Origin of the sequence: Paenibacillus sp. J53TS2 (genome assembly GCF_018403305.1) — a bacterium.
Lineage (GTDB): Bacteria > Bacillota > Bacilli > Paenibacillales > Paenibacillaceae > Fontibacillus > Fontibacillus rhizolycopersici.
In genome coordinates, this window is the sequence record NZ_BOSK01000002.1 from 57,672 (window position 1) to 115,342 (window position 57,671).

Genomic DNA, 57,671 nt, shown 5'->3' on the forward strand with positions numbered 1-57,671 from the left:
CGCCGCATGAATTTGAGAAAGATGATCACCGACGGCCTCTTCGCCGACCGCGCTAGTTGGGTGCGTGACAAACTTGTTCGTGCGGTCCACGATATAGACAAATCCGCGTTCTCCCAGGCGAATGGCACTAACATCCTGGTTCAGATTCGCAAGGTCCAGGGCGACCGTGATCGCTCCTTGATGGTCCTTCAGCGCACGGCTGATATACAGGTTGTAATTTCCGGTCGTTGCGGATTTGAACGGATCGATAATGACCGTTTCCTCCGGTCTTTCCAGCGAGGCTTTGTACCAATCCCGCTCCCGGGGATCGTAATCCTGCTTGCCGGGATCAGGGGCTTTCATCCAGGCTCCGTTCTGATTCCCGACAACCATATTTTCGAGTTCCGGGTGTTTCTCCACGAACAAATCGATTAATGTTCGCAGCTCGGGGGAATGGGAATCCACCTGGGTCGATTCAATTTGCTGGACCAATTGCTCTACATTTCGAACTTCCGCCTCCACGATCTGCGTGATCGAATCGTTGAGCAGGTTCACGTTTGATTGCGTGCTGGCGTCCATTTTCTCATGCAATTGCTCACTGGCCCGATTATAGCTGGTGTACGAAACCACCAGATTGGGCACGACCAGCAGTACAGCAAAAATAATCAACAGCCGGTTGCGTAGTGTCCTGACTTCCACCAAATTCCGAATCCTTGTAAAAAGTTGCTTCATGCTTTGTTTTCTCCTTTTATTTTAATGGGGCATCCTGTCGGCTCTTGCTGTGTGCCAGGGGTCGATCAACTGCAAAAAACTGTACCGGGATGTCAACCAATTCTGATTTAGCCAGCGTTCATACAATAGATTTTCCGCGTTGGCAGTGATGAATCTAACCTCTATTTCGACAAATTACGACCATATCTTTAGTTTTTTTCAGAAATTTTCGTCAATTTTCGTGAAATTTCTCGTGATTTCCTGATAATTTCAGATTATGGACATACTCTTCCAACTGGACCGAACACCGCTGCAGAACACAAAAAAACAGCCGTTCGCCCGAGGGCGTGGCTGTTTCTGATAGGGGCACAAGACCTCACAGTGAGGTCCTTCGCTTATTTACTTTTTTCCGCGTATTCTTGAGTCCACGCGCGACCTGCTTCCAACTTACTTTCTGCACGTTCGATCGCCGCCGTGACTTGAGGAGTCGCCGTCCCGCCGTAAACGTTACGGGCATTCACGACGCTCTCCGGCTGCAGCACCGCATAGATGCTGTCGTCGAACAGCGGCGAAAACTGCTTAAACTCCTCCAGCGTCAGATCCAGTAAATATTTGCCGTTCTGGATGCAATACAGCACGGTTTTGCCGATGACCTCATGCGCCTGGCGGAAAGGCAGACCTTTGTTCGCCAGGAAGTCGGCGATGTCGGTCGCGTTGGAGAAGTCCTGGTTCACTGCCTCGCGCATCCGCTCCTTGTTCACCTTCATCGTGGCAATCATCGGCGCAAACAGCTGCAGCGCGCCTTGCAGGGTAGCAACCGTATCGAACATACCTTCCTTGTCTTCTTGCATGTCCTTGTTGTACGCCAGCGGCAGTGACTTCAGCACGGTCAACAACCCCATCAGATTACCGTACACGCGCCCCGTTTTGCCGCGAACCAGCTCCGGCACATCCGGGTTTTTCTTCTGCGGCATAATGCTGCTACCGGTGCAAAAGGCATCGTCCAACTCGATGAAGCGAAACTCCGTGCTGCTCCATAGGACCAGCTCCTCGCTGAGGCGCGAGAGATGCATCATCAGAATGGAGGCGTCGGCAAGGAACTCAACGATAAAGTCGCGGTCGCTAACCGCATCGAGACTGTTCTCATACACGCCATCAAAATGCAGCTGCTCGGCCACGAAATGGCGATCGATCGGGAACGTCGTTCCCGCTAACGCTCCCGCGCCCAGCGGCAGTACATTGATCCGCTTGTAGCTGTCCTGCAAGCGTTCGATGTCGCGCTGGAACATGGACACATACGCCAGGAGATGATGGGCGAACAGGATCGGTTGCGCCCGCTGCAGATGGGTGTACCCCGGCACAATCGTATCGAGATTGGCTTTGGCTTGTCCGAGCAGCGCCTCCTGCAGCTCTTGCAGTAGGCCCACGAACTCCACCACCCGCTTACGCAGGTAGAGGTGCATATCCGTAGCCACCTGGTCATTGCGGCTGCGTCCGGTGTGCAGCTTCCCGCCGACCGAACCGACCTCGTCGATCAACTGCTTCTCGATGTTCATATGGATGTCTTCGTCCGACACGGAATATTCCAGCTCGCCGCGGCGGATTTTGAGCAGGACCTGATGCAGGCCTTCCTTAATCTTCTCGACGTCCTCTTCCGGCAAAATCCCGCATTTGCCTAGCATGGTGACATGCGCGAGACTCCCCTGCACATCCTCCTCCGCCAGCGCTTTGTCAAACCCGATGGAGGCGGTATATTCCTCAACTAAACGGTTGGTCTGCTTCGTAAAGCGGCCACCCCACAGCTTGCTCACCTGACCCACTCCTTAACTCGAAACTTGCTTGTTATCCGTCAAACCGAAGAAATAGATTCGATTTTCCGATTACATTTCCTCGTAACCGTCCAATATTGCAGATTCTATACGAAAAATCATACAGATTCCCGCCTAAGCCCCGCAAAATGCACCATTATATACGAAATTTCATACATATGAAGGTCCACACACCGGGTACCGGCGAATTGTATTCGATTTTTCGAATAGATTTAAGAAACTCGAAGCTCGAAATTCGAAACTTGCCTTCGCTTACTTGCCGCTGTTCTGCGCCACACCCGTGCCGACTTTCAGCCGGAGCGCGTTCAGATGGATGAAGCCCGTGGCGTCGCCTTGGTCGTACGCCTGCGTCGGATCAGCCTCCATCGTGGCGATGTCCGGGTTGTACAGACTCACCGGGCTCTTCACGCCGGCAGCGATAATATTGCCTTTGTACAGCTTCACACGTACCGTACCGGTCACGTTCTTCTGGCTTTCCGTCACCAGCGCCTGCAGCGCCAGACGTTCCGGCGCAAACCAGAAGCCGTTGTAGACGAGCGTGCTGTAGCGGGTGATCAGGCTGTCGCGCAGGTTCATGACCTCGCGGTCCATCGTCAGCGACTCCATTTTGCGATGGGCCGTGAACAGGATCGTCCCGCCCGGCGTCTCATAGACCCCGCGACTCTTCATGCCGACGAAGCGGTTCTCGACCATGTCGACGCGGCCGATGCCGTGCTTGCCGCCCAGCTCGTTCAGCTTCTCCATCACCGCGAGTGGATTCAACCGATCGCCGTTCAGCGCTACGCAGTTGCCTTGCTCGAACTCCAACTCCAGGTATTCCGGCTGATCCGGCGCATCCTCCGGTGATGCGCTAAGCAGGAACATGTCTTTGTTCTCCGGCGCAGCCGCGTCGAACCACGGATCCTCCAGCACGCCGCTTTCATAGCTGATATGCAGCAGGTTACGGTCCATCGAATACGGCTTCGCCGCTGAGGCCGTAACCGGGATGCCGTTTGCTTCGGCATAAGCGATCATTTCAGCCCGTCCCGGGAACCGGTCGCGGAACTCGCTCAGCCGCCAAGGGGCGATGACGCGGATCTCCGGCGCCAAAGCAGCCGCAGCCAGCTCGAAGCGCACCTGGTCGTTACCTTTGCCGGTCGCGCCATGAGCGATGGCCGTTGCGCCTTCCGCGCGGGCGATCTCCACCATCCGCTTCGCGATCAGCGGGCGGGCGATACTGGTGCCCAGCAAATATTGACCTTCATACAAAGCGCCCGACTGGAACATCGGATAGATGAAGTCCTTGGCAAATTCGTCGCGAAGGTCGTCGATATAGACTTTGGAAGCCCCGGTCGCCAGCGCCTTCGCCTCAAGTCCATCGAGTTCCTCCTTCTGGCCGATATCCGCCGTAAACGCGATGATTTCCGCATCATAAGTCTCTTTTAACCACTTTAGGATCACCGACGTATCCAAGCCTCCGGAGTACGCCAGTACGATTTTTTCCTTTGCCATGATTCCTAGTCCTCCCCGAATAATTATCCCATCAATGCGGCCATCAGCGCTTTTTGCGCGTGCAGCCGGTTCTCCGCTTGGTCAAAAATAATCGAATGCTCGCCGTCGATCACGCCTTCGCTCACTTCCTCGCCCCGGTGGGCCGGCAGGCAGTGCATAAAGACATAATCCGGCTTCGCGTGCCGCGCCAACTGCTCGTCGACCTGGTAATCCCGGAAGGCAAACTCGCGTGCCTTCTGTTCCTCCTCGAAGCCCATGCTCGCCCAAACATCCGTGTAAATGGCGTCCGCGTCTTGAACCGCTGCCTTCGGATCGCGAACCACTTCTATAACCGCTCCCGTCGCTTTGGCGATTTCTTGCGCGTCCGCCACGATTTGCGGGTCCGGTTCATACCCTTCCGGACTGGCAACCGATACATGTACGCCAAGCTTCGCTCCGCCGATCATCAGCGAGTGTGCCATGTTGTTGCCGTCGCCGATGTAGGCGAGCTTGAGTCCTTGCAGCGTGCCTTTATATTCGTAAAGCGTCTGATAGTCAGCCAGCACCTGGCACGGGTGCGCCAAATCGCTTAAGCCGTTGATAACCGGTACAGTCGCATAACGGGCCAGATCAACCACCTTATCATGACCGAAGGTTCGGATCATGATCCCGTCCAGGTAACGCGACATGACACCTGCCGTATCGGCGATCGTTTCGCCGCGTCCGAGCTGGATATCGTTTTTGCTGAGAAAAAGAGCGTGTCCCCCCAGCTGATACGTCCCCACTTCAAAAGACACCCGCGTCCGCGTCGACGATTTTTCAAAAATCAAACCGACGGTTTTCCCTTTCAACGGTTGATACTCTTCGCCATTCTTCTGCTTGCGCTTCAGCTCGATAGCCAAATCAATCAGATAATGGATCTCTTCGGTTGTGTAATCCGTTAGTTCTATAAAATCGCGGCCGCTGAGATTCATGCTGCTGCGTTTCGATGGTTCCAGCAATGTCATGGGTTCAGTTTCCCTCCTTGGCTAAATAAGCAGCGATAACCTCGGCCAAGATCGCTACGGCCTGGTCAATCTCTTCCTTCGACACCTTGAGGTTTGGCAGCAGGCGGATCACATCCGGGCCGGCGGTGACGAACAGCAGCCCGTGTTTTTGCCCGAGCAGGACAATGTCGCCAACGGGGCCGGCGCATTCGATGCCGATTAGCAAGCCTTTACCGCGCACCTCTTTGACAAACGACTCCCCCTTAAACGTCTCCTTCAGGAGACCCACCAAGTAGTCGCCCATCTCCGCGGCATGCTCCGGAATGCGCTCCTCCTGCATCGTCTCCAGTGTCGCGATGATCGCCGACGTTACGACGGGGTTCCCGCCAAACGTAGAAGCGTGGCTGCCCGGAGGAAACGCTTCGCGCAAATATTCCTTGGCCAGCATCGCCCCGGCCGGTAAGCCGCTGGCAATCCCTTTGGCCGAGGTGAAAATATCCGGCTCGATGCCGTAATGCTGATGCGCAAACCAAGCGCCCGTACGTCCCATGCCGGTTTGCACCTCGTCAATGATCAGCAGCAGGCCTTGTGCCTTGCACAGCTCGGCCAGCTCCTGCACGAACGCTGGCTCGACCGGATACACGCCGCCTTCGGCCTGCACCATCTCCAACATGACCGCCGCCGATTGCGGGCCGATCGCCGCTTTCAATGCCGGGATGTCATGCAGAGGCACGGTCTTAAACCCTTCAGGGAGCGGCAGGTAGCCGTCCTTCACCTTTTGCTGGCCGGTGGCGGTCAGCGTGGCCAGCGTCCGGCCATGGAAGGACTGCTCGAATGTAATGATCTCGTAGCGGTTCGTCCCTTTGACCTTCTGATGGTAGCGCCGCGCCAGCTTGATCGCCGCTTCGTTCGCTTCGGCACCGCTGTTGCAGAAGAAGACGACGTCCGCACAGCTGATCTCCGTCAGCTTCCGCGCTGCAGCTTCCTGCTGCGGGATGTGGAAAAGGTTGCTCACATGCCATAGCTCATCCAGCTGCGCCTTGACCTTAGCCGCTACCTTCTCCGGGGCATGCCCTAGGTTGGCGACCGCAAGGCCGCTCATGAAATCGAGGTAGCGGTTCCCCTTGTCGTCCCACAGCCAGCTGCCTTTTCCTTTGACCAAATGAATCGGGTACCGAGCATAACTTGGAAACAACGCGCTGGGGTTGCTCCCTTCCGCGGCGGCTGCCGAAACCGTTGCGGCATCTTTCAGATCGCTTTGCGCCATCGTATCTTCCACTCCCATCTTCTTCATGATTAATTATTAATATAACCCTGTGCCCACCAATTCGCTACGCCATGCGTACAATTCGGGTCCCGATGCGTTCGCCAGACAGCACTTTGCCGAGCACGCCAGGTTCACTGCCGCCTACAATGACGGCTTCCTTCACACTGCCGCTGATGCAGGCCACTGCAGCGCGCACCTTTGGGATCATACCGCCGTAAATTTCTCCGGTGGAGATCATATCTTCGATTTGCTGTACGGTGATCGAATCAAGTACCTTTCTTTCGGTACCTGTCATTTTCAAAATCCCCGGCACGTCCGTCACAACGATCATCCTTGAAACGCCAAGTGCGGAAGCGACAGCACCCGCGGCCGTATCCGCGTTGATGTTATAGCGCTGCGCGCCGTTGGCATCGATGCCGACGGGGGCAATGACCGGGATATAGCCGAGGTCAAGCACGCCGCCAATCAATTCAGCATTGACGTCCGTCACGTCGCCGACGAGCCCAACCTCTTTGTGGTTCGCGACGGGTCTTGCCTGCAGCAGACCACCGTCCACGCCGGACAAGCCCAGCGCTTTTCCGCCGTTTTGGTTGATGCGGCGGACGATCGTTTTGTTGATACTGCCTGCCAACACCATTTCCACGACATCCAGTACTTCCTCGGTCGTATAACGCAGTCCGCCGACGAACTTGCTCTCGATTCCCAGCTTGCCCAGGTTCTCCGAAATTGCGGGTCCGCCGCCGTGCACGATGACCGGCTTTACTCCGTCCTTCTGCAGTTGCACAAGGTCGGCAAAAAAAGAATTCGGCAGCTCCGCGAGCGTGCTGCCGCCACATTTCATCACAAACATTGCTTGGTTGTCTCCTTTCCGGAGTCGGAGTTTATCTCATCTGGTTAATGATTTATCTGATGAAGTCGTTAGGTTCGATAAGCCGCATTGATGCGGACATAGTCATAAGTCAGGTCACAGCCCCAGGCGGTCGCTTCGCCTGTGCCGTTATGCAGATCGACGGAGATGGCCACGCTGTCTCCTTTCAGATAGGCAAGCGCCTCTTCCTCATCGAAACGAATTGGGCGTGAGCCTTCCAGGACGACGATGTCGCCCAGCTTGATGTCCACCGTCTCCGGGTTGACCGGCTCGCCGGCACGGCCGACCGCAGCGATGATGCGACCCCAGTTGGCGTCGGCGCCAAACACCGCCGACTTCACTAGGCTTGAGCCGACGATCGTCTTGGCGATTGCGCGAGCGGAGTTGTTGGTCACAGCGCCGCGGACCGTCACTTCCACGAGGCGCGTTGCGCCTTCGCCGTCGCGGGCGATCGCTTTCGCCAGCGTCTCGCAGACGTGGCGGAACGCGGCAGCGAACGCATCCCAATCGGCATGCCCGGTCGACAGCTCCCGGTTGCCGGCCAGCCCGCTGGCCATCGCCAGCAGCATGTCGTTCGTGCTCGTATCGCCGTCGACCGTGATCATGTTAAACGTCACGTCGGTCGTCTGCCCGAGCAAACTTTGCAGCGCCTGCGGCTCAATGGCGGCGTCGGTCGTGACGAACGCCAACATCGTAGCCATGTTCGGGTGAATCATCCCCGAACCTTTAGCGGCCCCGGCGATCGTCACCTCGCGGCCGTCCACGTCAAGCTTCACGCATACCTCTTTCTTCACGAGGTCCGTGGTCAGAATCGCTTGGCAGAACTGCTCGGCCCCCTCGCCGTTCGCCGCCAAAGCCGCCGGCAAACCCACGATGCCGGCGTGAACCCGATCCATCGGCAACAGCTCGCCGATGACGCCGGTGGAGGCTACGGCGACTTCGTCCTCGCCGAGCCCAAACGCTTCCGCCGCCGCGGCGCGCATCGCGTACGCGTCGGCTTCGCCCTGCGCGCCCGTGCACGCGTTGGCGTTGCCGCTATTCACGACGACGGCCCGCAGCCGCCGCCCCCCCGACGCGACGCTCTCACGCGTCACTTTCAAAGGCGCGGCCTGGAATACGTTCGTCGTATAAACGGCCGCGGCCACCGCCGGCACCTCGCAGAGGATCGCGCCGAGATCGTTGCGCGTCGTCTTTTTCAGGCCGCAATGCAGCCCGCCAGCCTGGAACCCTTTGGGCGACGTGATACTCCCCTCCGGCGCTGTACGAAATAAACTAACCACTCCCATGACGAACTCCTTTCAAAAGCCTGTGTAAGTTGAATAAACCTATGGATAAACTGGCGTCAGCTTCAAGCCGGTCGTTTCCTCCCAGCCCATCATCAGGTTCAGGTTCTGAATCGCCTGACCCGCAGCCCCCTTGACCAGATTGTCGATCACGGACACGATCGTCAGCCGTCCTGTGCGCTCATCCGCCGCAAAGCCAATGTCGCAATAGTTGGAGCCGAACACTTCTTTGGTCGCCGGCCATTTGCCTTTGTCTCGGATTCGGACGAACGGACGCCCTTCGTAATACTGACGATAAAGCTGAACCAAATCTTCCTCCGTATAAGCACCCTTAAGCTGGGCGTACATCGTGCACATAATCCCCCGCGTCATCGGCACCAAATGCGTCGTGAACGTCACCGTCACCGGCTCACCGGCGATATGGCCTAAAGTTTGCTCGATCTCGGGGATATGCTGATGTTTGTTCACTTTATACACTTTCATATTTTCATTGATTTCCGCGTAGTGGTTTGTCAAATTCATGCCCCGGCCCGCACCGGACACGCCAGACTTGGCATCGATGATGATACTCGACGGATCAATCCAGCCTGCGCTCAGCGCCGGGATCAAGCCGAGAAGCGTTGCGGTTGGATAGCAGCCCGGGTTGGAGACCAGCTCCTTGCCCTTCACCTCGTCACCATAAATTTCGGCTAGGCCGTACACGGCCTGGGTAAGCCATTCTTCCGCTGGGGCTTCGTGTTTATACCAAACCTCGTATTCACGACCGTCTTTGAGCCGAAAATCGCCGGACAAGTCAATCACCTTCAGCCCCGCCCCAAGCAGTTGGGGCACCAGCTTAGCGCTGACCCCGGACGGCGTTGCGGTAAACACCACATCGACCTTCGCCGCGAGCTCCTCCGGATTCAAGCCGTCCAACGGTTGAACGATAATCTCCGACAAATGCGGGAATCCGTCCGTCAATGGCTCTCCGGCGCTGGAGACGGATATGACCGACACGATCTCGGCATGCGGATGTCCCCATAAAAAACGAATCAGCTCCACGCCCCCATACCCCGTGGAACCGACGATGGCTACTTTTACTTTTTCCCCATTCACGACGTTTACCTCGCTTTCTCTCCCGATGGATAAGCCTATGAAATCAACAATATGCATTATTCCGAAGTAAATATGTATTATTATACGGCTGAACTTATATAAATACAACAACTCTCGCAAAAAAATTCCCCTCCCATGTCAGGCTTCCCATCGCCGGCTTTTATTGCAGGGCCCGAATCAAGTATAGTAAGAGGGAGTCCTTATAGACCGCAGATGAAGGAGGAGATGCAACATGACGACCGGTAAAACCATCGCATTCGTATACGCTCATCCCGATGATGAGACATTTGGCTGTTCTTATCTAATCCGGCAAATCGCCGATGAGGGGGGCACCGCCGTCCTGCTGACGGCGACTAGGGGAGACGCCGGTAAAACCGGGCATTTAGGAGAAATGACACGCGAACAGCTGGCTGCCCGAAGAGACAAGGAATTGGACAAAGCTGCAGCGATCCTGGGCATCTCTGTCGTTGAGCAGTTGGGGCTGCCCGACGGTAAGCTGAAGGAGGCAGACCCGGCTATGCTGCAGGAGAAGATCGCCGACTTTCTGCAACGGCATCAGGTCGAGGTGGTGGTCACGTTTCCGGAGGACGGCCTATCCGGACATCCGGACCATATCGTGATCCATCATGCCGTGAATGAGGTCGTGTTTGGCGGCCAATCGCCTTCCGTACAGAAGCTGTACTATAACCAATTGGGATCGTATTCTTCGGATCATTCCAGCGTATTGCGCGTGGAAGCCGGTAATCGCTGGGAAGCCAAACGCCAAGCACTGGCCGCCCATGAATCGCAAATTTGGAGCGTGGAGCGGGTGTTTGGCCCGTTGGGCCCTGCAATTCCGCCCGGCCACCAGTTCGAGTCGTTTGAGTTGGTCTGGGAACGAGGCGTAAAGTATCCGCAAAAAAACGAGTCCTCGATCTACGACGACTTGCTATAACAAAAAACCGTCCGAGCTTCTTCGGACGGTTTTTTCCATTGTTCGAGAGGTATAGGACTTACTGTGCGGGGACTTTGCATGATTATCCCGTTCGATCAGATCTCTGGGTCGACCGACAAACCCGGCTTGTTTAAACTCCGTGCAGTCCGTCCAGTTCCCCTTATCAAAAGGGATAATGGTGCAAAGGAGCGATAAAGAGACTCCCCTTGGTGAGGCGATGTTACTCGCCCTGCACTCTTTTGAACCCTTCGCCTAACACCTCATGAGCATTTGTAATGATCACAAAAGCGGTCGGATCCAGCGTCTGCACCAGCGTCTTCAGCCGCGTCACTTCGCTTTGCCCGACGACGACCATCAACACGGTCCGCGCATCCCCGGTGTAACCGCCGCGACCGTCCAGCTTGGTGAGTCCTCGGTCCAGGTGGGTCAACACCGCCTGCGAAATCTCCTCCGTCCGCTCCGCAATGATGTAAGCGACCTTCGTATAATTGAAGCCCATCTCAATGGCGTCGATGATTTTGCCTGTGATATACAGGCCAATCAGGGCGTACAGCGCTTTTTCCGGGGATAGCAGAAATCCTGCCAACGCGATCACGATTCCGTCCATCATCACGACGCAGACGGAGAGGCTGAGGCCGCTGTATTTTTGGATAATTTGCGCCAGGGTGGACAACCCGCCGGTGGATCCCCGGCCCCGGAACACGATCCCCAAACCAAGCCCTACGCCGATGCCTCCATATAAGGAAGCCAACAGCGGGTCCGTCGTTGGCACGGGCATATCTCGCGTCAAAAAGACGAAGAAAGGCAACACCACGGTGCCGAGCAAGGAACGGATGGAATAATCACGCCCGAGCAGCAGGTAACCTGCGATAAACAGCGGAATGTTCAAAGCCCACTGGGTGTAGGCCGGCTCGATGCTTAACAGCGATTGAACGATGATCGAGATCCCTGATACCCCACCCGAGGCAATATTGCTGGGCACCAGAAACAGATTGAATGCCAAGGCCGTAATTAACGAGCCAACGATAATCATCACCGTGTCCAACGTGTGGCGAACCGGTCCGGTGACCGGAATATATTCTTGTAATCGGCGTTTACGAACTTTCGGCGGCATTCCTGCCCCTCCTTACATGTGGGATGCGTTGGGTGCTCCCGCCGATTAGCTCTCCGTCTTAATCTGGCTGCGCAGATAACCGTCGATAAAAGCGTCCAGATCCCCGTCCATCACCGCGCCGACGTTACCCGTCTCCACGGAAGTCCGGTGATCCTTAACCATGCTGTACGGGTGGAAAACGTACGAGCGGATCTGGCTGCCCCAGGCGATATCCGATTGCTCGCCGCGGATCTCGTCCAGCTCGCGTTGCTGCTCCTCGATTTTGCGTTCGTACAGCTTGGAGCGGAGCATTGTCATCGCCCGTTCGCGGTTCTTGATCTGCGAGCGTTCGTTCTGGCACGTCACGACGATCCCCGTCGGAATGTGCGTAATCCGCACCGCCGAGTCGGTCGTGTTGATGTGCTGACCGCCGGCGCCGCTGGCGCGGTACGTGTCGATCTTCAAATCCTCCGTGCGAATGTCGATTTCCACGTCATCGCTAATCTCCGGCACAACGTCGCAGGAGACGAAGGACGTATGCCGGCGTCCGGAAGCGTCGAACGGCGAGATCCGCACCAGGCGGTGCACGCCTTTCTCCGCCTTCAAGTAGCCGTAGGCGTTGTAGCCCTTGATCAACAGCGTAACGCTCTTGATCCCGGCTTCGTCGCCCGGCAGGTAGTCCAGCGTTTCGACTTTGAAGCCGCGTTTCTCCGCCCAGCGGGTGTACATCCGCAGCAGCATTTGGCCCCAGTCTTGGGACTCGGTGCCGCCGGCGCCGGGATGCAGCTCGAGAATCGCGTTCATTTTGTCGTAGGGCTGGTTGAGCAGCAACTGGAGTTCAAACTCCTCCAGCTTCTTCACAAGCGAGGTGACGGAGCTGCCGATCTCCGCAGCCAGCGATTCGTCGCCTTCCTCGTCGGCGAGCTCGGCCATCATTTCCAGCTCGTCGTATTCGTTCTGTAACGCCGTGTACTGGTCCACGGAGGACTTCACCGCATTCATCTCGGCGATGAGACCTTGGGCTTTATCGTTGTCGTCCCAGAAGTCGGGCGCCGCCATTTTTTCCTCATAGTTGGCGATCATCTCTTGCTTCAGATCTAAGTCAAAGAGACCCCCTAAGGTTGGTTAATTTCTTCGCGATTTCGCGCATGTCCTGTTTCACGTTTGGATCGATCATACGTTGGATCCCCTTTCTTTCTTCGAATTCGCAGCCCAAACGGGCAAAAACGGGCGACCCGGGGATTCCCAGGCCACCCGCTGAATCTTGCTTCAGGCCTTGCAATTTACTTTGCGATCAAAAGATGACCTTTTAAGCGTTTTGGCCGTGGCAGTGTTTGTACTTCTTCCCGCTGCCGCACGGACAGAGGTCGTTACGTCCGATGGTGTCGCCGCGTTTGACCGGACGTTTCTCAGCCGGTTCGCCGCTTGTGGAGATTTTGTCCTCATCCACAACCGCTTGACGTTCCTGGTTCGATTCGACCTGTGCCTTCATGATGTAGGTCGCAACCTCTTCCTGGATGCTGGCGATCATCGCGTTAAACATCTCGTAACCTTCAAATTGATATTCGCGCAGCGGATCGGTACCGCCGTAAGCCCGAAGATGAATCCCTTGACGCAGTTGATCCATCGCATCGATATGGTCCATCCACTTGCTGTCTACGGAGCGAAGGGCGATAACTTTCTCGAATTCACGAACCATTTCCGGACCGATGGCTTCTTCACGGGTATCGTATTTAGCCAATACACGCTCAAAAACATACTCGACCATCTCATTAGGTTCTTTGCCCCAAAGATCGTCTTTGGTTACGGAGCCTTCGTCCAGCAGCTTGCTGTTCACGTAATCGGCAACTTCTTGCAGTTCCCAGTTCTCTGGCAGCTCGTCAGCGGTATGCGCTTCAACAACCCGCTCGATAACCGGCTTGATCATATCGAGAATGATCTGCTTGATGTTATCCGATTCCAGCAGCTCACGGCGCTGTTTGTAGATAATCTCGCGCTGTTGGTTCATTACGTCGTCATACTGCAGGACGACTTTACGTACGTCGAAGTTATTGCCTTCGACGCGTTTTTGCGCGGATTCGATCGCGCGGGTGATCATCTTGCTCTCGATCGGTTGGTCCTCCTCGAAGCCAAGGCGGTCCATCATGTTCAGCACGTTATCCGCACCAAACCGCTTCATCAGTTCGTCGCCCAGCGACAGGTAGAATTGCGTGGAACCCGGGTCGCCCTGACGGCCGGCACGGCCGCGAAGCTGGTTATCAATCCGGCGCGATTCATGGCGCTCGGTACCTATGATATGCAGGCCGCCTAAATCGGCCACGCCTTCCCCAAGCAAAATGTCGGTACCGCGGCCCGCCATGTTGGTGGCGATGGTCACGGAGCCCGGTTCCCCGGCGCGGGAGATGATTTCGGCTTCTTCCGCGTGATATTTTGCGTTCAACACTTTATGCTGAACGCCTTTGCGTTTCAGCATTTCCGATACGCGCTCGGAGTTCTCGATGGAGATCGTACCGACGAGCACCGGTTGATTTTTCTTATAACGTTCTACGATTTCTTCTACGACTGCCTTGAACTTACCGTCGACGCTCTTATAGACGACGTCCGCCATATCCTGGCGCTGGTTCGGCCGGTTGGTCGGCACCTGCAGCACTTCGAGGCCGTAGATTTTCTTAAATTCCTCTTCCTCCGTCTTCGCCGTACCAGTCATTCCGGCCAGCTTGCGGTACATCCGGAAGTAGTTCTGGAAGGTGATCGTGGCCAGCGTCATGCTCTCGTTCTGAACCTCGATGCCTTCTTTGGCTTCAATGGCCTGGTGCAAACCGTCGCTGTAACGGCGGCCTTGCATGATCCGGCCGGTGAATTCGTCGACGATCAGCACTTCGTCTTCCGTCACGACGTAATCCACGTCGCGGCGCATGATGACGTTCGCTTTCAGCGCCTGCACTACGTGGTGGTTCAGCGTAACGTGTTTATGGTCATACAGGTTATCAATGCCGAAGACGCGCTCCGCTTTGGCGACCCCTTTTTCGGTCAGCGAAACGGCCTTGACTTTAATGTCTACGGTGTAATCTTCTTCCGGCGTCAGGGTCTTTACGAACCGGTCAGCTGCATAATACAGCTCGGTCGATTTCTGAGCTTGGCCGGAAATAATGAGCGGCGTCCGCGCTTCATCGATGAGAATGGAGTCCACTTCATCAATGATACAAAAATATAACGGCCGCTGTACCATCTGTTCTTTGTAAAGCACCATGTTATCACGCAGGTAGTCGAACCCGAATTCGTTGTTCGTCCCGTACGTGATGTCGCAAGCATAAGCTTCCTGCTTCTGCTCATGCTCCATGCCGTTCAGGTTCACCCCAACCGTCATGCCGAGGAAGTTGTAAATCCGCCCCATCTGCTGGCTGTCGCGTTGTGCCAAATAGTCGTTGACGGTAACGACATGAACGCCTTTCCCCAGGAGCGCATTCAAATAAACCGGCAGGGTTCCGACCAGCGTTTTCCCTTCACCGGTTTTCATCTCAGCAATTCTACCTTCATGAAGCGCCATCCCCCCGACCAACTGCACGTCGAAGTGACGCATACCCAGCGTACGCTTGGAAGCTTCCCGTACCGTGGCAAAAGCTTCCGGCAGCAGATCATCCAGCGTTTCGCCCTTCTCGATCCGTTCCCGGAACTCGGCGGTTTTCGCCTGCAACTGCTCGTCCGAAAGTGCCTCAAATTGTGGCTCCAATGTATTAATATAATCTACCGTCTTCATAAGACGTTTGACATCACGTTCGTTCGTGTCGCCAAAAATCTTTTTTACTATTCCCAGCATGATTTACCCCTTTCACGCATAAACAGATGATTTGCCTAAATTGTAACAGTTTGTAAGGCATGCCGCAACACGCCCCGTCACGCCTGCACTGCAGTAAAGCGCCTTTGTATACGAATAAAGAGCCTTATCCGCGGGCGGATAAGGCTCGTTTCCTTTGCGTTAGGATCACAGGAATTACCACCTGGTTCAACCAATCGTCATCAATGTACGATCCGCTGGGAGTTAATCCTGTTCAATCAAACCGTATTTGCCGTCATTCCGTTTGTAGACGACGTTGACTTCCTTGGTGTCGATGTTTGAGAAAACGAAGAAGTTGTGTCCTACCATATTCATTTGCAAAATCGCTTCCTCGACGTCCATCGGCTTCAAGGTAAAGCGTTTCGTACGGACCACTTCCAGCTCATCATCGCTTTCATCCAACGCCACGGAGCCTGCAGTCGCGCCTTCTACAAAAAGGCTGTTCTTGGCGCCTTTCTGACGCAGCTTACGGTTGATTTTCGTTTTGTGCTTGCGGATCTGACGTTCAAGCTTGTCCACAACAGCATCCATGGATGCGTACATGTCGTCGCTGCGGTCCTCCGCGCGAAGCACAACGCCGATCAGAGGAATCGTAACCTCGACCGCGTGCAAACCTCGTACCACACTTAATGTGACAGTACCGTCTGAGGTGGGGGGTGCATCAAAGTACTTGTCAAGCCGGCTGAGCTTCTTGTCTACGTAGTCACGCAAGGCCTCAGTCACTTCAATCTGCTGTCCTCGAATACTAAAATTCATAGGGCACTCCTCCTTTGCTTTGCACCTTCATTATACCATGGCGTAAAGGCAAAGTAAAAAGTGTTAAGGGGTCGTAAAGCACCCCGGCATCAATAAAAAATGCATGCAGTTCAGCAAATGTCCCGTGCGGTCAGGCTCAGCGGCGTTTACCGGCTCCCCGCCAGCGATTCAACAAAATCGTGAACAAGGCGCCGCACGCCGCCCCGATCGTATCCAATACCACATCCTGCACCATCGCCGTCCGTCCCGGAGTAAAGCTCTGATGCAGCTCGTCCGTGCAGGCGTAAAGAAACGCGATCAGAATCGCGTAGACGTATCGCCGTCCGCCGTTATTCCGTGCATTCCCGCCCATGGCGTAAACGAGTAGAGCAGCCAGCAGGGCATAGCTGCCAAAATGCGCCGCCTTGCGGATGAAGAACTCGATGAAGCTTGCCCCGCCCACGCTATCCACGCTGATTTCATGCCCGCCGTAGCTAAACCGGATCCCGCCGAACCGGTCGGCGATCGATTGGTCGGAGGTGTTCTTTTCGATATCGGGCACTAGGGACTGCTCCTGATACGATTGAGACGAGAACCCAAACAGGATCGCCATCATCGCGATCGCCGGCAGCCAACGCAGCCAGGGTTGAAGGTTGTGCAAGGGGGTCACCTCGTTTGTTTGTAAAATGAATACATAAGAAAACCCCGGGTTCCCCCGGGGTGTTTGCTAGCGAATCTTCAATTGTTAACCATCGTACCGTTCATATGTAGGTCGGCTGTGCCGGATGATTACAGTTTGATTACGTTAGCGGCTTGTGGACCACGAGCGCCTTCAACGATTTCGAACTCGACGGATTGGCCTTCTTCCAGCGTTTTGAAGCCTTCAGTTTGGATCGCGGAGAAGTGTACGAATACGTCGCCGCCTTCTTCAGTTTCGATGAAACCGTAGCCTTTTTCTGCGTTGAACCATTTTACTTTACCTTGCATGCACTAACATTCCCTTCGTTATCAAATAAGAGTGTGATCCTTGTAGCCAAGCCTCACATGTCTGACTATACCACCCGAACTTATCCAGTGTCAATTACCAAGGAAAAGGTTTTACTGTAAGGAATTTGTAAAATTTTGTCGGAATGGTGTCGAAGTCCATGTCGAGAGGTACCTTCACTTAGCCCTTTTTAACCATGATAGTGGAATGTGAATCAGCAAGGCAAAACAGTTGCTTGCCAACTTTGTATCACAATACTACTTATATTGATTGCAACACTATCTTTTCGAGTTGCTTGAAGGTAACTTCATACTTTTCTTTGGTAAGAGTATACTTTTGATTCTCCACATCTTCTTGATTAGGTGCTAGTAGATATCCAAGCGATTTATTAAATCGAATGGCTCTCTTATTTGATTTTAAAACATGAATGTAGGTATAGTTAAATTTTAACTCCTCAAAGGCAAGTTTAGTAATCAGCAATGAGGACATGTATGGCACAACTGAGTTTTGAAAATTGACATCATAGATAAATATTCCGCCCTCGCCACATCTTTCTTCCCAATCGATATTCTTAATATTGCTAAGTCCAATTTTTTTGTTCTCAAAAAGAATAATGTAATAAAAATTCTTTGTTTTATCTAAGGACTCAAACCATTTTTCTTGCATTTGGGAGGTTATATGTTCTCTATAGGACATATATTCTTGGATATGCTTAGCATTTCTCCATCGTCTAACTAACTCAATATCCTCTTTTTGTAGTGGTACTAAACTAACCTTACCCAACTTCATATAAACACTCCTGAAAACATATGTTATATCGTACTTCCACTGTCCACCGTCAAAATGGTACCAGTAACTTTTTTAGATTTTTCTGACATCAAATAAGCAACCGCATTCGCTACGTCCTCTGGTTCACCGATTCCCAGAAGATGTTTTGACATCCAATAACTATAATGCTCATTAGGCGTATTTGATAAAAGTGAAGTATTGATTAAACCTGGAGCAATACCGTTTACTCGAATCCTTGGGCTAAGCTCAAACGCGGCTGATTTGATCATGGAGTTCATAGCTGCTTTGCTTGCCCCATAAATCGAGTTACCTGGGGCGGCTATTTGGCCTGCAATAGATGAGATAAACACAAACGAACTGTTGTCGTTGGTTAAAGATCTACTGGAGCAAGCCTTCATCAGCATAATGCTTGAGTATAAATTGGTAGTAAAAACCTCGTTAATCTGTTTTAAACTCGTAGACCTGATAGAGGACATCTTGTTAATTCCAGCTGAATGCACCAGTCCATCGAGTTTGAGATTTCTGTCGACGAGGAGGCTCTTTATCCAGTCAGGGATATCCTCCACACTTTGCAAATCAAATGGTGCTAAACGATGCTTTGTCGGGCTCTCTAATTTAGCATGAACATTTTCCAATCGTTCTTGGTTTCTTCCATTAAGAATCAGTCTTGCTCCCAACCGAGATAATAAAACAGCACAAGCCTCACCAATCCCTGATGAGGCTCCTGTGATAAGAATAAGTTTATCCTCAAGTCCAAACGGATGCTGCATGTGACCCCCCCCTAGACATACACCAGATCTGAACAAATGGTTTTGCTAATATTTATTGCAGCAGCAGCCCATGAAAGTCCTACACCAAAACCAGCTAGTACGAGATTCAAGTCCTTATCTTGCGGATTACGTTCCTTTAGTACATCAACAAGCATTAACGGTATTGATGCCGAGCTTGTATTGCCATAGTCCTGAATGTTAATGGGAACTTTTTCCTTACTCACTCCAAATTTACGGGTCAGCTGTTCAAGCAAAAATTTATTAGCTTGGTGTAAAATATAATAATCCACATCTTCTTCTGACCACCCGTGAACATCAAGAATGGATTGAATGAGAGGCTGAACTTCTTTCAGTGTAAAGTTAAATATCTCGATACCGTTCATATAGAGATCATCCTTAGATCGAATAACTCCATCATGGTCCTGTTTACGAATATGCGTTTGAGAATCTCTTGGGTTTCTCCCGCTTCCTCCTGGAACTATTAAACGATTATATCCAGATCCATCCGTTCCTAAAATGAAAGAGCTTTTAGTAGCATTCTCATTATACTCAAACGCTGTTGCTGCACCTGCATCCCCAAATAACAGGCTAACTGAGGCGTCCTCAGGAGATATTATTCTACTTGATGTATCGCCATTTAATAAGAGCACGCGCCTGCAAGTCGGGCTTAAAAGTTTACTAACAATCCATGTTCCATATACAAAACCAGAACACCCTAAGTTAATATCAAAAGCGAAAGAAGATGTAGATAGTCCTAATTTATCCTGAAGAATACAGGAAGTTGCCGGCAGGACATAGTCGGGCGTTTGACTGATAAAAACTAATCCATCAATTGAAGATCTATCCCATTTCAAATCAGCCAGAAGCTTTTCCGCAGCTGCAAGGCATAAGTCAGAGGTGGTTTGCCCCTTCTGGACTCGGTATACTGTTTGAACTCCAGTCATTTTAGTGAATTTCTTCAGTTCCTTTTCATTGTGTGATGAGTTTAAATCATTAATTGCAATTGCTTCCCCCGGCAATGCACAACATATTCCTGCAATGTTTGCTCGATCAATTTTTTGGGTTGTCATTATCAGCCCTCAAATTTACTATCCAATTTAGCGACAATGTCAGAAAAAGTTACAATACTCTTTAATTCTTCCGAATTTAAAGTACATCCAAAGTGAGTATCTAATACAGCATTTAGTGCTACCCTTGCCATGGAGTCCCATTCCTCGACATCTGCTAGTACTGTTTCTAATTGAATTGTGCCCTGCGGAACATCAAGTACACTTTCCTCAAACTCATTGATAAATTCATTAATTGTCATAATTTACTCCTCCTCATAAGTAAGCAGAAATTAGTCGGTGCTACAAACGAATCGAGCACGCAGCCCAGGAATAGCCGACACCAAAACCAACAAGCATGACCCTACTTCCCGGTTGAATACTATTTAAGTCTCTCTTTAATGCAATTGGGATAGAAGAAGATACCGTATTACCTATATCGGACAACTGAATAGAAAACTTTGCGACATCAATTTTTAGTTTCTTACGTAAGTGCTCTAACATAAACAGATTTGCCTGATGAAAAACAAAATAATCATATTCATCTAACGAAGCCTGGCTCTTTTCCAGCAGTTTTTCAACAACCGATGGGATTTCCCTCAAAGTGAAATTGAATATTTCGGGTCCATTCATATATAAGTTACATCTATTGCGTATGTTTCCATATTCATCAGCCTTTTCTACGAATGAATCTAATGTCACAGGTTCTCTGAATCCCCCTGCCGGAATAATAAGGTTCTGTGCCCCGCTTCCATCCGATCCAAAAACGAAAGGCCCTATGTTTATCTTATCATGTTCACGAGATGAGATTAGTGTAGCCGTTGCAGCATCACCAAAAATCGGATAAACACTTCTATCCTTAGGGTTTGAGTACTTACTGTAAGTGTCGGCAGTCAATAATAATACATGACTTGCCAGTCCACTTTCTATAAAGCTTTTCGCCATTGCTAACCCGTATACGTACCCTGAACAACCCAAATTATAGTCATATGCTCCACAATGAATTGGCAGTCTCAATCTGTCGTGGATATAACAGGCTGTACTCGGCAATATATAATCTGGAGATTGAGTACAATAGATTAATAAGTCAATATCCTCTCGTTTGACCACACCTCCATCGAACAATTTCTCAGCAGCTTTGATAGCCATATCTGAAGCATACTCAGTGTTATCCGCTACTCTACGTTCATATATCCCAATTTTTTTTGCAATCTTATTATCGTTCTTCAGGATATTAGTCGGTAAATAATATTCAATAGACTTAATAAAACCTGTTACCATATCTCTCCTCCCCCTTCAGGAACCTACCAATGTCGTTGGCTTTTATAAAAAGAAAAGAGGTGACCCGTTACTCTCGAAATTTCTTCTGCTTTGAGACCATAAAACATTGGTAGTCTTGTGAGGCGCTCACTTTCCCGGGTGGTGTGAACATCTTCACCCAAAAATCTGGAGAAAACCCGCCCTGCCTCGGAAGAGTGCAGAGGAACATAGTGAAACACTGCAAGAATTCCGTGGTCTTTTAGATACTCTAGAAGCTTTGATCTTTCGGACAAATCCCTTGTCTTGATGTAGAACATATGCGCATTATGCTCACAATTCCGTGGTATAACCGGAAGTTCAATGAGACCTTTTTCAGCTAACGGCTTTAACTCTTCATAATACTGGTTCCAACTCTTAAACCGATTAACATAAATATTCTGAGCTTGTTGAAACTGACCATATAAAAAGGCTGTATTTAATTCACTCGGTAAGTACGAAGAACCTAAGTCTACCCAGGAATATCTATCTATTTGCCCCCTAAAGAATCTAGATCTATTGGTTCCCTTCTCCCTAATTATTTCGGCCCTTTCTATAAACCTAGCATCATTTAATAAAATTGCTCCACCTTCACCACAATTATAGTTTTTTGTCTCATGGAAACTAAAACAACCAATATGACCAATTGTGCCTGCATAACGGCCTTTATATTGGCTCATCATAGCTTGGGCTGCATCTTCTATAACTACCAGATTGTATTGATTGGCTATCTCCATTATACTATCCATGTCACAAGTAACCCCTGCATAATGGACCGGAACGATTGCCTTCGTCCTTGAAGTTATGGCAGATTTAATCAATGTTTCGTCCAAGTTCATGGTATCTGGTCGAATATCTATAAATACTACCTTTGCCCCCCTAAGGACGAATGCATTTGCAGTTGACACAAAGGTATATGATGGCATAATGACTTCGTCACCCGGTTGTATATCTGCCAGGATTGCAGCCATTTCTAAGGCATGAGTACAAGAAGTTGTTAATAGTGCCTTTGGCGTATTAAAATAATCTTCAAGCCATTGACTGCATAGCTTAGTGTATTTTCCATCTCCCGATAACTTCGATTCTTTTATTGCATCAACAATATACTCCATTTCATTACCAGTCACTGCCGGGACATTAAAAGGTATCATTTTGTGCATCCCCTAGAGTCTACCCGAAATTTGAATTAAGCTTGATACTAGTTCTTTACCAAGATGTACGGCTTGTATTTCTGCCCAGATAAACTCATATTCATTGATTAGCTCTGTCTCACTACTTCGATCTTCGCTGAATCCAACTCGGTGTGAAGCAGGTAAACTATTAAGTAAATGTTCTAGCCCTTTATTCCAACCATCCCCCAAATGATAATAACTAACTGACCTTTGTTGCAAGTTTCCACTATACTCTCTGAGAGATGAATTTGTTATAAAACTAGAAACTATGGCACAATAGTCTTCAATATTTAATGGACATTCATTCATCCCTTCATATTGTTGTAATACCATCATATCCGAGATTGGACTATAAGGGCGAATCACCGGAATCCCCCTCAAAGCAGCATCTAACTCAGCAGTGAATGAACCGAAAGGGAAACTACTCAGATATATATCAGCCGCTCCATAATAATCAGAGATATCATTTTTCACGCCCACTACTCTCAATTTCCCCTGTACACTTTGGATTGCTCCATCCCAGATTGAATCACTCGGCGATGGACCTATCACGATCATAACCACTTTCTCATGGGCTAGTAAAACTTTAGTTATTGCGTTAGGAAAATCCAAATTTTCATAAGGTGTATATTTATAAGAAGCACCAATGCTAAGTAACACGATAGTATTTTCGTCTATTCCGAGTCGGGCTTTACAATCTCTTTTAGAAAGATTGAATTCGACGGGAAGTAATGGGACTCCTAAAATCCCGGATTTTCTAACATGCCTTCTATCATAAGAAATTTGCTGTGATGAGATTCTACCATCGGAAACAAGATCGGCTATACTGTACCCTAGACCAAACGAGTGATCAGAGTGATTCACCAAAATAACCGGCGGTCCTCCTTCAACACCAAAAGCCAAGTTAGCAATCGGGTCATCAGGGTGTATATGCAGGTAAACAGTATCAGCCCACCGGTAAGCGACATCTCGTAAATAAGTAGCTTTTTCAATAACTGAATACTCTTGAGGGATTACAATATGAGATCCATTCTTCTCGCTAGCTGCATCGATTAACCAGGAGGGAATCGCACCTTTTTGATCGAGAAAAATAATTGAATGTTGATCCCCATCAGGAGCTTTATGAATCAATCTCTCTACCAACCGAGTATGCCCCCCAGTCGGGTAGGCCTGTGTTATAACATGAAGGAACCTTTTCGAACATTTTGGATTTACCGGTAAACTCCAGTCATAAACTCTATTGGGAAGTGTTGCTGATATATCTTGGAGCATTTCCTCAAGCTCACGATGAACATAGAAACCTGGATGGGCATACCATGCACTTGATGCAGCAGCTTTAGCCCACAAAACAGCTGATTCATAATTGGAGATACTATAATGTCGGACAGCCTGCTCAAAAAGTCTGTCAAATCTTTCTTGATTCTTCATTAATTGCACTTTGAGTCCCCCGATTACGATCCGATTCGTACATATCAATTTTTATGCTAAGGATTTCGTAAAGCATAAGTAGTCTTCCATACTCATCAGAGATTTTCTCATTTTCTTCAAATTTAGATAAAAGTTGCTCCACACGTTCCAATTCTTCTTTATAATGCTGCCTTTGCTTTATTAAAGTCTCTGAATATTTCAATTTTAATTGCAAAATATACTGATTCAATTCGCTGTATATTGGATGATTAATATAAACCTCATCTAAACTATCAAATGTTTTAGATGAGTATTCAAAACAAAATTCCATAGCATATAACAAATCTTCTAGTTGACTTAAGTATCCTTTTGATGGGGCCGCTAAAATTTCATGTGCATAATCAGTTGCCCCCATCAATTTCATTAAATTGGATTGTAGTTGCTGATTAGAATGTTCTCGGAAATAACTTAAAGTTTCTGAAATATATATAGCTTTTCCCTCTGACAGCAAGGTCAGCCAAGTTGCCATATCTACGTTACACCCATATTCCCTCCCGCAAAAAGTTCCAAAGGGACTGTTTAATGCACTTTTTCGAAAAAGTACGGTGGTAGGCTCACCAATAAAGTTCCAATTATATTTAAGTGCGTAATCAGCAAATTCTATTCCATTTAGTAACGTGTCCTGTTCAAAAGCTCTCTTAGTCACTTTTCTATTGTGAAGTATATTACCTTCTGCATCAATCAGGTGTCGATGAGAGGTAATCAAATTCACTTCATCATTAATATCTTGCATATAATAAGCCATCATCTTCTCAATTTTCTGGGGATGGAATAGATCATCATCCATTAAGAAATTGATAAAATCACCACTAGAAAGCTCCATACATTGAAGATCATTGTTAAACTGTCCTAGATTTTTCGGATTTTTTTTATACACGATATTAGGGTATATTTGTGTATAGTAATCTATTAATTTTTGGGTTTCATCATTTGTGCTGTCGTCACAAACAATGATTTCAACGTGTTTATACGTTTGAGTAAGAACACTTTGTAAGGCTTGTTCAAAATAATAAGGACGGTTATAGGTCGGTATCAAAACGCTAACCTTCGGAAATAAAAGCGAATAATATTCGCTTAGAAATTTGCCTTGTACTGGTTCTGATAAATCTTGAAGCTCTATAAAATCAGGATCATAGAAAAAATAATCCTCATTTTGATTAAATACGGCAGCTTTAAACCCACTTTTCGTAAATTCTAAACTTTGTGATTCACCTAAATACTCTGACGAGGTGAGAATATCTTCCCTCCATGGCAAGTCATATTGGGTAATCAGTATTTTTCCATCTAGGAGCTTAATCGGTTTAGTGAATTCTCCATTAAACCTTTTTAGTTGAATCGTGCCCGCTTCTCTTTCGATTATGTTGCCAACCAATTGATAGGACTCAAAAACTTTCCCTGTTAGTGAAGGGTGATTGGTTCCTACCATCCCCATGATTCCGAGTTCGGGAGATGATTCAAACCGCTTTATTACCTCTTCGATAAAATTGGGGTTTACAATAAACAAATAATCCTGTAGATACACCTTGTATTTTGCATCTGAACGATGCATTGCATGATTAAGCGCAAGAGGCAAATTTTTTACAGCTCTTAATTCATGAACCTCCACCTCAACTCCATCTGGAATGCGTAACCGGTTAAGGTAACACCTTGACTCCTCATATACTTCTTCATCACTTATTACAAAAATAAAACTAAATTTTTTTTTACTCACCGGCCCATAGCCTCCTTAGCTGCAGCTATCATAACTTTCACCTCATCGTCTTTTGTCGCTAACTGAGATAAAACTTCATAAGCAAGATTAAACTCATTCATTTCAAATAAGACCTTACCCATGAAACGTAATGTTTCAATTTTTTTGGGATCTAGCTCTAATGACTTTTGAAGTAAAGGGATGACCAGTTCCATTTTATTAATCTCATGGCAGTGAATAGATATTTTATTAATAACACTTGGTTTATTCACACTATTATTTTCTATCAAAGTTACAATTTCTTCAGTTGAATACTCATGATCTATAAAATGACTTATTAATTGGTTTAAACTATCCGCATAATCTAATTCAAACTCAATTCTATGGACCAAAAATTGCAAACCACGATCATTTTTACTATGATTTGTTTCTTGTGTTATCCGCCGGATCCATTCATTAATGGTTGCATTCTTTTCTGTAATAAGGCCTAGCCATTCTAAGGCTAATTCATAGTTTTGATCCAAATACATTGCAATACCCAAGTTCAATAGAGTAGTTGAATTTACCGGATCCATCTCAAAAGCTTTATTTAAATAAGGAAGTGCCTCCCGGGTCGAAGAAACCTCTAAGATACACATTCCAACATAATTAAGCAACTGGATAACTTGTGATTCGTCTTGTTCAATTATTACTTGAATCACCTGCTCCGCTTGTTGGCTAAGTAGACGTTTCGAATAATATGGTATATCAATCTGAAGAAGCAACTGATTGATGCTTCTCTTTATGTCATCTGTCAACGAGTAGTTCTGGAGTTTCACTATAAACTGGGAAATCATATGGACTTCTTTGTCCTTAAAATCACTCAGTGCAATTATTTTCTCAACATATCCATTATCCACCGTTCCAACAGATGGAACTTTAATGATTTCATATTGAGGAAATGCTGATGAATTAATAATACCTAATAGCTCTTGAGGGGAGAAGGAACGGTAACGTTCAATGGATAATCTGTCGTTAATAATGTTTTGTAATACCGTGTAGGATAACAGATTAGGGGCTTTAATTATTATTTCGCCGTAATCACTCAGCATTCTTTTATACGTTTGAATCTCTTCTTCAGCCGTTAATGGACTGCATTCATTTAATAAGATATAGTCAAAGGTTCGTTCGAACACATCAGAGTTATTGATAATTGCATGAGTAGCAGCAACTTGGGCAGCGTTTGGATTATTCTCTAAACCAAATAATTTCGCGTTAGAAAACCTGTTCTTAATTTCAATGAAATTAGTTCCGCATCCGCACCCTACCTCAAGAATGCGAACTTCTTCCTCTTTCCGAGCGGTTAACAATTCGATAATATTATAGTCTAATGCAGCTAAAACCTCTGGCGCAAACCCCCATTTGCTTGCAAACTTAGCTTGGTTTCTGTTAAGTAACTCTCTATATGCATCAATATCTGTTTTAAAAGACATACTACCGAAATGATGAATGAATGTGTCTTTGCAAAGCAGCAAACGGTAACCTGCCAACCGTATACGGATACACAAATCATCGTCTTCATAGTTTCCAGGAGTAAAAAGCTCGTCAAGTAATCCTACCTCAAGTAATACCTTCTTTTTAATTAGCAAGTTATAGCCAATTAGCCTTGCTCTCTCTTCCCATTTAGAAGAATCTGAAACATTGTAATCCTCGGCGAATAACTGCATTTCCTCTAGAGTTTCATAATCAACGCGAATGGATTGGTGGTTCGAACAGTTGTTAGTGACCGTACTAACCGCGCCGATGTCCGGAGCACTGTACAATGCAGTAACCATATTCATCAACCAATCATTAGTTACAATGGTATCGTTATTAAGAAGAAGAACGTTATCACCAGTGGATGCCTCAATTCCTTGATTACAGGCTTTGGGAAAGCCCAAATTATCATGATTTATGATTAATAAAATATCCTCTTGTTGTTTTAACCATTCAACCGATCCGTCTGTCGAATGATTATCAACTACAATGATTTCATATGAACCAAATTCTGTGTAACTCCGAATACTTTTTATGCATTCCTGAGTGTATTCCAGTTTATTATAAGTCGCGATTACTATACTAGTTTTCATAATTAAGCCTCCTTGCCTTGGCTGTTATGGGCGATCCCTATATAGCGATTACCTTCACTCATTTGGCCATGATCTGTGTATATTTGGCTAATAATTTGGCACTTATCAGGAGTTACCTTAAATTTTTTTGTAAAAAAATCAAAAACGACTTCAGACTTTTCATATACACATAATATCTCAAAAAGTTGATAAAACGCTTCATTGTTTCTCTCGTTATAAATTAATGATCTACAAAAGCTATCAACTGCAGAACTCATAAAATTCATCATAATAAAGCAATTTCCCTTAAGTTGATAAATTCTACTGGCATAATCTTGATCAAATAAAATATTCACATTTTGTAAACATTCATCAATAATTTGTTGGGCAGTCTGAACATCCCCATACTCGAAATATGTCAGTGAAAGATAATAATTAATTTTAAGAGAATACTTATTATTGTTCCTAATGCTATTTAGGGCATTAATTCCATCAACCATCTGACCGTTCGAAATTATTTCTAATGCAACCCCCAAAGCTCTTCCCTCAATATCAATTTCATGGAGTTTATTAAAAATCGCACCAGCGATAATTTGTCCACCTTTTTGATTTGGATGGATACCGTCACTAATCAATATTTCGTTTGCATCTTGTGCAGCATACAAAGAATACATATCCAAAACAAAAACGTCTGATATTTTCTTAATCTCCTCTAACAATTGATTATATTTAATAGTACGTTCTAAACTTCCTAAATGCTTTTGGTATTGGTCTTCACTAACTCTGGGAATATTGCAAAGTATTATGTTTTTTACTTGACGATACGGAGACGATATGCACCATTCGATGAATGTAATAATATTCTTATAAAACTCATCTTCAGTAATCCAAGGATTCTTGCCGTTCAACTCTGGGTATATTGCTTGATGCTCGGGCTTTCTCTCCCAACAATCTACTAGACCAAGTTGAATAATAATGATATCTGGTTCATATAGTGATACTAGGCGTGGAGCTTCTCTTATTAGAAACATCGTATTGTTAGCATGCTGTGAAAAATTCAATAAAGTAGGCTTTGTATGAAAATCACTTTCCTCAATCAAAACTCTAAGAAATTCAGGATATGTATCCTGGTATCGCGTTTCTAAAATAGAAGTGTTTTCATAAAACCGAGGCAATGAAAAACTATCTCCAAAAATTAAGATCCTCTCCATATTCCTTAACTCGCCTCTTTATTCTAGGATAATTAATATATCGGCCAAAGTCGAAGGAATCTAAAGCAAGCATTCCATGTATGTTTTTTCCTTATTCCATATTCACTTTTTTCCGATATACTAAATAAGCAGCATGAGTTTGTGGAGGAGGTAAATTGTGCCTTTTTTGTCGTTATGTATGATTGTTAAAAATGAAGAGAACGTCATTGCACGCTGTCTTGAAAGTGTCAAAGGTCTAGCAGATGAAATTATTATTATAGACACCGGGTCAATAGATCGTACTAAAGAGATTGCTCGCTCGTTTACTGACCATATTTTCGATTTTCAATGGATCAATGATTTTTCGGCTGCTAGGAATGAGGCTTTGAAGAAAGCCACTGGTAAATGGATCCTCATCCTTGATGCAGATGAGTATATTGTGCCGGAGGAGCACCCCATTATTTTAGAAGAACTTCGCAACCATGAAAGCTCTGATCCTCTAGGGTTCATCATGCCTATCTACAACTTTACCGGTAAGGGAACTTCTACAGAGAATCTAATAGAGTCATTTGCTATTCGTTTGTTTTCGAATCACCCGCAAGTTGCATTTCACAATCCAATTCATGAACAAATCAAGTGGACTCAGGGTGAATTGTTTGTAGAGAGAATGGAATGCAAGATTTACCACACCGGCTATACAAATGAAACCGTCATAAGTAAGAATAAGCGTGAACGTAATTTAGCTATATTTGAGGAAATGAAGAAGAACAAGAAACTTGATGAATATGACTATTTTACTCTTGGTAATGAATATGACGCTTTGGGTGATAAAAAGAAGGCACTATATTATTACAGACGTGCAGACTCGAAACGAGCCCAATCAAGATCCTTTATTTTACATTGTAAGTACAAAATAATCACTTTACTGGCTCAAAGTGGAAACATAAAAGAGGCCTTAGACATACTAGAAGATAGTATTCATCGTTGGCCAAACTGTGTGGATTTCATTTATTTAAAGGGAAGTTACTATCATTATTTAGGTTATTATAATCATGCCGTAGCTTTGTACAAACAGGGATTAGATATCGCACAGAAGTTGTCCGAATTAAAGCAAAACTACTGGGTGATTTCACCAAACTGTAGTATTTTGTGTTATACAGGGCTAAAAGAAATATATCTTAGGACGCTGGATCATTCGAATGCGGTAAAAATTCTAATTAAACTAATTGAGTTGCGGAATAATGAACTAATCCATTTACAACAATTGATTAACATATTACTTATAACTGATGAACTCCCTTCTATATACGGTTTGATAAAAAAATTGTACGCAAACGAAAATCCCTCAAAAGGTTCCATCCGCTTACTACAAGCAAGTTTGCTAATTGGGAATCCACAATTGTCAAATTTATTTTATGAAGAATGCATTGCTAAAGGAGTCATTATTCCTTCAAATTACCATATGCACTATGCTTTGGTTTCAAATCAGAAAGAGGCCTTCGTTGAATACTTGTCCAAGGGCGATCAAATCTCTGACCCCGGGTATCATAATCGTCTTATTGGGGTTGCTTATTGTTTATGGGAGGATGAGTCATTTCTAAACCATTTGATTGAAACAGAAGATAATCAATACGATATCAAAGACTTGTATTTACTAATAAAAAACACAGGAGATAGTAGTTCAAATTCGATCAATATTGACTTCATCGTTCAAATCTTAATTGATCTATTTAAATCCGGGTATTATGAGGAATATGATAAATTAATCAAAAATTTCTCATCGCACTATAATACCTTGGCCAACCAGCTAGGTAACTACTTCTTCTACTGTCACCAATTTCAATTGGCATTTGATTACTATTCGGCATTGTTACAACAGAATCAACTTGAATTCCTGGGCTATATGAATATAGGATTTTACTATTTATCCATAAGTAATGATATCGAAGCTATGCAGTATTTCAGTGAGGCGATTGACAATTCACCCTATAACCATGAGTTGTACCCTCTGGTCATTTCCATGCAAAACCCGAAAGTCAAAGCCGAAATGATTGAACAGTACTACCGCCGTTTCCCTCAATTTAGAAACATAAAGATATAAAGAGAAGCAGCTCGTAGCTGCTTCTCTTTATTTTAGTTACGACTATCAAAAAAATAGCCTTCAGGCTGTCGGAAATAACCAGAGTACACATTTTTGGAAAGTGCCCCTGCACGGATTTTATCTATTTGTTCTTCCGCAAAAAGGCGTTTCTGTAGTATTTTTTGTTGGAGTTCCTTCTCATACTCGTAACACTCTATAAATAATTGTTGGATTTGATCAACGTTTCGATAATTAGAAATCAACCCATTGAGCATCTCTCTTAAGGATACTTGTTCTTCTTGCAATTTGATAATCACCTGAAAGCTCGCTTCATCATCAAGATCTATTTGACATAATTCAATCGAAATATCCCTCATACGATGCAGTTTCGATAACATATCTTCATCCATCATGAGTGTACCTTCGCAGAGGTTGTAGCCATTCCTTTCATTGCCTGAACCCATGTATCTCTTAATTCCACCATCAGATCAATACATTCCTCAATATAATCATTTGATAGTTTCGTATTAGCCAGGAACAATCGTTCCTTCATATAGTTATAAAGAGCCTGTAGTTGTTTGGAAATGTCATAACTATGATTTAAAGTGATCAACAATTCATCAAGAATATCTATAGTCTTCTTGATATTCGCATTTTTGGATTCGTAATCTTTATTTTCGATAGCAAGTTTGGCCTGCTTCATGAACTTGATACTTCCATTAAATAGCATAGTTGTCAATTCCCAAGGAGCGGCCGTTTGCACTTGCATTCGCAAATACGTTTCTTGTGCCTGTTGACCCATCAAGGCTATTACCTCTTTTCATCAATAAATATTCCGGATAATTCTTGTAGCTTTACAACCAGATCTAAAAACTTTTCAGGAGGAATTTCACGAAGAACCTCATTTGTTTCTTGATTGATCACTTTAACCATAATTTCGCCTGACTTTTCGTGTACACTATATTCTAATTTGGTATCGATTCCTTGAAGTGCCTTATTAACTTTCTCAAGAGCTCGTTGAAAAGCAGCATCAGGAATAGTTAACTCCCAGGCCTTTTTGTGCAACAAATCCGTACTAGAAATTGCCTCTTTTGTCCGTACATTATCCAAATTGCTGGTGTTACTCTCTAAGGTGGTAAATGCTCTACTATTGGATATTGACGGACTAACTCTATTATCCATCAAGTTCCCTTCTTTCAACCCATATTTTGCATCAACCAATTTAGTTGAGAGTTATTACTGGCAACAGCAGAATCCATCGCAGCAAACATCTTATAATAGTATTCTTCACGACTTGAAATTCTATCATTGAGGGTCTCGATTTTTTTATTCATATCATTAATTCGTAAGCCTAATGTTGTCGTTACACTATCTGAAGGGGTTCCAGCCCCCCCAGCTTTATCAACCAATTGAGTCATACTATCGTTTACTCTTTTACTTAATTTATTGGCGATGCCTTCCGGATAATTTGAGAATAGACCAACTACGCTCCCCGCATCCTCGGATATGGCTTTTTTCAAGGCCTCTTCATCAATCATTAATTTCCCGGAGTCATTAGGAGAGTTTGAGTTATAGGGCATAGTTGAGATACCAACTTTAAATAGCGCATTATACTCTGATGGAAGTGATGAAACCGTATCGTTAATAATATCTCGCATTCCTCTTAATGCCGTGTTTAATATATCGTCATTTCCTAACAGCCCGCTCTTAGCTTTACTCTCCCAATTGGTAATGTCGGCCTCTTTCATATCGGTCTTTTGGTCGTCTGTCAGCGGCTCAAAGTTGCGATACTTTTTCTCTTTGACCCTTTGATTCAGCAACTCAATGGTTGAATTGTATTGCTCCACAAAATCTTTGATCTGTTTTACCATTCCTTCATTATCGCCAGAAATTTGAATGGTTGAGGTCGTATTCTCTTGTTTGAATGTATAAGTGATCCCGTTAGCCGTAAAGGTGTTCTTAGATGGTTTAACTGTTGTTCCATCAATAATGACTTCAGCATCTTGCCCCGTTGCAGCGGTGGAAGTAATGCCTATCTTCGCAAACAAGTCACCGGGGACGGGTCCTGTATCCGTTGTTTTTGAATCAGAAATACTTAAGGTTACCGCTGAACCGGTTTCTTTAGTAACAACTGAAATTTGTTTCTTTAGCTCATCATAAGCCATCTTCACCCCGCTCGATGAAGAGTTGACCCGATTCATAATATCCGTCAATGTATCATTCGCACTATAAGCAATCGGGGTTTCCACACCTGCAATTGTTAAGGTTCCTTCCACTCCTAATGGAGTTTTAGGATCAAAAGAACTAGCCAGAGCATTACCTGTAATCGTTGCTCCCTTAGCTAACTGTTTTACTTCTACGGAATGACTCCCAACAGGCACACCAGCTGCCGAAGTAGCCGTCACTGCATACTCATTACTGGAAGTTGCCTTATAGTCCTTCCAATCCGCAGTTAATTTAATTTTATCGAGAGCGTTTTTTAATGTACTCATTTTTGTATTGATCTCCCGATATAGATCACTAGCCCAGGTTATCTTTGTCTTTTTCTGTTTAAGAGTATCAAGCGGCATTCTTTCAGCCTTCATCAAATCCGTTACCAACTTATCAATATCGAGTCCTGAGCCCATACCAGTTATTCTTATTGGCATCGTTTCGCCTCCCCAAATCAAACCTTATATCATATTTATCGATATTTTACTCGTTTATTTAAAGATCTACTGTAAAAAACCTAGTCTCTCTATTGCAGGTGCAAACGAATAATTAGCTCCTGTCGTGTAGCATGTCTTTGCCTCCACTACTCGACCCGTCAATTCATAGAACAATCCTAAATTGTAAGCCGCTTTATAAGAGCCTACACCACTTACCGAAGTAAATTTTGTTGTTTCCCCTATTTCCAATGCTTGAAGAAATGACTGTTCAATAGCTGGTAGATCACCCAAATCCATAGCTAGGAGACCTCTTAAGAAAGGGATATCCGGAAAATCAGGATAATCAAACTGATACTCCTTGAGAAGTTCGTTTGCTTCGATTGGCCGCCCCAACTCCTTCCATATATAACCCAGCATTACAATCATCACAGGAAAATAAAGTCGGTCGCGCTCCTGTTGTTCATAGCTTCTTATCAGAAATTCCTCGGCATCCTCATATCTCTTTACGGAATAATACAGTTTTCCTGCTTGGTAAAGCATATAACCATCATTTGGGGATTGTTCTAGATGTTTTCGATATAACTCAATATATCGCTCAAACTTGTTTTTTTCTTGGTACTCCTCTTCCCCATAGCCAAAATGTTGCAAGACTAATGGCATAGGTAAATATGGAGCCGGTTTATCCTCGACATACAGTAGCTCATGAACAATTCCTTTGAAATAAAACTTTCGGTTATTAGGAAAGAAACGAACCATACGATGTCGCATCACTTCATTACCGATTTGATTCTCGATAAGTACGGCTCCAGGAATATCAAAATGATCTGAGATAAATTGTTGAATGATCATATCAGCTCCAGGCACTAAGTGCTCGTCCGCATCAATCATTAAAATATAATCTCCACTAGCGTAAGAGCAAGCTTTATTTCGAGCAATTGCGAAATCGTCGCACCACATAAAATCAAAGATCTGGGCACCAAAACTCCGAGCTATTTCTTTAGTTCTATCGACAGATCCAGTATCCAGTATAACAATCTCATAACCGCTCGGAATACAACTTAAGGTGTCTGCAATTTTTGTTTCCTCATCTCTGACAATTATACAAACACTAATACGCATGGATAACTCCTTCTTCTTAAAAACAGAAGCCCATTACGATGTAATGGGCTTCTATAATGATTTCGGAAAAAATTAACGAAGCAATTGAAGAACACCTTGAGGTGCTTGGTTTGCTTGGGCAAGCATAGACGTAGAAGCTTGTTGAAGAATGTTCAACTTGGTGTAGTTCATCATTTCTTTAGCCATATCGGTGTCACGGATACGGGACTCAGCAGATTGCAGGTTCTCCGTAGTAGCGCCCAAGTTGTTGAACGTATGTTCCATTTGGTTTTGAACGGCACCAAATGCGGAACGGGCAGTGTTTACTTTACCGATAGCCGTATCAATCAAGCCCATGGCGCCAGCTGCGGCTGCATCAGTACCTACGGCAAGAGTAGCCAACTTAATATCGGCCAATGTTACAGTAATCGTGTCTCCGGAGTTGTCACCCATTTGAATATTTTTAGAAGCTACGGCGCCATTCAACAAAGTAATACCGTTAAAAGTTGTCTTATTAGCAACGTTGTCGATTGCAGTTCCCAATGCTTTGTACTCATCATTGATTGCTGCAGTATCCGAAGCATTGTATGTTCCGTTAGCTGCCTTAACAGCCAATTCTTTCATACGGGACAACATATCGGATACTTCATTCATTGCGCCTTCAGCCGTTTGTACCATCGAAATACCATCTTGTACGTTTGACTGAGCTTGGCTCAATGCACGGATTTGCGTGCGCATTTTCTCGGAAATCGAGAGGCCAGCAGCGTCGTCAGCTGCACGGTTTACTTTGTAACCGGAAGACAATTTCTCACTAGATTTGCCTTGAGCAATGTTGCTGGATTGCAGGTTGCGATGAGCGTTCATCGCGTTAAGATTGTGGTTGATAATCATTGATATTTTCCTCCCTGAAATATATAATTTTCCACTTCCGTGTGGAATTGTGGTGCACCCACATATATTATATCGGCAGTATTTTTAGTTTTTTAATACAAATCACAAAATAATCCTGTCGTTTTTTTACTTTTTCATCATTTTTTTTAGCATATCCAGGTTTGCCTGCGAGACAATAGCCGCCCTATTGCTATCTCGAATGGATTCGATCACTTCTTTACGATACACCAGAACGTCTGCAGGTGCATTTATTCCTATTTTTACTTGATCACCATCAATAGCAGTAATAATTATTTCTATATCATCATTGATAATAATTGACTGACCTTTTTTGCGAGTTAGTATCAACATAAACAAGGACCACCACCTTCCTTCAAGTGTTTATTAGCTAATAGGCGCTTTCGTAATATACTCGTATGTTGGTGGTAATACCAACTGAATTCCCTTCATATTTTTTATGTTAACTACGATAGGAGCTACTAAATTCATGGTAGACTCCTCAAACTTCTCACCAATCGTTAAGATTCCAAGCACTAAAGCATCTTCAGAGTTTTCCAAATTAATCCGTTCTTTATCAATATCCGATATTTCAAATTGATATGTTTCAAAAAGGCTGAAGGGTGTCGCTACAATAAAACCAATAAAATCATCTTCGTCAGATTGAAGGAGTGCAAACATTGGGTTTTCTTCAAAAGGAAATATTGTAAACTCATTCAGATATTCAAATCCTAGAAGCGAGCCGTTCATCGATATTTTTTGTCCATGAATCACACTTAAGTCCATATATGTTCCTCCTAATAATAAGCAAGGCTACGAACTTCGAGTCCATAGCCTGTTAACAAAGTATTTCAACGTATAAAATCAATTAGTGTAGGAGTAATAATCTTAGCACCTGCAGCTAATGAGGCTTGATATATATTAGATGACACACTTGCCTTTATTGTTAAATCAGCAATATCGGCATCTTCTGTCTTAGTTTGTAGCTCTGTAAGGCTATATTCCTCATTGTAAAGTCTACTTTCCATTAGTTCGACGCGATTCGTTCTAGCACCTGTTTCTGCATGAACCGCTAACATTTTATTTGTTCTTGAGTCGATATTGCTAAGTTCCTTTGCGATATCATCAAAATTGCTGCTGCTAGTACCGCTCATAGCCGTAGTTAATCGATCTATTATACTAAATACGTTATCTTGCTCTCCGTTATTTCCGAAAAACTCATTCCCCGTTGTGTTAATTTGGAATAAAATTCCTTGTCCAACAGCATACTCCACACTACCAGGATCAGTCACTACTGAAGCTGGATCAATAGAATTATATGGCTTTATGTCATAGGTTTGCCCATTAAAAATATATTTCCCGTTTATTTGAGAATTCCCAATATCGGATAATTGGACCTTAAGTTGTTGAATTTCGGCCGAGATACTATCCAATGCATTCTGGGGATTTGTACCACTACTTGCCTTTACTGTTAGTTCCTTCAACCTTTCCATAATGCTTTCCGCCTGTGACATCGAAGTATCTGTCATATCCAGCCAACTTAATGCTGTATCCACATTTTTTTGGTACTGGTCGTTCGCCGATAACTCGGAACGATAGCGGAGCGCGTAGGTTACGCCGACGGGATCGTCGGAAGGTTTATTGATTTTACGTCCGGTGGACAGCTGATTTTGCTGTTCGGACATTTTGTTTAGGTTGCGATTCAGGTTGCGAAGCACCTGGTTGCTCATCATATTGGATGTGACGCGTAAAGCCATTGATTCAACCTCCTTAGCTTGCGAAACATGTTAGGCTTGAATACTATCAAAAATCATTTATATCATTTAACGTCCTACCACACCGGTGCCGTTAATCAGCTTGTTCAACACTTCGTCGAAGGTTGTCATGAAGCGCGCGGCTGCGGAGTAGGCGTGCTGGAACATCATCATGTTCGACATTTCCTCGTCGAGGGAGACGCCGCTGACCGATTGGCGTTTGGCGTTCACCTGGTCGGTTAGGATCAGCGCGTTGTCGGCTTGTCGTTTGGCTTCATTCGCTTGTACACCGACTTGTCCAACGATGGCCTTGAAGTAGTCGTCAATCGTGGATGTTGCCGTTTGGCCACCGCCGAAGGTGAACTTCACGTCCTTGAGATCGGCCATGATCAACGCTAGACCGTTGTTCCCTTTGACCACCGTTTCCGTGGTGCCGGAACCAGTGGTTCTCAGCGAGGTTGCAATCAAGCTGGGATCGTCCAAAATCGCCTGACTCATGGTGATATTGCCGGCCGTGATCGCTGTTCCGCCGTCTTTGGCTGCAAAGAAATCGCCACCAGGGACAGGAGCTCCATCATTCGCGCTGTAACCGAGCTTGTGCAGTGCGTTAATGCCTTTAATGGTCACGGTCAGGTCATCAGCCAGTGTACGGGTAGGTCCCGAGAAGGTTTGCGTACCGATGACCGTACCTTCCGGTAAAATCGCCCCAGCCGGAATGGTTACGGTAATATCCCCGTTGACCAACGTATTCGCAAATTGATCAAGCTGGCTCTGATAATCCTGAACATAGGTGTCGCGGGAATAGATCATCCCATAAATCTCGCCGTTGTTTAGTGTTCCCGCAGCATAGGCATTCTGCAAAAAGTCAGCCGTGATTGGCGTCGGGTTCTCACCCGCAACCAATACTTGTCCGCCCATAGTAATCTGATAGCCTTCCGGAAGCTCAGTCACCTCGACATTGACCAAGTTGGACAGTTGATCCGTCAGCAAATCCCGTTGGTCCCGAAGGTCGTTAGCTTTATCGCCCAAGCTTTCGATCCGGGTGATCTGCCGGTTCAAGTCACCGATCGAAGAGAGGATCGAGTTCATATCAGACGCGTTCACTGCGACGTTGTTCGTCAAGTCGGAATTCAAATCGCTAAGCTGTTTGCTGGTATGGTTCAATGCATCCGTCAGAGCGAGGGTCGTTTCCTTGACGATTTTCCGGTTCGTGATGTTCTCAGGGTCCTTACTCAAGTCGGACCATGCTTTCCAGAAATTATTTACGAGTGCGCTGATTCCAGTATCGGAAGGCTCGTTAATAATCGTTTGCAGCTTATCGAGCGTGTCGTATTGGATATTCCAAGCGCCAAGCGATTTATTTTCATTGCGGAATTGCTCGTCCAAGAACTGTTCCCGGATCCGTTCAACCGAAACGACTTCCACCCCGGTACCCAATTGCCCCGGATTTACAGAACGGTTGATTCCGTAAGCTTCCAAAGGACGGGCCGCGCTCATTTTCACCGTTTGTCGGGAATAACCGTCCGTGTTGGCGTTCGCGATATTATGGCCGGTTGTATTTAGAGCCATCGTCTGTGTAAACAAGCTTCGCTTCGCGGTTTCGAGCGAATGGAATGTCGATGTCATAAGTTCCTCCTTGTCGGCTTACTGCTAAGCCCGAGCATCAAAAAAGCCCGGCCCCTTGGAGCCTGTCGGTTTATCTGTCGGCGGTTTGTAGGTTGCCTCCTGCATCGGCGAAGCCCCTAACAAATCCATCGAATAATTGACGAATGCGAGCGATTGCTCAATCAACTTCTGATTCAAATCGTTAATGAATTTTAACTCATTCAGCGTCTTGGATAACGCTTTTTGCGTATGCAATAGAGCTTTCTTCTCCTCGGGATCAAACACAAGCCGAGCCAGCTCTGTAATGGTCAAGTTAAGCGCCGACTTAATCCCCTTTTCCTGCAAAAAAACTTGGCAGGCAGCAACCCGTTCTTCCTCCAAAGCGGCAATCCGCTTCATCACCCGGGACTCCTGATTCATGATTTGAATCAAGGACTCGATGTCGTCCTTCATGATGGCTTCCTTCTTGGCCTGTCCCGACGCTAACATGGTTTGATGGACATCAACCAGTTGATTCAACGCATCAATCAGTCGTTTTATAGCCATAGCCGCCTCCTATTACTCGTTCAGAAAAGACTTGAAGTACGGAGCAAGCTTGTCAGCGATTTTGCCGGCTTCCACGTGATAAGTACCCGAGGAGACTTGCGTCTTCAAATCCTCGATCCGCTGAGCCCGCTCAGGATTAAATCCAACCTCCTGCGCCTTCAGCAGTTCCTTGGCTTCCGCCGAAATGGATACTTCATCCTTACGGCGAGCTTTGCTGCCTGTATCTTTATGTTGAGATTCAACCTGGCGTTGATAGTTATTGATGGCTCCAACCCGTCCGGTTTCATTAATTTTCATGGGTTCCACCTTCCTTCCAAATAGAAAAAGCCGATAATCTTTACTAAGTTTATCGGCGGCTTTGAAATCATTTTTAATAGCGAAGCATTGGATGTTTGAGAATATTATGCCAAAGAATCACGGTTTTAGTCATTTGGGACTACGGAATTTGTCGACGGCGCTATAAGCACCGCTACCGGTTCTATCGTCGGGACCCGACTTCTTCCCGGATTCATCCTTAGCAGCGGCCGCAAGATCACGGGTTAACCGGTTACGGCAGGAATCGCACATATTCCCGTCCCGAATCAGCACGCCGCACACCTCGCAGGGGTACATCATATTCGGGTTGTTGGCAACCGAAATACGCCCCTCCTTGATGAACTTGGTGATTTGTCGGATGGAAACTCCCGTACCGTCGGAGACGTCTTGAATCGTAGCCAGCTTCTCCTCACGCAAAAACTTCAAGCACTTCTCGTACTCATCTTCGATTTCTTTTATGCAAGAAGGACAAATGTCTCTGAAATTGTTGGCAAACAATCTTCCGCAACGTGGACAATTCGCAAGATTCAACCCCATGCTCTTACGTCCTTTCTCTAAATCATCATTTGATGCTAGATTACCTTATTTGAGGGGGATTCGTCTATATCTTTGTCAACAGAATTGCAGAAATTTGTAAGAAATTAGGTTAAGATCGGGCCCAAGTCAAACAATAAATTTCGGCGCGTCGCCCGATTCGCTCGCAGATCTCATGCAGTATCCGGGAGCAGGCCTCCAGCGTACTCCCTGTCGTATATACGTCATCTACCAGCAACAGACGTACCGGTTCGGGTGAAGAATCGGGCAAAATTCGGGCAAAAGGATCCGGCTTCACAGCTTGAGGAAGCCAGGTTACCGACCAAGCGGAGGGGTTACTCCGATTCCGTTTCACGGCATCTACTGCTGCTAACAACTTGTCCGCTGCCTGGGCTGTAGGCTGGAACACATCATGCAGATCGTGCAGGCGTTCCCAGCGGGTTTTGAAGCTTTGCTTTTCGGTATGCCGGGAACGTTCCAGCAGGTTCAACAGGGGAATTTGTCCTGCGGACGCAGCCCCATAGGCCAACCGGGCGGCTTGATTAAACCCCCGTTCCTGCATACGGTCGCTGCTGACCGGGACGGCGGTTACGGCATGGAAACGAAAGGGAGTTCCGTTGTTGCCATGCCCGTTGCCACTATAGCCGGCTTCATCTAGTTCTTTGATCATCCGCCGGTAAGCCATTCCTGTCATTCGTGCCAGGACAGCACCGTACGCCTCATTGCCGCGGTATTTGTATTGCGCAAGCCACTCGCGCATGGCCGGACTGTAGGCGACAGCGCTCCGATTCATCACAAAACTGCGGGGAGCTTGACCCGAACGGGTACAGTCCGGGCAGCCCACTTGTCGGCCGCAGATCCGGCAGCGAGGGCTTTTGATCCACGGAATCGAGATATAGCAGGACAAGCAAATTTCCGGGTAGCCCCGCACGCGGTCGGAAATCGTCTTGCCACAGGCCAAACAGGGAATTGCGGGTGGCGCCAGCAATTGATGTAGCGGGGATAGTAAGCGGGTCCAGGTAAAGCCTTTCCCCTCATAGAAGCTGTAAATACTCGAGGACAAGGAATTTGATAAGAAATCATCCGCAGAATGGACGCCATTCGCCGTTTGTCCCCTTTTTTTTGCTGAAACAGACCTCCCGCCCTGTAGCGCTCGATTCGGGATGTACCTATTCTCGGCAAACGCATCACCATCCACTTGACCCGGGAAAAACCTGCCGCTGGACAGTACATAGGGACTTTGCTGGGGAATCCGGGAAATCTTTGCCCGATCCCAATTACGGCCTCTCGTCCGTGGCCCGCGATTCGCAACACTCAGGGATGACTTCATCATATTATTGACCCTCCTTTACCTTTAAAAACCCGTTTTTATAAGCAGCGGCGTTCATCATCCGAATTTGCCGAATGGCGCCTCGCTGCGATTTGGTCCAAGCCGGGGCAGCAAATACGACTTTCCCATTCGGATCGTCCTTGGAACGACCGGCCCTTCCGGCCATTTGCACCAAAGAAGCTTCATCGAACAGGTCGCTGTCCGCGTCTACTATGTATACATCGCTTTTGGGCACGGTCACGCCGCGCTCCAGAATCGTCGTAGTAATCAACATTCGAATCCTTCCTTCTCGGAAAGCCAACACTTTCTCGTTCCGGTCCGGATCCGTGGAGGATGTTCCCTCAATACGGATACCGGGAAAATAGGAACGTAGGAGCTGGGAGAAACCCGGTATCTGGCGGATCCGTGTCACAAAGATAAAAATCTGTGCCCCGCGCTGTTCCGAATGCCGGAGAGGGCGCAACAGTGCGGGGGGTAGAGAATGACGCCGCAGGCAAAGCTCGATGTTTGCCGCTATGATCCGTTCCGGGACCGGAAGCGGACTGCCGTGATACCGCGCCGGAACTTTGGCGTGCGGCAGACGACCGGCTCGGATCTCCTTTTGCAAGCGTACGGGAGGCGTTGCAGAGAGGAAAATAAAACGGCCTTTCGGTTTGCAGGCGGCCTCTGCTGCGAAGCCAAGCATCGGATCATTATGGTACGGAAACGCATCCAACTCATCGATCACGACCAGATCAAACGCATGATAGAACCGCAACAACTGATGGGTTGTGGCTAGGATCAACCGGGCATCCTCCCAGCGCTGCGGGCTCCCGCCATACAGGACGACCAGGGGCTCATCGGGAAAAGCCTTTGCCACCCGCGGCGCCAGCTCCAACACAACGTCGCGCCGTGGCGTGGCGACCAAGACCCGCCCCCCTCGGTCCAGTGCATAGCGCAACAGGGGAAAGATCATCTCGGTTTTGCCGGCGCCGGTGACGGCCCAGAGTAGGAAGCGAGGCGGGTGGGAAACCATAGGGTGCGAGCGTCGCAGAACTGGGACAAGGGCGGGTCTATTGCGGGCCCCGCCAGGTAAAGGAGCTTCCTGCGCTTGCGCCAGGAAGCGCAGCGCCTGCCCCGCCGCGCTGCGCTGGGCGGGGCTCAGCCCCCACCGGTCCAGCAGGGACCCGGTGGGGGCCAGGCCCGCGGCCGTGCCGCCTCCCGCCCCCGGCGGCGGCACGGCCCCCGCGCTGCTGCCGCGCAGCAGCAGCGCGCAGGAGCGGCTGCGCCCGAGCGCGAGGCACGCCTCGCAGTAGGCGCAGCCGCGCGAGCCGCACGACCCGCATGGCGTGCGGCGATGCACTTCGCTGCCGCAGCGCCGGCAGCGTGGGGCCCGGGCCCGGCGCCAGCGCGGGCCCGCATCACGGCGGCGGGCGGAGGCCACGCCCGCCGTGAGCTGCACGCGCCCCTGCAGGTGCGCGTGCTGGACGGCGGAACGCCAGGCCGGTGCGAAGCCCGGCAGGCGTTCCGCCAGCAGCTGCTGGAGCTCCGCTTCCAGCAGCGAGCGGCCCTCCAGCGCAGCCGCAAGGCGCTGCGCGGCTTCCACTAGGGGCGTGGCTTCGCCCCACGCCCCCGCTCCGCCCCACATGCTAGTTTCGCCTGCTTCAACCTCGCTCGTTTTTCCAACCTTGTCTGCAGGAAGCTTCCCTACCAACATGGGTCCCGAAATGTTTCGCTCCATCTTAAACGCCCCCTTCTCCGTGAACTCCCATCCTAATTCCGTCACCCGGCCTTCCTTCCACAACCAACCCCGACGCTCGCCTAACAAGGAACTTCTCTTCAGCAACTCCCCCAGATCTCTTGATTTCTCTGAACTCATCAACCTCGCCTCGATCCGCAACTCCTCCTGCAGCTCTCTTACCAACATTTGATCCCATTGCCGATCGGACCAACGATCCATCTCGTCCAACAACTTGAAGTGATCCCTCACCTCAACAGCCCACCCCAGCGGCATTCCGTCGGATAACAAATACATAGATTCGGAATTCCTATCCATCCACCAAGACAAATCAACCTTCAGATCCAAGCTTACTCGTAGCTCCCATCCTGACTTGGATCTTACCGCATACAAACTCCCCCTCACATTACCACTCTCCTCCTAAAATCTAGCAGTATTATCCATATTTCAACAATTATCAGATAATTCCTCTTTTTCTGATATTTGTTTTTTGGAATTCTTATTTCGCCCCTTTTCTTCGACTTGATTCCCCAAAATCCTCACACTTGATGTCGCATCTTGTCTTTTAAAACGCCTCAATAACGACCTCCATCACGCCTGCTTCGGAGTTACCCAACGTAACGGAACTGAGAGACCTTATCCGCACATTTCCCGGCTATTTTCCAGGCTAACGGAACCTACAGACCCTATTCGGCCATAGAGCATGCAAATCTCCCAAGTTCTGCTCAAATAAGGTCTCCTCGTTCCGTTACAATTTGAATACTCGCAATCCTAGGCAAATAACGTCCCTGAGTTCCGTTAGAGCTGCCAACACACGCGAACTTGAAGAGAACAACAACTCCGATGGATACTGATCCCCCCTACTCCTCAGCTTCAATCCCATCAGCTCACTCCCACCTTTCTCCCCTACCACTTCTTTCACTCTCTCATTACTCACTTGCCCTCAACCGCAACGTAAGCTTCCTCTCGCTCACTCCCTCCTTCCCCTCATACACCGGCTTCTTCCACTCTCTAATTACTCTCTGCCCCTCAACCGCAATCATCAGTAACCTCTCGTTGACCCCCCTCAACCTTCCCCCTCACTCTCACTTTCCTCTCGCAAACCAACTTCTCGCACGATCCCATTACTCCACGCCATCACCTTCCATCCGCCCCCTCTCTACCACCTTGTTCTCGAAAAAGCACTCCCCCCTCTTAGCTCTCCGCTACTCCATCACTACGAACCCATTACTCCTCCTCCACTAGTCAGCCAGCTTTACCTTTCCCATGTCCTCTTTCCATCTCCTCCGTTTCCCCCCAGAATGCAAAAAAGCACACTCCCCGGCTTATCGCCATCAAGAGTGTGCTTCACACTTTACACTGCGCATTGCTATGCGCCAGCCTAGTCATATGCGGTTGTCCTTCCTGTATCCACTGCCGGTCATCAGCTCCGGAACCCTTCGCCCCGGAAAGGGTGTTACACATGGACATATGGTATTTTGTCCGCCTCCCGCGGGATGCGAAGATCGATGCAGACAGGCGTCTCTTCGTTCAACAAAGCCGCATGCGCTTCCACATCCTCTTGCCGCACCACCGCCAAGCCGATCACGGTCAGCTCCATCTCGCCTTGCGATTCGAGCTTCCGCATGATCGCCAGCGTGTCATCCTGCGAGCTCTCGTCGAGCACTGTTACCCTCAGAGGTAAACCGCGCAACCGTGCATACCAGGAGAGTGCCCGCAAGTACCATTCCATTTGATTCTCATGATTGCTCGTGACGAGAATATAATGAATTGCTTGATCCTTCCGTTTCCCTTGCAGATACAGACTGTGCAGCACATGCACCAGCGCTGCGGCCATCCCGTAACTGAGCAGGATCCAACCTACATAAGGAACCACCGTACCCACCTCCTATTAGAGGTAGTTCAAAAAGTCATCTTCGGATCACGATGCAGCTCCATGAAGGTCATTCGGCTTCGAATCTCGAATTCACCCGGGACTTCCGTTGCTCACGTACACAAAACGTACGCTCCGCTACTCATTCCCTAGCTTCATCCAACCTTCTCGGTGCTCCAAACCTGTCTTTTTGAACCCTCATCTCAAACGAGGTAGTTCAAAAAGTCATCTTCGGATCACGTAGTAGCTCCATGAAGGAGACTCGACTTCGAATCTTGAATTCATCCGGGACTTCCGTTGCTCACGTAGGTTTCCCTACGCTCCGCTACTCACTCCCTAGCTTCATCCAACCTTCTCGGTGCTCCAAACCTGTCTTTTTGAACCCTCATCTCAAACGAGGTAGTTCAAAAAGTCATCTTCGGATCACGATGCAGCTCCATGAAGGCGATTCAGCTTCGAATCTTGAATTCACCCGGGACTTCCGTTGCTCACGTAGGTCTCCCTACGCTCCGCTACTCACTCCCTAGCTTCATCCAACCTTCTCGATGCTCCAAACCTGTCTTTTTGAACCCTCATCTCAAACGAGGTAGTTCAAAAAGTCATCTTCGGATCACGATGCAGCTCCATGAAGGTCATTCGGCTTCGAATCTTGAATTCACCCGGGACTTCCGTTGCTCACGTAGGTTTCCCTACGCTCCGCTACTCACTCCCTAGCTTCATCCAACCTTCTCGATGCTCCAAACCTGTCTTTTTGAACCCTCCCTTATAGCGACAATATATGCCGCCGCACAAAGGTCGGTTACTGGGCTCCTACGGAAGGAACCGCATGGTAAGGCGCATCGGCGCGAGGGCCGGGGTTCCGCCAACTATGTATTTGGCTGGTGCCGAATTCCGGGTAGGGCGTTTCATGCGCCAACGAGGCACCCGCCTCACTTTTCAAGATCATGAATAATATGGTAACCTCGGGCAGCAAAAGCCCTCTGATCCTGATCCCGCGAAGCACTCCGGACACGGCCGCGGGACGGTAAGCACAATATAATGAAGCTACTTTCTTACAGGGTGACCCAGCCAAACTTAATCGCATTAATAACCGCTTGGGTGCGATCGTCCACGTCCATTTTTTGCAAAATGCTGCTGACATGGTTCTTAACCGTCTTCTCACTTATGAACAAATGCTCGCCGATCATCTTGTTGCTGCGGCCTTCCGCCATCAAACGAAGCACCTCAGCTTCCCGACGGGTCAGCGGATTGTCGTCGCCGGCTACGAATTTCACGCCCGCTTCACGGATCGCGGTATCTTCCGCAATCGCTCCGGTCTCGCTCAGGTATTCCATCCGGCGAAGTTGTTGAATCAATTTGCCCGTCACCTTCGGATGAATGAACGCATTGCCCTCCGCTACCGTCCGAATCGCATTAATCAGGGATTCCGCCTCCATGTCCTTCAGCAGGTAACCCGTAGCGCCTTTGCGCAGCGTTTCAAACACGTAACTCTCATCATCATGGATCGATAAAATAATGACCTTCACATCGGGCAGCGCCTCGCGCAGCTCGGCTGTAGCATCCACGCCGTTGAGCAGGGGCATGTTAATATCCATCAGAACGATTTCCGGATGAAGCTGCAAGCAGCTCTCCAGCACCTGGGTGCCGTCCCCGCATTCGCCAACGACCTCGATATCTTCCTCCATATTCAAAATCCGCTTCAGACCCTCACGAAATAACTGATGATCATCTGCCAAGAGAACTTTAATCACTTGTCTGGTTCCGCTAGTAAGACTATCCATCCTGGTACTCCTTTCTCTTATCTGAGTTGGTTGGGATATGAATGATGATCTTCGTGCCCAAGTTGGCGGCCGATTCAATTTCCATCCGACCTTCGAGCAGTTCCACTCTCTCCCGCATGCCGATTAATCCAAAGTGCGTATGCTCTTTCGTCTTCTGTTCCAATTGCTCCACCTTGAAGCCCAGCCCGTTGTCCGTCACCACGATGCGGATCATTTGCGCCTGGTACGTAATTTCGACGCCAACATAGGTCGGAAAAGCATGCTTCGCCGCATTCGTTAACGCTTCTTGGACCAGCCGAAAAACCGCCGCCTCCATTGGAGAGGACATCCGGTGCTCCTTGCCCCGGGTTTCGAAGGTTGCCCTAATTTTCGTCTTTTCTTCATAGTCATGCACATACTTGCGCAGCGTCGGTATCAATCCGAGATCATCCAAAGCCATTGGTCGCAGGTTAAAAATCACCTTACGCATCTCTTCCAGACTCGAGCGAACTTGCGCTTTCAAATCTACTATTTCGTCCTGCACTAGCTTAAATTCCTGCTTAGCAAGCATTCTTTCTACAATTTCCGTCCTAAGCACTAGATTCGCCAGAAGCTGGGCAGGACCGTCATGAATCTCCCGGGAAATGCGCTTTCGCTCTTCTTCCTGGGCCAAAATAATCTTCAATCCGATCAACTGACGATTCTTCGCCGATTCCAAAATCCGGGTCACTTGTCCTAGTTCGCCAGAAAAATACTCCAGCACGACGCTCATCTGCGAACTGATCGTTTCGGCACGCTCCACCGATTTCTCCACATTGCGCGCTCGCTTCTGCAGCTCGTCGCGGCGGGCCTTCAGATACATCTCCTTCTCGCGGTAGATGAGCAGGTCTAGCTGGAGTTGGGTTGCCTTTTCATAGGCTTGCTTGATGTCCTCTTCATTGTAACGCACGAAGTCCCGGCTGACTTCCGTCAGCCGGATGCGAGATTTCCGGTAGTTTACCTCGAGCTGGTCGACCTTCTCTACCGTTTCCGCTGTTTCCTTCATGACATTCTGCAGCTCGTTGCTCAGCGTTTTGAGCTCATTACGGGCCGAATCAAGTATCTCAAGGATCTGCAGCTTACTGCTTTCTAACACATTTACGGCATTATGAATAACGCGATCTATGGCATCCGCTTGAAAATCCACGCAATCCTTCTCCGTTCCTTAGTCCGAATAGTCCCAGACTAATCATATCATGATTCGAGGGTAATGGATTTGGTTTTCTTCTCCCAATTTACGCCAATTCCAAGCTGTTCAGAGACCAAACGTAATGGGACCAAAGTCCTTCCGTTAACGATAATCGGAGAAACCTCAGCTTTGGAAGACACCCCATTAAGCAAAAATGCCTTCTGTCCGACGGTCAACTCCAGAATCGTGGCTCCGCGAGTCACGGTGATTTTCTTGGCCGCGCCGTTCCAAGCCGCGCTCCCGCCAAACACATCCAGCACGTACTTGATCGGCACGTACGTCGTGTTGTCTTTGAGCAGCGGTGCAACCTCTAGATCTTGCTTCTTCCCGTTCACCGTCATCGACTTCTGACCAAGAACCATCACGGCTGTTGCGCTCGGGAAGTCGGAGTTGCCGCCGCCGACCGCAGGAGCCGTGAACCGTACGTTGTCAAAAGATACACTTCCCGTCAGCGCACGTTCATCCTGCCCTTCCTCCACGTTGACGACATACAGCCGCTTCAACTTGGCCGGGAACTTGATGTTGCTTGCCGTCAGATCGGCGGTGAGCGTCTTCCAACCGGTGAAGTCCATCGGACGAGCCAAGTCGATGTAAACCGGCTTGCCATCGGCATCGGACAACTCCGCCCGTACCCAGTTCAGGCTGGCATCTCCCAACACGTCGACCGTCAGAGTAGTCGCGTTGTCCGGTATCGCTTTGCCGCTTGTGCCGTTGATTTGTGCGTAAGCAAACTTACTGCCGCTGCCGCCCATCAGGTCGTAATCGAGCTTCAGCACTTTGGAATTCGCGCGCTCACCATCCCCTTGCACAATGGATACCGTTCCCGTTGCTTCAGCCGGCAGACCGGTGAAGGAGATTGGGTAAGCGATGTTTTCGAAGCTTTCCCAGATCGTTTCCGTCGAAGCCGACAGAACGACCGGAGTTCCGGTAAAGCCGTCATAGGATGGCGTCGCATACGCAAACTTCGCGCCATTGTTGACGGACTGCACGGTCAACACGCCGCCTTGCACGCTCGCTTTCATCCCGCTGAACGTCCACTTGACCGACTCCGCCGGAACATCCACGGTGCGTCCGTCTTTTAGCTTCGCGTTCACGGCCACCGTGACACTGGTTCCCGCTTGCAGCGGCGCGAACGTCGTTCCCGCCGTTAGGCTCTCCAGATCGGTTCCCCCCAGCACCTTCACGTCCATGCTCGTTTTCGCTTGACCGCTGGAGGCCGTGATTTTGGTAGTCCCTGCCTTCACGCCTTTAAAGCCGCCCTCGGTCCAAACCAAATTCCCGTTGCTGGCTTGCCAGGAGGCTTGAAGGCCGCTCGTATCGATCGGGTTGTAGTACGTATCGTATCCCTTCAAAGCGTAAGGTACGGTTTGGCCGATGAACAGCGTCGAAGCGCCGCTGACTTTGAGGCCGAGCAGCGTACCCTGCGGGGCGTTCGTAAATACGCCAAGTCCGTTGGCGACCGCGCGTTGCCCCGCCGATCCGTTCGACGTCGTAAACGTCAGCTGCGCCGACGTTTCCGCTAACGGACGCGTGACCATTGTCGTGGAGCCGCCGCCGTCCAGGTTCATCCCTTTCCAGACGCCGATCCCCGTCATGAAACCTTGCAACTCCTTTAGAGTGAGGCCGGTACTGTTGCTGTTTTTTTCGGCGGTAATGATATAAGCGGTCTTCCCGTCCTTGGAATAACCCACCGCCGTCCGTGCGACGGCGCTGCCGCCGCTAATCGACGTAATCGAACGGGTAAACGCCGATGCCTGACCTTGGTCGACCAGCAGGGTGTGTCCGCCGATCATCATTTTCAAGTCTGCCGGATTCACCGTTTGCCCGTCCGTTAAGGAGCGCAGCTCATAGGTCGCATCAACGCGCTGACCCACCTGCAGGTGCGTAGCCACATAATCGGCCGCCGTACCATGCGCACGCAAAATAAACCCATCCGCCGGCACCGGTCCCGGAATGGCCGCTTTGATGGAGATCTGCGTAACCACGCCGCCTTGCACCAGAACCTCGGTTGGCGTTGTCGCACTGGCAGCCGGACGTTCCTCCGCTTTCCACGCGCTGGTATAAATGAACATGTTATTGACGTGGCTGTAGGCTTTGTCCGGTTCTGTCATATAGGATTCCTGGTTGATCCCGGTGAGCGGGAACGTCGAGCCGTCCTCGGCGAACACCGTGCCGTTAAAGCCAAAACGATCAATCAGCGGGGTCCCGTCATTCCGCACGGCAAAAGCATACATCCCCTGCAGCTGCGCCGGGCTGGTGACCACGGTTCCTTTCGTGACGGCCGCCCCCATCGGGACGCCCTGGCCGGCGGTCGCAAAGAAATCGCCGTTGACACCCGCGACGGCGCCCGTCTCCTTGGCCATGCCTTCCACGCTTTGTCTTGTCGTTACTTGTCCCCCTTTGCCGGTCATCACGTCCAATTGAACGTAAGGGTTCGTCAAATCCACCTCAATCACGTCGGCGAGCACTTTCACTGGCTTGCCCGACCGAGTCACCGTGTACTCGTATTTCACGAGCTTGGCTCCGGACGTGATCATCTCTTCCCCAAGCTTAACGGTTTGGCTTGCCGCCGCTTCTGCGGTTAAAGCCGGACCTGCAATCGGCCCAACGCCAATCACAGGCTGAATCCATATCAAACCCGCCAGCGTGACGAGGGCGATTCTTTTGCCGCTCTTTGCCACCAGGTGGGCCAATTTCGAGTTTTGACGCACGACCACATTCACATCGGTATCGACTTGGTGTCTTCCGGTTTCCTCTCTTCTGACTACCATTTTGTTAGACAACTCTCCCATCTTTAAATGCCTCTTTAACGTGCTTCTATTATTAGTAACCTCTTATTAATAGACTACTTTTAGCCGGAAAAGTTACGAAAAATAGCAATTTTGTTGAAGGAATGTATCCATTCGTTGAATTTCGGAAGATCTTCGTTGTGGATAATGTGGAATCTGGGGATAAAGGCTGTGGAAAACAGGGATAACTTTTTTCGTTTCTCTCAATCGGAGACGTCATGCATTGTGGATAATGTGAATTTCGTGGATAACTTGTGTGCAAAAAGAATCCCGACACCAGGTTTCGCACCCCAGTGCCGGGAAAAATTGTGGATTAAATATAGTTCAGTTTATCCAATACACGCTTCAGCATGACCGCAGCCTGTGCGCGCGTCGCATTGCCTTGCGGCTGGAACGTATTCGTCGTCACGCCTTGAATGATGCCTTCCTTCACGGCTTTGGCCACCGTGTCCTTGGATTGGATCTTTGCCGCATCCTTGAACTTCGTTAACGTTGCCGTACTCGCGCCGTTCATCGACGTATCGTACCCGGCGTATTCCATCGCCCGCACCATCATCAGCGCCATCTGCTCCCGCGTGATGTTGCTATTCGGCTTAAACGTGCCGTCGGCGTTGCCGTTGATGATCCCGGCCTTCGCCGCCGCCCCGATGTATGCCGCCGTCGTTCCGGACGACACGTCCGGGAAGCGGCGGGCATTCGCCTCATCCCCGGCTAAGCCGAGCCCCTTCGCGATAAACACTGCGAACTCCGCGCGAGTGATGCTCTTGTCGGGTTCGAAGTTGGAGCCGGATGATCTTGGACTCGCAATCAGCTTGTTGGTTAACTCGGCGATATCGTTTTTCGCCCAATGCTTGGTCGTATCCGTGAAATAGCTATAACCGATGGCCGGACCAATCAAGGCATTGCCGGAGGTCGTTCCTTCAAACAAAAGCGTCCCGCCGCTGCCGGTCGTGCTGGAAGGCAAATGGGCCATCGTCCGATTGGTCACATCGTATTTAACTAAGGAGGCCTGGTCTGCCACCGATGCCTGTCCCGATAAACGATAGTGAATCTGACCTTTGTGGGAGACATCCACATCGTTTTGTGGAGACGAGGTGTTAAAGGCTGACACGCTAACCTGAACCGGGTCTGCCAATGGAGTTAAGGTCACGCTACCTGTAGCGCCTGCCGAAGGCAACTGATTCCGTGAAACGGTCTCCAACTCGATCAGCAGGTTAACGGAATTCAGCGTATCCGCCATTAGCGAGCGAGAAAGCTCAGCATACGGGATTTTCTCTACCGGCACTTCATAGAGCACGTTTCCATATTTTACGGCAAAAGAACCCGTTTTTCCGCTATTGTACAAATCCATGAATCCAGCCATCGGTGCCGCAACAAGCGCCGCTTTCTCGCTGGACGGCACTTCGAAAACCAACATCCGACTGTTGACGTTGTTATTAGCCAAATATTTGAACGACTCCTGCAGCTTCGCATTATCCAGGGTGTATTTATTCACGATTTGGCCGTGCTGCGTGCTGCCCCCAGAAACTTGAGCCGCACCGGATCCCAGGACGAACCCGGCTTTGCCGTAATCGGCAGCAGCCAGCGTCGTAAGATAGGAAGGCTGACCATTGGCTCCCCCGGTTCCTGGAGTGCCGGTTCCCGTTCCCGTCAAGTTTTGAACAGGCATATCGCTGTAGCTCTTCAGGATGTTCCCCAGATAGTCATATAAAGGCGCTGACCCTGTCATATAAGATAGCTTGACGGCTTGGGTTGGCGTAACCGCCGAAGTCAGCTTCAACGTCAAGGTATCTCCGCTGATCGAAGCACTTTGCAGACCACGTGCCGTCTGATCGACGGCTACGTAAAACTGATTGACGGGGATATAACTCAACGCCATGAGTGACGTATTATACGTTACCGTGAGAGTGTCCCCGCGTACAATGGCGGAACGGATGCCCTCCGTGACGGTACTGTAGGTAACTGGCTGCAGATTGATATATCCCGCTAAGTTTCCATTCAAATCGGCAATACCACCTACCCCGGACACATAAGAGAGAGTCACGGCTTGGGTTTGCGTAAACGAGGAGGCAAGTGTCAAGTAAACCTGACTCCCTACGATTTCTACATTCGTCACGTAAACAGGCGAGTTGTTTACAAGCACCGAAAATTGACTTTTCATCGGGATGCTTGTCGTACGCAATGCTTCGTTGTATGTCAGTACAAGCTTGTTCCCCGAACCCTCTACCCCCGTAAATTCGGGAGGACGGGTATCGTTGTAGTTCCTTACGAAGTAATCGGAAAAGCTTGGAATGTTCTGTCCCCGGTAGTCCTGCAGCGGATAAGATCCTGGAGAATAGGAGACTTTTACAATTTCTCCATTGGATACCGAACTGGAAAGATACAGGGTCAACGTCGTCCCGCTTTGCGAAATGCTGTTAATACCTTTGGAGTAACCATCTGCCGTTACTGAAAATTGTTGATAAGCATAGCTCGACACGCTCTTCAACGTATCACTGAAATTTAAGACCAGCGTACTTCCGGAGACATAACCATCCTTTGGTTTGGGCAGAACCGAATCAACGCCATTTGTCACTTCCCTACTGGAAAAGGAAGCGGCTGCATTCCCCCCCAAATCTCGGATCGGTCTGACGCTGTTTCCGGTGTAGGCGATGGTCACCTTCTGCCCGACGGCTACGCCGGTTTCCAGGGTTACATAGGCGCTGTCGCCGGAGACGTACGCGTTGCTTAACTGGCGCGTCTCGCCGTTTACAGTGACGGAGAAACTGGACGTCAGCAAGCTAATCGAAGAGTCCAGCGATTCATTGTAAAGGAGACGAATGACCGAGTTGCTGTACATCGTTGTGCTTTGCAAGGTCGGCGCGGTATTATCCGCACTAACCGTCTGGAAGGTCCAACTGCTCGTCCCGGTCAGTCCCCCAAAGGAGGTTCCTCCTGCCGCTAAATCCACGATGGCACCGGCAGCGATGTTCACATAATAGGTCGCCCCATCCTGCAAATTACCCGTCGGATCGATGATCAACTGACGGTTGTTCGAAGGGTTCACTTGTACGGTCGCCGGTACAGAAGTCGCAGTTCCTTGCTTGTACAAGCTAATCCCGGACGCATTATTCAGTGCGATACTCCGGTTAAATGTCGCAATCAAATTACCCGTTACTGGATGATTCGTGCTGCGATCGGCCGGAGACAATGAACTGACGGCCAACGTCGTCGACGTCGTGGTTCCCGTCGTAAATGACCAAGTGGCTGCCGGGGCCGGATTACCGTCGCTATCCGCAAATGCCCCCGTCGGAACTTCTACTGTGTATGTTGTATTCATGCTGAGAGCCGCCGCCGGCTGAATGACGATCGTTTTGGAGTCGCCTCCCGTCACTTCCGTAGAGGTGACGTTGATCGTACGCTGCACGACCGTCCCCGCTTTAATCGTGATGTTGCCGCCAACCGGATACACGTTACGGCTATAATTGAGCTGTAACGCGGCCGACGGGTTTATGCCGGTTCCAGTTGGCGCGTATTGCGAAACCGTGACAGGAGCTCCTTTAACGGAGAACATCCACAGGTTAGCGTTATTGATACCGGCATACGGCGTCCAATCGGCATCGCGAAAGGCCGTATTTTCGATCAGGACATAATATCGTTCGCCGGCCGATAGTTTCGTTGTCGTGAATTGGATTTTCGTTCGATCTGTCGGATCCGGATAACTAACCGAAGTAGCCGCAATCGTTTCGACTGTCTTATTATCGGAAACCCGATTGATCAGAATTCTCCCGCTGCCGGCCTCAATCGGTTCACTGAACGTGGCACTCAAGGTAAGCAGGTTTCCTGCAGCCAATGGCTCGCTCTTATTATTCGGCGTAAATGTATCAGCCGTTGGAGCGATATTACTTGAGGATACGGTCGTGAACGTCCATTCCATAATAGGAAGTGGATTATTCCCATCTACTTCGATAAACGTTCCTGCCGGAATTGAGATCTTATATTCCTTGCCATTTGCTAGAGTAGGTAGCGTCAAATTCAACTCTTGGTAATCCTGATTCACTCCCGAGGCCGGACGCAATTGAATTTCACCATATAGCGTATCGGAACTCGTGTCCGTAATTGCGATGTCTTGGGAAGTGAATGTCACCCTTTTTTCAAATTCTATTTTAATAGAAGTATTAATACCGACTCCCCGGTCGCCGTCCCCTGGGCTAACTTTAACTGTTCCACCCAGCATACTCGAAGCAGCCACCGCCGTCTTTGAAGATAGATTCGTAAAAGATGTTGTCACGCCGGAAGTCGCTCCTGCTAAAGCACCACCGAATAAATTTGCCGCCAGTAAGATAGCTATAACTGCGGATGCTCTCTTTTTCATGTCTAGTAACCTTCCCCTTCCCTGAAGCCAAGTTCTGTATATAAGTCAGCCTCATCGGCAACGAAGCGCATACCTATATCTATTAACGGCAGATTTTCCCTTCGAGTTTAGAAATCAGAGCAACAAAAAAAAGGATACTCCCTCACGAGTGAGTTCGAGTATCCTTTAAGATGATGATACAACAATTAAAGTCCCGCTTGCACCTTCAACGCCTCCGCCTTGTCCACTCTTTCCCAAGGAAGGTCGATGTCCGTACGTCCAAAATGTCCGTAAGCAGCGGTTTGCTGATAAATCGGACGGCGCAGATCCAACATACGAATGATTCCCGCCGGGCGAAGATCGAAGTTCTCGCGAACGAGCTCCACCAGCTTCTCTTCCGATACTTTACCGGTTCCATACGTATCCACGTTGATGGAAACTGGATTCGCTACCCCAATGGCGTACGCCAGTTGGATTTCTACCTTGTCGGCCAATCCGGCAGCAACCAGGTTCTTCGCTACGTAACGAGCGGCATAAGCTGCGGAACGGTCCACCTTTGTCGGGTCCTTACCCGAGAAGGCACCCCCGCCATGACGGGCATAACCGCCATAAGTATCGACGATGATTTTACGTCCGGTCAAACCGGCATCCCCTTGAGGTCCGCCAATCACGAACCGACCCGTTGGGTTAATAAAATATTTCGTATCCCCGTCCAACAACTCGGCCGGAACAACGGGAAGGATCACTTGTTCCTTAATATCTTTTTGGATTTGCTCCAAACTGATCTCTTCGGCATGCTGCGTGGATACGACGATCGTGTCCACTCGATTTGGCTTGCCGTCAACATATTCAATCGTCACCTGCGTTTTGCCATCGGGACGAAGATATTCCAACGTGCCGTCCTTGCGCACTTCAGACAAACGGCGTGCGATCCGGTGAGAAAGTGCAATTGGAAGCGGCATCAGTTCCGGCGTTTCATTTGTTGCAAACCCGAACATCAAGCCTTGGTCGCCGGCCCCGATATTTTCGGTTTCCTTATCCACTTGAGCCGGATCCCGGTGTTCCAGCGCGGCATTCACGCCTTGCGCGATGTCAGCCGATTGCTCGTTTAACGAAGTAAGTACCGCGCAAGTATTGAAATCAAAACCATATTTAGCACGCGTATAACCGATCTCCTTGACCGTCTTGCGCACGATGGCTGGAATATCGACATACTCGGATTTCGTACTGATCTCCCCGATCACGAGCACCAGGCCCGTGGCTACTGATACTTCACAAGCAACGCGAGCATAAGGGTCATTCGTCAAAAAAGCATCAAGCACCGCATCCGAAATTTGGTCGCAAATTTTATCCGGGTGCCCTTCGGTTACGGATTCGGAAGTAAACAGGTGTCGCCCTTGTACGGACATAATTTCAACCTCCCATGGATAGTATGGCTGCAGCCTGTCTATCCAATACAATATAAAGCCCAAGCAAAAAATGAACCTTTCCCAAATCGGAAAAGGTTGGATTAGCATCCTCAAAGGAAATAGTATCGCATTTGCCAAGTCGTGTCAAAATAATTCATGACTTTTGTGGAATAATTTATAATGGTTGTTCAAAAAGTCATCTTATCATGACGAAGCAGAGCACTTGAAGTAAATTCGACGTCGAATCTTGAATTCAGCCGGGCCTAAAGCGTAGGCTTCCGAAGTATGTTTCCTCCGGAAACATTTCAGTTGCTCACGTAGATCTGTCTACGCTCCGCTACTCAGTCCCTAACTTCATCCAACCTTCTCGGTCCTGATAACCTGTCTTTTTGAACTTTTCACTTATAGAATAAAGTTCCGTTCTGCATGAGCAACAAGGCGCTTCGTAATTTCTCCGCCAACGGAGCCGTTTTCACGGGATGTCAGATGTCCCCAGCCTCCGCCGCTGCTTTGCCCACCGCCTAAAGCGCCCAGTTCACCGGCAAATTCCGTATCCGCTGCTCCTGTTGCCCCATAACCTACAGGCAATCCGAACTCCGCGGCGATTTCGTATTTCCATTGTTGTAACACCTGACGACTCTCCGGTACGATCTTCCGATTGCTTTTTGCCATGATTCCAGACACCTCCTGATAAGTTGGTTTCAAGAAGTAGTATGGCATCATCTTCATTCCCTACGCTCAGGAATGTTTGTCTCTTCTGCCCAATCATGCCAATCCACAAGTTGACTATTTAATTTGGTATCCGCCCCGCACCATGACCGTTAGATTGTGGGTATCCCCATCCTGTACTTGAATCCCCCGGCCCTCTCTAGGAAAAGACAACAAATGGTTGTTCGCCACGGCGCCCCCGTTCGTGATATCTTTCCCATCCGTGAGATCCGCTACCCCGTTAGAATCAGTGCTATAAATAACCGCTTTCCCGGAACGAACAATAAACTCCGCCCCTGCAGCAGCAACAAGTATCTTCCCTGGTTTGACATCCACGATTTGAATTCCAGCATCGCTAGAGCTGCCCCCAGAGCTTCCTGTAGATGGCGTACTCGGTGTACTGGAACCTCCCCCTCCACCAATCGCTTGTTGGATCGCCTGATCCACATAGCTCTTGGTAACTACCGGATCATCCGCAG

At 48.3% G+C, this 57,671-nt stretch carries 49 protein-coding genes (2 of these 49 cut by a window edge); 2 read left to right on the top strand and 47 right to left on the bottom strand.

Going from position 1 to position 57,671, the window contains the following annotated elements:
- From KJS42_RS04880 to argC, 8 genes are all read right to left on the bottom strand, one after another.
- Window positions 1-711 carry the 5' end (the start) of a methyl-accepting chemotaxis protein gene (locus tag KJS42_RS04880; protein WP_213622159.1) on the bottom strand. 1,287 nt of this gene lie to the left of the window's left edge, so the window shows 711 of its 1,998 coding nt (coding positions 1-711); it begins with the start codon at window positions 709-711; its stop codon lies beyond the left edge, outside the window.
- 374 nt (window positions 712-1,085) lie between these two features.
- Window positions 1,086-2,501 carry an argininosuccinate lyase gene (gene argH, locus KJS42_RS04885; protein ID WP_213622160.1) on the bottom strand — a complete coding sequence of 472 codons (1,416 nt, stop codon included), beginning with the start codon at window positions 2,499-2,501 and terminating at the stop codon, window positions 1,086-1,088.
- A 270-nt stretch (window positions 2,502-2,771) separates the two neighbouring features.
- Window positions 2,772-4,010: an argininosuccinate synthase gene (locus KJS42_RS04890; RefSeq protein ID WP_213622161.1), complete on the bottom strand. Its 1,239-nt coding sequence runs from the start codon at window positions 4,008-4,010 to the stop codon at window positions 2,772-2,774.
- Between the two features lie 23 nt (window positions 4,011-4,033).
- Window positions 4,034-4,996 carry an ornithine carbamoyltransferase gene (gene argF / locus KJS42_RS04895; protein WP_213622162.1) on the bottom strand — a complete coding sequence of 321 codons (963 nt, stop codon included), beginning with the start codon at window positions 4,994-4,996 and terminating at the stop codon, window positions 4,034-4,036.
- Window positions 4,997-5,000: 4 nt separating this feature from the next.
- Window positions 5,001-6,242 (bottom strand): aspartate aminotransferase family protein, encoded by a 1,242-nt coding sequence (locus KJS42_RS04900; RefSeq protein WP_213622163.1) that lies wholly within the window; start codon window positions 6,240-6,242, stop codon window positions 5,001-5,003.
- A gap of 64 nt (window positions 6,243-6,306) precedes the next feature.
- Complete coding sequence (gene argB / locus KJS42_RS04905) at window positions 6,307-7,092, bottom strand: acetylglutamate kinase (protein ID WP_155608209.1); 786 nt, start codon at window positions 7,090-7,092, stop codon at window positions 6,307-6,309.
- A gap of 68 nt (window positions 7,093-7,160) precedes the next feature.
- Window positions 7,161-8,396, bottom strand: coding sequence for a bifunctional glutamate N-acetyltransferase/amino-acid acetyltransferase ArgJ (gene argJ / locus KJS42_RS04910; RefSeq protein ID WP_213622164.1), 1,236 nt, complete (start codon window positions 8,394-8,396; stop codon window positions 7,161-7,163).
- Window positions 8,397-8,435: 39 nt separating this feature from the next.
- Window positions 8,436-9,488, bottom strand: coding sequence for an N-acetyl-gamma-glutamyl-phosphate reductase (argC, locus tag KJS42_RS04915; RefSeq protein WP_213622165.1), 1,053 nt, complete (start codon window positions 9,486-9,488; stop codon window positions 8,436-8,438).
- A gap of 232 nt (window positions 9,489-9,720) precedes the next feature.
- Between argC and KJS42_RS04920 the strand changes: the two genes are divergently transcribed.
- Window positions 9,721-10,422, top strand: coding sequence for a PIG-L deacetylase family protein (locus KJS42_RS04920; protein WP_213622166.1), 702 nt, complete (start codon window positions 9,721-9,723; stop codon window positions 10,420-10,422).
- Window positions 10,423-10,642: 220 nt separating this feature from the next.
- Here KJS42_RS04920 and KJS42_RS04925 read toward each other — a convergent pair whose 3' ends face one another.
- From KJS42_RS04925 to KJS42_RS05000, 16 genes are all read right to left on the bottom strand, one after another.
- Entirely contained in the window at window positions 10,643-11,536 is an 894-nt protein-coding gene (locus tag KJS42_RS04925) for a YitT family protein (protein WP_155608212.1), read from the bottom strand.
- 45 nt (window positions 11,537-11,581) lie between these two features.
- Window positions 11,582-12,692, bottom strand: a protein-coding gene (gene prfB / locus KJS42_RS04930; protein WP_155608213.1) for a peptide chain release factor 2 whose coding sequence is annotated in 2 segments (ribosomal slippage) — window positions 11,582-12,619 and window positions 12,621-12,692 — 1,110 coding nt in all. Because the reading frame shifts where the segments join, the coding sequence is not laid out codon by codon here.
- Window positions 12,693-12,824: 132 nt separating this feature from the next.
- Entirely contained in the window at window positions 12,825-15,332 is a 2,508-nt protein-coding gene (gene secA, locus KJS42_RS04935) for a preprotein translocase subunit SecA (protein ID WP_213622167.1), read from the bottom strand.
- A 222-nt stretch (window positions 15,333-15,554) separates the two neighbouring features.
- Window positions 15,555-16,106: a ribosome hibernation-promoting factor, HPF/YfiA family gene (gene hpf / locus KJS42_RS04940; protein WP_155608215.1), complete on the bottom strand. Its 552-nt coding sequence runs from the start codon at window positions 16,104-16,106 to the stop codon at window positions 15,555-15,557.
- A gap of 136 nt (window positions 16,107-16,242) precedes the next feature.
- Window positions 16,243-16,755, bottom strand: a complete 513-nt coding sequence (locus KJS42_RS04945) for a VanZ family protein (RefSeq protein ID WP_244868385.1) — start codon at window positions 16,753-16,755, stop codon at window positions 16,243-16,245.
- A 119-nt stretch (window positions 16,756-16,874) separates the two neighbouring features.
- Window positions 16,875-17,072 (bottom strand): cold-shock protein, encoded by a 198-nt coding sequence (locus KJS42_RS04950; protein WP_114497214.1) that lies wholly within the window; start codon window positions 17,070-17,072, stop codon window positions 16,875-16,877.
- A gap of 259 nt (window positions 17,073-17,331) precedes the next feature.
- Entirely contained in the window at window positions 17,332-17,859 is a 528-nt protein-coding gene (locus tag KJS42_RS04955; RefSeq protein ID WP_213622169.1) for a GNAT family N-acetyltransferase, read from the bottom strand.
- Window positions 17,860-17,882: 23 nt separating this feature from the next.
- Entirely contained in the window at window positions 17,883-18,629 is a 747-nt protein-coding gene (locus KJS42_RS04960; RefSeq protein WP_213622170.1) for an SDR family NAD(P)-dependent oxidoreductase, read from the bottom strand.
- A gap of 11 nt (window positions 18,630-18,640) precedes the next feature.
- Entirely contained in the window at window positions 18,641-19,699 is a 1,059-nt protein-coding gene (locus KJS42_RS04965; protein WP_213622171.1) for a 3-oxoacyl-ACP synthase III family protein, read from the bottom strand.
- Window positions 19,700-19,701: 2 nt separating this feature from the next.
- On the bottom strand, window positions 19,702-19,938 hold the full coding sequence (locus KJS42_RS04970) for an acyl carrier protein (protein WP_213622172.1): 237 nt from the start codon (window positions 19,936-19,938) through the stop codon (window positions 19,702-19,704).
- A gap of 40 nt (window positions 19,939-19,978) precedes the next feature.
- Window positions 19,979-20,956 (bottom strand): ketoacyl-ACP synthase III, encoded by a 978-nt coding sequence (locus KJS42_RS04975; RefSeq protein WP_213622173.1) that lies wholly within the window; start codon window positions 20,954-20,956, stop codon window positions 19,979-19,981.
- 23 nt (window positions 20,957-20,979) lie between these two features.
- Window positions 20,980-22,122, bottom strand: coding sequence for a dTDP-4-amino-4,6-dideoxygalactose transaminase (rffA, locus tag KJS42_RS04980; protein WP_213622174.1), 1,143 nt, complete (start codon window positions 22,120-22,122; stop codon window positions 20,980-20,982).
- A 12-nt stretch (window positions 22,123-22,134) separates the two neighbouring features.
- Entirely contained in the window at window positions 22,135-23,580 is a 1,446-nt protein-coding gene (locus KJS42_RS04985) for a glycosyltransferase family protein (protein WP_213622175.1), read from the bottom strand.
- Window positions 23,549-25,321: a glycosyltransferase gene (locus tag KJS42_RS04990; protein WP_213622176.1), complete on the bottom strand. Its 1,773-nt coding sequence runs from the start codon at window positions 25,319-25,321 to the stop codon at window positions 23,549-23,551. The genes KJS42_RS04985 and KJS42_RS04990 overlap by 32 nt, the downstream gene beginning before the upstream one ends.
- Entirely contained in the window at window positions 25,318-27,408 is a 2,091-nt protein-coding gene (locus KJS42_RS04995) for a glycosyltransferase (protein WP_213622177.1), read from the bottom strand. Before KJS42_RS04995 ends, KJS42_RS04990 begins: the two co-directional genes overlap by 4 nt.
- Before the next feature lie 2 nt (window positions 27,409-27,410).
- A complete protein-coding gene (locus tag KJS42_RS05000) occupies window positions 27,411-28,598 on the bottom strand; it encodes an SGNH/GDSL hydrolase family protein (RefSeq protein ID WP_213622178.1) in 1,188 nt (395 codons plus the stop codon).
- Window positions 28,599-28,755: 157 nt separating this feature from the next.
- Here KJS42_RS05000 and KJS42_RS05005 point away from each other — a divergent pair, with 157 nt between their 5' ends.
- Entirely contained in the window at window positions 28,756-30,678 is a 1,923-nt protein-coding gene (locus KJS42_RS05005; RefSeq protein WP_213622179.1) for a glycosyltransferase family 2 protein, read from the top strand.
- A gap of 32 nt (window positions 30,679-30,710) precedes the next feature.
- Here the strand turns inward: KJS42_RS05005 and KJS42_RS05010 are convergent, their stop codons facing one another.
- From KJS42_RS05010 to KJS42_RS05120, 23 genes are all read right to left on the bottom strand, one after another.
- A complete protein-coding gene (locus KJS42_RS05010; RefSeq protein WP_213622180.1) occupies window positions 30,711-31,070 on the bottom strand; it encodes a hypothetical protein in 360 nt (119 codons plus the stop codon).
- A complete protein-coding gene (gene fliS / locus KJS42_RS05015; RefSeq protein WP_213622181.1) occupies window positions 31,067-31,459 on the bottom strand; it encodes a flagellar export chaperone FliS in 393 nt (130 codons plus the stop codon). Before fliS ends, KJS42_RS05010 begins: the two co-directional genes overlap by 4 nt.
- Before the next feature lie 8 nt (window positions 31,460-31,467).
- Complete coding sequence (locus tag KJS42_RS05020; protein WP_213622182.1) at window positions 31,468-31,839, bottom strand: flagellar protein FlaG; 372 nt, start codon at window positions 31,837-31,839, stop codon at window positions 31,468-31,470.
- Between the two features lie 14 nt (window positions 31,840-31,853).
- The gene (gene fliD / locus KJS42_RS05025; RefSeq protein ID WP_213622183.1) at window positions 31,854-33,305 is read right to left on the bottom strand and encodes a flagellar filament capping protein FliD; all 1,452 of its coding nucleotides are present in this window, start codon (window positions 33,303-33,305) and stop codon (window positions 31,854-31,856) included.
- Between the two features lie 66 nt (window positions 33,306-33,371).
- Window positions 33,372-34,424 carry a tetratricopeptide repeat-containing glycosyltransferase family 2 protein gene (locus tag KJS42_RS05030; protein WP_213622184.1) on the bottom strand — a complete coding sequence of 351 codons (1,053 nt, stop codon included), beginning with the start codon at window positions 34,422-34,424 and terminating at the stop codon, window positions 33,372-33,374.
- 72 nt (window positions 34,425-34,496) lie between these two features.
- The gene (locus KJS42_RS05035; RefSeq protein WP_213622185.1) at window positions 34,497-35,294 is read right to left on the bottom strand and encodes a flagellin N-terminal helical domain-containing protein; all 798 of its coding nucleotides are present in this window, start codon (window positions 35,292-35,294) and stop codon (window positions 34,497-34,499) included.
- A 126-nt stretch (window positions 35,295-35,420) separates the two neighbouring features.
- Window positions 35,421-35,645: a carbon storage regulator CsrA gene (csrA, locus tag KJS42_RS05040; protein WP_213622519.1), complete on the bottom strand. Its 225-nt coding sequence runs from the start codon at window positions 35,643-35,645 to the stop codon at window positions 35,421-35,423.
- A gap of 33 nt (window positions 35,646-35,678) precedes the next feature.
- Window positions 35,679-36,077: a flagellar assembly protein FliW gene (gene fliW, locus KJS42_RS05045; protein ID WP_213622186.1), complete on the bottom strand. Its 399-nt coding sequence runs from the start codon at window positions 36,075-36,077 to the stop codon at window positions 35,679-35,681.
- Between the two features lie 65 nt (window positions 36,078-36,142).
- A complete protein-coding gene (gene flgL, locus KJS42_RS05050) occupies window positions 36,143-37,048 on the bottom strand; it encodes a flagellar hook-associated protein FlgL (RefSeq protein ID WP_213622187.1) in 906 nt (301 codons plus the stop codon).
- Window positions 37,049-37,114: 66 nt separating this feature from the next.
- Window positions 37,115-38,671, bottom strand: coding sequence for a flagellar hook-associated protein FlgK (flgK, locus tag KJS42_RS05055; protein WP_213622188.1), 1,557 nt, complete (start codon window positions 38,669-38,671; stop codon window positions 37,115-37,117).
- 24 nt (window positions 38,672-38,695) lie between these two features.
- Window positions 38,696-39,196, bottom strand: coding sequence for a flagellar protein FlgN (locus KJS42_RS05060; RefSeq protein ID WP_213622189.1), 501 nt, complete (start codon window positions 39,194-39,196; stop codon window positions 38,696-38,698).
- Between the two features lie 12 nt (window positions 39,197-39,208).
- Window positions 39,209-39,493 carry a flagellar biosynthesis anti-sigma factor FlgM gene (flgM, locus tag KJS42_RS05065; protein ID WP_193418026.1) on the bottom strand — a complete coding sequence of 95 codons (285 nt, stop codon included), beginning with the start codon at window positions 39,491-39,493 and terminating at the stop codon, window positions 39,209-39,211.
- A gap of 129 nt (window positions 39,494-39,622) precedes the next feature.
- A complete protein-coding gene (locus KJS42_RS05070) occupies window positions 39,623-40,042 on the bottom strand; it encodes a TIGR03826 family flagellar region protein (protein ID WP_155608238.1) in 420 nt (139 codons plus the stop codon).
- A 115-nt stretch (window positions 40,043-40,157) separates the two neighbouring features.
- Entirely contained in the window at window positions 40,158-41,378 is a 1,221-nt protein-coding gene (locus tag KJS42_RS05075) for a ComFC family protein (RefSeq protein WP_213622190.1), read from the bottom strand.
- Window position 41,379: 1 nt separating this feature from the next.
- A complete protein-coding gene (locus tag KJS42_RS05080) occupies window positions 41,380-43,389 on the bottom strand; it encodes an ATP-dependent helicase ComFA (RefSeq protein ID WP_244868386.1) in 2,010 nt (669 codons plus the stop codon).
- Window positions 43,390-44,548: 1,159 nt separating this feature from the next.
- The gene (locus KJS42_RS05085; protein WP_213622192.1) at window positions 44,549-44,968 is read right to left on the bottom strand and encodes a hypothetical protein; all 420 of its coding nucleotides are present in this window, start codon (window positions 44,966-44,968) and stop codon (window positions 44,549-44,551) included.
- A 1,049-nt stretch (window positions 44,969-46,017) separates the two neighbouring features.
- Complete coding sequence (locus KJS42_RS05090) at window positions 46,018-46,746, bottom strand: response regulator (RefSeq protein ID WP_059041692.1); 729 nt, start codon at window positions 46,744-46,746, stop codon at window positions 46,018-46,020.
- Window positions 46,739-47,911 (bottom strand): sensor histidine kinase, encoded by a 1,173-nt coding sequence (locus tag KJS42_RS05095; RefSeq protein WP_193417134.1) that lies wholly within the window; start codon window positions 47,909-47,911, stop codon window positions 46,739-46,741. Before KJS42_RS05095 ends, KJS42_RS05090 begins: the two co-directional genes overlap by 8 nt.
- Window positions 47,912-47,958: 47 nt before the next feature.
- On the bottom strand, window positions 47,959-50,745 hold the full coding sequence (locus KJS42_RS05100; protein WP_244868387.1) for a stalk domain-containing protein: 2,787 nt from the start codon (window positions 50,743-50,745) through the stop codon (window positions 47,959-47,961).
- A gap of 310 nt (window positions 50,746-51,055) precedes the next feature.
- Window positions 51,056-55,012 (bottom strand): Ig-like domain-containing protein, encoded by a 3,957-nt coding sequence (locus KJS42_RS05105; RefSeq protein ID WP_244868388.1) that lies wholly within the window; start codon window positions 55,010-55,012, stop codon window positions 51,056-51,058.
- Window positions 55,013-55,281: 269 nt separating this feature from the next.
- Window positions 55,282-56,484, bottom strand: coding sequence for a methionine adenosyltransferase (gene metK, locus KJS42_RS05110; protein WP_213622194.1), 1,203 nt, complete (start codon window positions 56,482-56,484; stop codon window positions 55,282-55,284).
- Window positions 56,485-56,886: 402 nt separating this feature from the next.
- Window positions 56,887-57,156: an alpha/beta-type small acid-soluble spore protein gene (locus KJS42_RS05115; RefSeq protein WP_213622195.1), complete on the bottom strand. Its 270-nt coding sequence runs from the start codon at window positions 57,154-57,156 to the stop codon at window positions 56,887-56,889.
- A 114-nt stretch (window positions 57,157-57,270) separates the two neighbouring features.
- Window positions 57,271-57,671 carry the 3' portion of a hypothetical protein gene (locus KJS42_RS05120; protein ID WP_213622196.1) on the bottom strand. The gene runs 109 nt beyond the window's last position, so only the last 401 of its 510 coding nucleotides appear in the window; its start codon lies off the right edge, out of view; its stop codon occupies window positions 57,271-57,273.

Excerpts from the sequence above, each read along its gene's own strand:
- KJS42_RS05010 (WP_213622180.1), bottom strand. The coding sequence starts at position 31,070 with ATGATGGATGAAGATATGTTATCGAAACTGCATCGTATGAGGGATATT.
- KJS42_RS04965 (WP_213622171.1), bottom strand. The coding sequence starts at position 19,699 with ATGACAACCCAAAAAATTGATCGAGCAAACATTGCAGGAATATGTTGT.
- secA (WP_213622167.1), bottom strand. The coding sequence starts at position 15,332 with ATGCTGGGAATAGTAAAAAAGATTTTTGGCGACACGAACGAACGTGAT.
- fliW (WP_213622186.1), bottom strand. The coding sequence starts at position 36,077 with ATGGACTTAAGTGTGATTCATGGACAAAAAATATCGATGAACGGCTCG.
- KJS42_RS05080 (WP_244868386.1), bottom strand. The coding sequence starts at position 43,389 with ATGTATTTGTTATCCGACGGAATGCCGCTGGGGTGGGCTGTTGAGGTG.
- argF (WP_213622162.1), bottom strand. The coding sequence starts at position 4,996 with ATGACATTGCTGGAACCATCGAAACGCAGCAGCATGAATCTCAGCGGC.
- KJS42_RS04955 (WP_213622169.1), bottom strand. The coding sequence starts at position 17,859 with ATGAAGTTGGGTAAGGTTAGTTTAGTACCACTACAAAAAGAGGATATT.
- flgK (WP_213622188.1), bottom strand. The coding sequence starts at position 38,671 with ATGACATCGACATTCCATTCGCTCGAAACCGCGAAGCGAAGCTTGTTT.
- KJS42_RS04890 (WP_213622161.1), bottom strand. The coding sequence starts at position 4,010 with ATGGCAAAGGAAAAAATCGTACTGGCGTACTCCGGAGGCTTGGATACG.
- KJS42_RS05100 (WP_244868387.1), bottom strand. The coding sequence starts at position 50,745 with ATGGGAGAGTTGTCTAACAAAATGGTAGTCAGAAGAGAGGAAACCGGA.
- KJS42_RS04950 (WP_114497214.1), bottom strand. The coding sequence starts at position 17,072 with ATGCAAGGTAAAGTAAAATGGTTCAACGCAGAAAAAGGCTACGGTTTC.
- rffA (WP_213622174.1), bottom strand. The coding sequence starts at position 22,122 with ATGATACCTTTTAATGTCCCGGCAGTGACTGGTAATGAAATGGAGTAT.
- KJS42_RS04900 (WP_213622163.1), bottom strand. The coding sequence starts at position 6,242 with ATGGCGCAAAGCGATCTGAAAGATGCCGCAACGGTTTCGGCAGCCGCC.
- KJS42_RS04975 (WP_213622173.1), bottom strand. The coding sequence starts at position 20,956 with ATGGTAACAGGTTTTATTAAGTCTATTGAATATTATTTACCGACTAAT.
- KJS42_RS05030 (WP_213622184.1), bottom strand. The coding sequence starts at position 34,424 with ATGCGTATTAGTGTTTGTATAATTGTCAGAGATGAGGAAACAAAAATT.
- KJS42_RS04970 (WP_213622172.1), bottom strand. The coding sequence starts at position 19,938 with ATGACAATTAATGAATTTATCAATGAGTTTGAGGAAAGTGTACTTGAT.
- KJS42_RS04960 (WP_213622170.1), bottom strand. The coding sequence starts at position 18,629 with ATGCAGCATCCGTTTGGACTTGAGGATAAACTTATTCTTATCACAGGA.
- flgL (WP_213622187.1), bottom strand. The coding sequence starts at position 37,048 with ATGGCTTTACGCGTCACATCCAATATGATGAGCAACCAGGTGCTTCGC.
- KJS42_RS05075 (WP_213622190.1), bottom strand. The coding sequence starts at position 41,378 with ATGATGAAGTCATCCCTGAGTGTTGCGAATCGCGGGCCACGGACGAGA.
- argJ (WP_213622164.1), bottom strand. The coding sequence starts at position 8,396 with ATGGGAGTGGTTAGTTTATTTCGTACAGCGCCGGAGGGGAGTATCACG.
- KJS42_RS05000 (WP_213622178.1), bottom strand. The coding sequence starts at position 28,598 with ATGGAGAGGATCTTAATTTTTGGAGATAGTTTTTCATTGCCTCGGTTT.
- flgM (WP_193418026.1), bottom strand. The coding sequence starts at position 39,493 with ATGAAAATTAATGAAACCGGACGGGTTGGAGCCATCAATAACTATCAA.
- KJS42_RS04925 (WP_155608212.1), bottom strand. The coding sequence starts at position 11,536 with ATGCCGCCGAAAGTTCGTAAACGCCGATTACAAGAATATATTCCGGTC.
- hpf (WP_155608215.1), bottom strand. The coding sequence starts at position 16,106 with ATGAATTTTAGTATTCGAGGACAGCAGATTGAAGTGACTGAGGCCTTG.
- argB (WP_155608209.1), bottom strand. The coding sequence starts at position 7,092 with ATGTTTGTGATGAAATGTGGCGGCAGCACGCTCGCGGAGCTGCCGAAT.
- KJS42_RS04920 (WP_213622166.1), top strand. The coding sequence starts at position 9,721 with ATGACGACCGGTAAAACCATCGCATTCGTATACGCTCATCCCGATGAT.
- metK (WP_213622194.1), bottom strand. The coding sequence starts at position 56,484 with ATGTCCGTACAAGGGCGACACCTGTTTACTTCCGAATCCGTAACCGAA.
- KJS42_RS04995 (WP_213622177.1), bottom strand. The coding sequence starts at position 27,408 with ATGAAAACTAGTATAGTAATCGCGACTTATAATAAACTGGAATACACT.
- fliD (WP_213622183.1), bottom strand. The coding sequence starts at position 33,305 with ATGCCAATAAGAATAACTGGTATGGGCTCAGGACTCGATATTGATAAG.
- KJS42_RS05020 (WP_213622182.1), bottom strand. The coding sequence starts at position 31,839 with ATGGATAATAGAGTTAGTCCGTCAATATCCAATAGTAGAGCATTTACC.
- csrA (WP_213622519.1), bottom strand. The coding sequence starts at position 35,645 with ATGTTGATACTAACTCGCAAAAAAGGTCAGTCAATTATTATCAATGAT.
- KJS42_RS05115 (WP_213622195.1), bottom strand. The coding sequence starts at position 57,156 with ATGGCAAAAAGCAATCGGAAGATCGTACCGGAGAGTCGTCAGGTGTTA.
- KJS42_RS05035 (WP_213622185.1), bottom strand. The coding sequence starts at position 35,294 with ATGATTATCAACCACAATCTTAACGCGATGAACGCTCATCGCAACCTG.
- fliS (WP_213622181.1), bottom strand. The coding sequence starts at position 31,459 with ATGGGTCAACAGGCACAAGAAACGTATTTGCGAATGCAAGTGCAAACG.
- KJS42_RS05090 (WP_059041692.1), bottom strand. The coding sequence starts at position 46,746 with ATGGATAGTCTTACTAGCGGAACCAGACAAGTGATTAAAGTTCTCTTG.
- KJS42_RS05060 (WP_213622189.1), bottom strand. The coding sequence starts at position 39,196 with ATGGCTATAAAACGACTGATTGATGCGTTGAATCAACTGGTTGATGTC.